General features: G+C 63.6%; 49 protein-coding genes (2 of these 49 cut by a window edge). 21 read left to right on the top strand and 28 right to left on the bottom strand.

Annotation, left to right across the window (positions count from 1 at the left end; translation table 11 throughout):
- The 7 genes from pqqA to G3N59_RS01875 all read left to right on the top strand — a co-directional run.
- Positions 1-45, top strand: partial view of a pyrroloquinoline quinone precursor peptide PqqA gene (gene pqqA, locus G3N59_RS01905; RefSeq protein ID WP_084162062.1) — the 3' portion only. It extends 27 nt beyond the left edge of the window; only the last 45 of its 72 coding nucleotides appear in the window; its start codon lies off the left edge, out of view; its stop codon occupies positions 43-45.
- 95 nt (positions 46-140) lie between these two features.
- Complete coding sequence (gene pqqB / locus G3N59_RS01900) at positions 141-1,052, top strand: pyrroloquinoline quinone biosynthesis protein PqqB (RefSeq protein WP_205980800.1); 912 nt, start codon at positions 141-143, stop codon at positions 1,050-1,052.
- 105 nt (positions 1,053-1,157) lie between these two features.
- Positions 1,158-1,910, top strand: a complete 753-nt coding sequence (gene pqqC, locus G3N59_RS01895) for a pyrroloquinoline-quinone synthase PqqC (protein ID WP_205980799.1) — start codon at positions 1,158-1,160, stop codon at positions 1,908-1,910.
- Entirely contained in the window at positions 1,907-2,185 is a 279-nt protein-coding gene (pqqD, locus tag G3N59_RS01890) for a pyrroloquinoline quinone biosynthesis peptide chaperone PqqD (RefSeq protein ID WP_205980798.1), read from the top strand. The genes pqqC and pqqD overlap by 4 nt, the downstream gene beginning before the upstream one ends.
- Positions 2,178-3,329, top strand: a complete 1,152-nt coding sequence (pqqE, locus tag G3N59_RS01885) for a pyrroloquinoline quinone biosynthesis protein PqqE (RefSeq protein WP_241023118.1) — start codon at positions 2,178-2,180, stop codon at positions 3,327-3,329. The genes pqqD and pqqE overlap by 8 nt, the downstream gene beginning before the upstream one ends.
- Positions 3,295-5,145, top strand: coding sequence for a prolyl oligopeptidase family serine peptidase (locus G3N59_RS01880; protein ID WP_205980797.1), 1,851 nt, complete (start codon positions 3,295-3,297; stop codon positions 5,143-5,145). Before pqqE ends, G3N59_RS01880 begins: the two co-directional genes overlap by 35 nt.
- Before the next feature lie 213 nt (positions 5,146-5,358).
- A complete protein-coding gene (locus G3N59_RS01875) occupies positions 5,359-6,414 on the top strand; it encodes a methyl-accepting chemotaxis protein (RefSeq protein WP_205980796.1) in 1,056 nt (351 codons plus the stop codon).
- A gap of 29 nt (positions 6,415-6,443) precedes the next feature.
- Here the strand turns inward: G3N59_RS01875 and G3N59_RS01870 are convergent, their stop codons facing one another.
- Together G3N59_RS01870 and G3N59_RS01865 are read right to left on the bottom strand one after the other, a co-directional pair.
- Complete coding sequence (locus G3N59_RS01870) at positions 6,444-6,845, bottom strand: lysozyme inhibitor LprI family protein (protein WP_205980795.1); 402 nt, start codon at positions 6,843-6,845, stop codon at positions 6,444-6,446.
- A gap of 57 nt (positions 6,846-6,902) precedes the next feature.
- The gene (locus G3N59_RS01865) at positions 6,903-7,211 is read right to left on the bottom strand and encodes a chemotaxis protein (RefSeq protein ID WP_205980793.1); all 309 of its coding nucleotides are present in this window, start codon (positions 7,209-7,211) and stop codon (positions 6,903-6,905) included.
- A gap of 246 nt (positions 7,212-7,457) precedes the next feature.
- On the opposite strand from G3N59_RS01865, the gene G3N59_RS01860 reads away from it, so the two are divergent.
- From G3N59_RS01860 to G3N59_RS01850, 3 genes are read left to right on the top strand one after another with little or no spacing between them, the layout of a single operon-like run.
- The gene (locus tag G3N59_RS01860) at positions 7,458-8,609 is read left to right on the top strand and encodes an HlyD family secretion protein (RefSeq protein ID WP_205980792.1); all 1,152 of its coding nucleotides are present in this window, start codon (positions 7,458-7,460) and stop codon (positions 8,607-8,609) included.
- A gap of 8 nt (positions 8,610-8,617) precedes the next feature.
- Positions 8,618-10,210: a DHA2 family efflux MFS transporter permease subunit gene (locus tag G3N59_RS01855; protein WP_205980791.1), complete on the top strand. Its 1,593-nt coding sequence runs from the start codon at positions 8,618-8,620 to the stop codon at positions 10,208-10,210.
- A 1-nt stretch (position 10,211) separates the two neighbouring features.
- Positions 10,212-11,810 carry an efflux transporter outer membrane subunit gene (locus tag G3N59_RS01850; protein ID WP_205980784.1) on the top strand — a complete coding sequence of 533 codons (1,599 nt, stop codon included), beginning with the start codon at positions 10,212-10,214 and terminating at the stop codon, positions 11,808-11,810.
- Positions 11,811-11,833: 23 nt separating this feature from the next.
- On the opposite strand, the gene G3N59_RS01845 is transcribed toward G3N59_RS01850, so the two are convergent.
- Both G3N59_RS01845 and G3N59_RS01840 read right to left on the bottom strand, forming a co-directional pair.
- Entirely contained in the window at positions 11,834-12,655 is an 822-nt protein-coding gene (locus tag G3N59_RS01845; RefSeq protein ID WP_205980783.1) for a CHAD domain-containing protein, read from the bottom strand.
- 60 nt (positions 12,656-12,715) lie between these two features.
- Complete coding sequence (locus G3N59_RS01840) at positions 12,716-14,641, bottom strand: KUP/HAK/KT family potassium transporter (RefSeq protein ID WP_241023117.1); 1,926 nt, start codon at positions 14,639-14,641, stop codon at positions 12,716-12,718.
- Between the two features lie 281 nt (positions 14,642-14,922).
- Between G3N59_RS01840 and G3N59_RS01835 the strand changes: the two genes are divergently transcribed.
- The 4 genes from G3N59_RS01835 to G3N59_RS01820 are packed head-to-tail and all read left to right on the top strand — an operon-like array spanning position 14,923 to position 21,171.
- On the top strand, positions 14,923-18,477 hold the full coding sequence (locus G3N59_RS01835; RefSeq protein WP_205980780.1) for a response regulator: 3,555 nt from the start codon (positions 14,923-14,925) through the stop codon (positions 18,475-18,477).
- A gap of 16 nt (positions 18,478-18,493) precedes the next feature.
- A complete protein-coding gene (locus tag G3N59_RS01830; protein WP_205980776.1) occupies positions 18,494-19,354 on the top strand; it encodes a CheR family methyltransferase in 861 nt (286 codons plus the stop codon).
- A gap of 19 nt (positions 19,355-19,373) precedes the next feature.
- On the top strand, positions 19,374-20,003 hold the full coding sequence (locus G3N59_RS01825) for a chemotaxis protein CheB (RefSeq protein WP_205980773.1): 630 nt from the start codon (positions 19,374-19,376) through the stop codon (positions 20,001-20,003).
- Between the two features lie 16 nt (positions 20,004-20,019).
- Positions 20,020-21,171: a hybrid sensor histidine kinase/response regulator gene (locus G3N59_RS01820; protein ID WP_205980772.1), complete on the top strand. Its 1,152-nt coding sequence runs from the start codon at positions 20,020-20,022 to the stop codon at positions 21,169-21,171.
- 106 nt (positions 21,172-21,277) lie between these two features.
- Here G3N59_RS01820 and G3N59_RS01815 read toward each other — a convergent pair whose 3' ends face one another.
- Positions 21,278-21,481 carry a hypothetical protein gene (locus G3N59_RS01815; RefSeq protein ID WP_205980771.1) on the bottom strand — a complete coding sequence of 68 codons (204 nt, stop codon included), beginning with the start codon at positions 21,479-21,481 and terminating at the stop codon, positions 21,278-21,280.
- Positions 21,482-21,663: 182 nt separating this feature from the next.
- Here G3N59_RS01815 and G3N59_RS01810 point away from each other — a divergent pair, with 182 nt between their 5' ends.
- The 3 genes from G3N59_RS01810 to purU all read left to right on the top strand — a co-directional run bounded on the left by G3N59_RS01810 (position 21,664) and on the right by purU (position 27,367).
- Positions 21,664-22,188 carry a hypothetical protein gene (locus G3N59_RS01810; protein WP_205980770.1) on the top strand — a complete coding sequence of 175 codons (525 nt, stop codon included), beginning with the start codon at positions 21,664-21,666 and terminating at the stop codon, positions 22,186-22,188.
- 125 nt (positions 22,189-22,313) lie between these two features.
- On the top strand, positions 22,314-26,252 hold the full coding sequence (locus tag G3N59_RS01805) for an ATP-binding protein (RefSeq protein ID WP_241023116.1): 3,939 nt from the start codon (positions 22,314-22,316) through the stop codon (positions 26,250-26,252).
- 224 nt (positions 26,253-26,476) lie between these two features.
- Positions 26,477-27,367 (top strand): formyltetrahydrofolate deformylase, encoded by an 891-nt coding sequence (gene purU, locus G3N59_RS01800; protein WP_205980768.1) that lies wholly within the window; start codon positions 26,477-26,479, stop codon positions 27,365-27,367.
- 40 nt (positions 27,368-27,407) lie between these two features.
- Here purU and G3N59_RS01795 read toward each other — a convergent pair whose 3' ends face one another.
- Positions 27,408-27,659, bottom strand: coding sequence for a hypothetical protein (locus tag G3N59_RS01795; RefSeq protein WP_205980762.1), 252 nt, complete (start codon positions 27,657-27,659; stop codon positions 27,408-27,410).
- A 254-nt stretch (positions 27,660-27,913) separates the two neighbouring features.
- On the opposite strand from G3N59_RS01795, the gene G3N59_RS01790 reads away from it, so the two are divergent.
- Entirely contained in the window at positions 27,914-29,008 is a 1,095-nt protein-coding gene (locus G3N59_RS01790; RefSeq protein WP_241023115.1) for a GlxA family transcriptional regulator, read from the top strand.
- 16 nt (positions 29,009-29,024) lie between these two features.
- Here G3N59_RS01790 and G3N59_RS01785 read toward each other — a convergent pair whose 3' ends face one another.
- The 14 genes from G3N59_RS01785 to G3N59_RS01720 all read right to left on the bottom strand — a co-directional run bounded on the left by G3N59_RS01785 (position 29,025) and on the right by G3N59_RS01720 (position 45,364).
- The gene (locus G3N59_RS01785; RefSeq protein ID WP_205981067.1) at positions 29,025-30,032 is read right to left on the bottom strand and encodes a GlxA family transcriptional regulator; all 1,008 of its coding nucleotides are present in this window, start codon (positions 30,030-30,032) and stop codon (positions 29,025-29,027) included.
- An 88-nt stretch (positions 30,033-30,120) separates the two neighbouring features.
- Positions 30,121-31,017: a choline ABC transporter permease subunit gene (gene choW, locus G3N59_RS01780; protein ID WP_205980759.1), complete on the bottom strand. Its 897-nt coding sequence runs from the start codon at positions 31,015-31,017 to the stop codon at positions 30,121-30,123.
- Positions 31,010-32,182, bottom strand: coding sequence for a glycine betaine/L-proline ABC transporter ATP-binding protein (locus G3N59_RS01775; RefSeq protein ID WP_205980758.1), 1,173 nt, complete (start codon positions 32,180-32,182; stop codon positions 31,010-31,012). Before G3N59_RS01775 ends, choW begins: the two co-directional genes overlap by 8 nt.
- Before the next feature lie 116 nt (positions 32,183-32,298).
- Positions 32,299-33,156, bottom strand: a complete 858-nt coding sequence (locus G3N59_RS01770) for a glycine betaine ABC transporter substrate-binding protein (RefSeq protein ID WP_205980757.1) — start codon at positions 33,154-33,156, stop codon at positions 32,299-32,301.
- A 124-nt stretch (positions 33,157-33,280) separates the two neighbouring features.
- Positions 33,281-34,420, bottom strand: coding sequence for a hybrid-cluster NAD(P)-dependent oxidoreductase (locus G3N59_RS01765; RefSeq protein ID WP_205980756.1), 1,140 nt, complete (start codon positions 34,418-34,420; stop codon positions 33,281-33,283).
- A 1-nt stretch (position 34,421) separates the two neighbouring features.
- Complete coding sequence (locus G3N59_RS01760) at positions 34,422-35,723, bottom strand: aromatic ring-hydroxylating dioxygenase subunit alpha (protein ID WP_205980755.1); 1,302 nt, start codon at positions 35,721-35,723, stop codon at positions 34,422-34,424.
- A 95-nt stretch (positions 35,724-35,818) separates the two neighbouring features.
- Positions 35,819-36,607: an electron transfer flavoprotein subunit beta/FixA family protein gene (locus tag G3N59_RS01755; RefSeq protein ID WP_205980754.1), complete on the bottom strand. Its 789-nt coding sequence runs from the start codon at positions 36,605-36,607 to the stop codon at positions 35,819-35,821.
- Complete coding sequence (locus G3N59_RS01750) at positions 36,604-37,788, bottom strand: electron transfer flavoprotein subunit alpha/FixB family protein (protein ID WP_205980753.1); 1,185 nt, start codon at positions 37,786-37,788, stop codon at positions 36,604-36,606. Before G3N59_RS01750 ends, G3N59_RS01755 begins: the two co-directional genes overlap by 4 nt.
- Positions 37,789-37,792: 4 nt before the next feature.
- The gene (locus G3N59_RS01745; RefSeq protein WP_205980751.1) at positions 37,793-39,727 is read right to left on the bottom strand and encodes a (Fe-S)-binding protein; all 1,935 of its coding nucleotides are present in this window, start codon (positions 39,725-39,727) and stop codon (positions 37,793-37,795) included.
- Between the two features lie 3 nt (positions 39,728-39,730).
- A complete protein-coding gene (locus G3N59_RS01740) occupies positions 39,731-41,794 on the bottom strand; it encodes an NADH:flavin oxidoreductase (RefSeq protein ID WP_205980750.1) in 2,064 nt (687 codons plus the stop codon).
- 132 nt (positions 41,795-41,926) lie between these two features.
- The gene (locus G3N59_RS01735; RefSeq protein WP_205980748.1) at positions 41,927-42,469 is read right to left on the bottom strand and encodes a DUF5943 domain-containing protein; all 543 of its coding nucleotides are present in this window, start codon (positions 42,467-42,469) and stop codon (positions 41,927-41,929) included.
- A gap of 49 nt (positions 42,470-42,518) precedes the next feature.
- Entirely contained in the window at positions 42,519-43,490 is a 972-nt protein-coding gene (locus G3N59_RS01730) for a dipeptidase (protein ID WP_205980747.1), read from the bottom strand.
- Between the two features lie 22 nt (positions 43,491-43,512).
- Positions 43,513-44,787 carry a serine hydroxymethyltransferase gene (locus G3N59_RS01725; protein ID WP_205980746.1) on the bottom strand — a complete coding sequence of 425 codons (1,275 nt, stop codon included), beginning with the start codon at positions 44,785-44,787 and terminating at the stop codon, positions 43,513-43,515.
- 268 nt (positions 44,788-45,055) lie between these two features.
- Entirely contained in the window at positions 45,056-45,364 is a 309-nt protein-coding gene (locus tag G3N59_RS01720) for a hypothetical protein (protein ID WP_205981085.1), read from the bottom strand.
- On the opposite strand from G3N59_RS01720, the gene G3N59_RS01715 reads away from it, so the two are divergent.
- Positions 45,264-46,286, top strand: a complete 1,023-nt coding sequence (locus G3N59_RS01715) for a GlxA family transcriptional regulator (RefSeq protein WP_205980745.1) — start codon at positions 45,264-45,266, stop codon at positions 46,284-46,286. The genes G3N59_RS01720 and G3N59_RS01715 overlap by 101 nt on opposite strands.
- 80 nt (positions 46,287-46,366) lie before the next feature.
- On the opposite strand, the gene fdhA is transcribed toward G3N59_RS01715, so the two are convergent.
- The 8 genes from fdhA to G3N59_RS01675 form a co-directional block, all read right to left on the bottom strand.
- The gene (fdhA, locus tag G3N59_RS01710) at positions 46,367-47,563 is read right to left on the bottom strand and encodes a formaldehyde dehydrogenase, glutathione-independent (RefSeq protein ID WP_205980744.1); all 1,197 of its coding nucleotides are present in this window, start codon (positions 47,561-47,563) and stop codon (positions 46,367-46,369) included.
- A 55-nt stretch (positions 47,564-47,618) separates the two neighbouring features.
- Positions 47,619-48,062 carry a dihydroneopterin aldolase gene (locus G3N59_RS01705; protein WP_205980743.1) on the bottom strand — a complete coding sequence of 148 codons (444 nt, stop codon included), beginning with the start codon at positions 48,060-48,062 and terminating at the stop codon, positions 47,619-47,621.
- Complete coding sequence (locus tag G3N59_RS01700) at positions 48,059-48,703, bottom strand: sarcosine oxidase subunit gamma (protein ID WP_205980742.1); 645 nt, start codon at positions 48,701-48,703, stop codon at positions 48,059-48,061. Before G3N59_RS01700 ends, G3N59_RS01705 begins: the two co-directional genes overlap by 4 nt.
- Complete coding sequence (locus G3N59_RS01695) at positions 48,693-51,701, bottom strand: sarcosine oxidase subunit alpha family protein (protein WP_205980740.1); 3,009 nt, start codon at positions 51,699-51,701, stop codon at positions 48,693-48,695. Before G3N59_RS01695 ends, G3N59_RS01700 begins: the two co-directional genes overlap by 11 nt.
- Positions 51,698-52,030 carry a sarcosine oxidase subunit delta gene (locus G3N59_RS01690; protein ID WP_205980739.1) on the bottom strand — a complete coding sequence of 111 codons (333 nt, stop codon included), beginning with the start codon at positions 52,028-52,030 and terminating at the stop codon, positions 51,698-51,700. Before G3N59_RS01690 ends, G3N59_RS01695 begins: the two co-directional genes overlap by 4 nt.
- 30 nt (positions 52,031-52,060) lie before the next feature.
- Entirely contained in the window at positions 52,061-53,305 is a 1,245-nt protein-coding gene (locus G3N59_RS01685; RefSeq protein ID WP_205980738.1) for a sarcosine oxidase subunit beta family protein, read from the bottom strand.
- 28 nt (positions 53,306-53,333) lie between these two features.
- Positions 53,334-54,719 (bottom strand): L-serine ammonia-lyase, encoded by a 1,386-nt coding sequence (locus G3N59_RS01680; RefSeq protein WP_205980737.1) that lies wholly within the window; start codon positions 54,717-54,719, stop codon positions 53,334-53,336.
- 747 nt (positions 54,720-55,466) lie between these two features.
- A complete protein-coding gene (locus G3N59_RS01675; RefSeq protein ID WP_205980735.1) occupies positions 55,467-56,606 on the bottom strand; it encodes a porin in 1,140 nt (379 codons plus the stop codon).
- A 270-nt stretch (positions 56,607-56,876) separates the two neighbouring features.
- On the opposite strand from G3N59_RS01675, the gene betI reads away from it, so the two are divergent.
- Both betI and betB read left to right on the top strand, forming a co-directional pair.
- Entirely contained in the window at positions 56,877-57,488 is a 612-nt protein-coding gene (gene betI / locus G3N59_RS01670; protein WP_205980734.1) for a transcriptional regulator BetI, read from the top strand.
- A 17-nt stretch (positions 57,489-57,505) separates the two neighbouring features.
- Positions 57,506-57,671 carry the beginning of a betaine-aldehyde dehydrogenase gene (gene betB, locus G3N59_RS01665; protein WP_205980732.1) on the top strand. The gene runs 1,316 nt beyond the window's last position, so the window shows 166 of its 1,482 coding nt (coding positions 1-166); the start codon lies at positions 57,506-57,508; the stop codon falls past the right edge of the window.

Genomic DNA, 57,671 nt, shown 5'->3' with positions numbered 1-57,671 from the left:
CTGCGTTTCGGTTTTGAAATCACGATGTACATTTCGAACCGCTAAGCACAGCGTCAGCAGTATCTGAGTAGCCCCGGCCTGCCGGGGCTATTTCTCTTGAGCGGATACCCTCTGGCCTTCCGCAGTCTTTCTCAGCAAGCATGCATATTCACATTCTCGGCTCCGCAGCCGGCGGCGGCTTTCCTCAGTGGAACTGCAATTGCGCGAACTGCGCGGGCTTCCGTAACGGCCGCCTCAACGCGAAGGCGCGCACGCAGTCGTCGATCGCCGTTTCCGACGATGGCGAATCCTGGGTTCTCTGCAACGCATCGCCCGATATCCGCGCCCAACTGCAGGCTTTTGCGCCGATGCAACCGGGCCGCGCACTGCGCGACACCGGCATCGCGGCCATCGTGCTGATGGACAGCCAGATCGACCACACGACCGGCCTGCTGAGCCTGCGCGAAGGATGCCCGCACGAAGTCTGGTGCACCGACATGGTCCACGAAGACCTCAACACCGGCTTCCCGCTGTTCCCCATGCTCACGCACTGGAACGGCGGCCTGCGCTGGAACCCGATCATTTCGGGCGCAGCCTTCACCATTCCGCCCTGCCCGAATCTGCGCTTCACGCCGTTTGCGCTGCGCAGCGCGGCGCCGCCTTATTCGCCGCATCGGCATGATCCGCATCCGGGCGACAATATCGGCCTCGTGATCGAGGACACGCGCACGGGCGGCAAGCTGTTCTACGCGCCGGGTCTGGGCGAAGTCGACGAAGCGCTGCTCGCGCGCATGCACGAAGCCGATTGCCTGCTGGTGGACGGCACGCTCTGGCACGACGACGAAATGCAGCGCCGCGGCGTAGGCACGCGCACGGGCCGGCAAATGGGCCACCTCGCGCAGAGCGGCCCCGGCGGCATGCTCGAAGTACTCGAGCAATTCCCGCGCGCGCGCAAGATTCTCACGCACATCAACAACACGAATCCGATCCTCGACGAAGACTCGCCGGAGCGCGCCGAACTCGCGCGCCGCAATGTCGAAGTCGCCTTCGACGGCATGAGCATCGATCTGTAACACCGGCATGGCGCGCGGGCGACAACCCCGCTTGCTGCGCGCCGCCTTTGCATCACGCTGCTGAAGCGATCCTTGCAGCAGCTTTCATTGGAATTGGACCGAAACATGAGCCAGCCCGCCCTCACTCCCGAGCAATTCGAACAGGCCTTGCGCGCCAAAGGCGCGTTCTATCACATTCACCACCCGTATCACGTGGCGATGTACGAAGGCCGCGCGACCCGCGAACAGATTCAGGGGTGGGTCGCGAACCGCTTCTACTACCAGGTCAACATTCCGATGAAGGACGCGGCGATTCTCGCCAACTGTCCCGATCGCGAAGTGCGCCGCCTGTGGATTCAGCGTCTGCTCGATCACGATGGCGCGCCGGGCGAAGATGGCGGTATCGAAGCGTGGCTGCGTCTTGGCGAAGCCGTTGGCCTCGATCCCGATCAACTGCGCTCGCAGGAACTGGTGTTGCCGGGCGTGCGCTTTGCAGTCGACGCTTACGTGAATTTCGCGCGCCGCGCGAGCTGGCAGGAAGCCGCGAGTAGTTCGCTCACCGAATTATTTGCGCCGCAAATCCATCAATCGCGTCTGGATACCTGGCCTACGCACTATCCGTGGATCGACCCGCGCGGTTATGAATATTTCCGCTCGCGTCTGGGCCAGGCGCGCCGCGATGTCGAACACGGCCTGCAGATCACGCTGCAGCACTACACGACGTATGAAAGCCAGCAGCGCATGCTGGAGATTCTGCAATTCAAGCTCGACATTCTCTGGACCATGCTCGATGCGATGACGATGGCTTACGATCTGAACCGTCCGCCGTATCATACGGTCACGAACGAACGCGTCTGGCACAAGGGGATCGTACTGTGAGCACTTTCGACCGCAATCTCAAGCCCGTCTGGCGGCGTGGCTATCGCTTCCAGTTCGAACCGGCGCAGAACGCCCACGTTCTGCTCTATCCTGAAGGCATGATCAAGCTGAACGACAGCGCCGCGGCGATTGGCGGTCTGATCGATGGCACGCGAACGGTCGCTGCGATCGTCGCGCATCTGGACACGCAATTCCCGGGCGTGCCCGAACTGGGCGAAGACGTCGAGCAATTCATGCTGGTCGCCCGCGAAAAGCACTGGATCGATCTTGTCTGACGAAAGCCTCACTGCCGCCCCTCAACCTGCCGTAGGCCTGCCCTTGTGGCTGCTCGCGGAGGTGACGTACCGTTGCCCGCTGCAATGTCCGTACTGCTCCAACCCGCTCGACTTCGCGCGCCAGGGCGAAGAACTGACCACGGAGCAATGGATTCGCGTGATGACCGAAGCGCGCCAGATGGGCGCCGCGCAGATCGGCTTCTCCGGCGGCGAGCCGCTGGTGCGCAAGGATCTGGCGGACCTTATCGCCGAAGCGCGCAAGCTCGGTTATTACACCAACCTGATCACCTCGGGCATTGGTCTGAACGAGCAGAAGCTCGCCGATTTCCAGCGCGCCGGCCTCGATCACATCCAGATCAGCTTCCAGTCGAGCGACGAGGAAGTGAACAACATGCTCGCCGGTTCGGGCAAGGCGTTCGCGCAGAAACTCGCGATGGCGCGCGCCGTGAAGGCGCATGGCTATCCGATGGTGCTGAACTTCGTCACGCATCGCTACAACATCGACGATATCGACCGCATTATCGAGTTGTGCATTGCGCTCGAAGCGGATTTCGTCGAACTGGCCACCTGTCAGTTCTACGGCTGGGCCAAGCTCAACCGCGCGATGCTGCTGCCCACCCGCGAGCAGCTCGAACGCGCCGAACGCATCACCAACGAATATCGCGAGAAACTGGAAGCCAGCGGCAACCCGTGCAAGCTGATCTTCGTGACGCCAGACTATTACGAAGAACGCCCGAAGGCCTGTATGGGCGGCTGGGGCAGCATCTTCCTGACGGTCACGCCGGACGGCACGGCACTGCCCTGCCACGGCGCGCGCATGCTGCCGATCGAATTCCCCAACGTGCGCGATCACGACCTGCGCCACATCTGGTACGAATCGTTTGGCTTCAATCGTTTCCGCGGCAATAGCTGGATGCCCGAGCCGTGCCGCTCGTGCGACGAGAAAGAGAAAGACTTCGGCGGCTGCCGCTGCCAGGCCTTCATGCTGACCGGCGATGCGGCGAATACGGACCCGGTTTGCAGCAAGTCGTCCGAGCATCGCATCATCGTGCAGGCCCGCAGCGAAGCCGCGCAACCCGTGCAACCGATCCAGCAACTCATCTTCCGCAATGACAGGAACTCCCGCGAACTCAGCAAACCCTGAGCGCGTCAGCGCCGAACAGGCCGTTGCCGCCGGCAAGGATTTCGGCGAACTGGCGGCATCGGCGCGCGGCGTCTTCTGGACCGCCTACGATCCCGCCGATGCCGCCACGCGCCTGTGGCACTGGCGCAGCGGATCGCCCGCACGATGCCTCACGCCCGATGGCTTCAGCGTGCGCGGGCGCGTTTATGAATACGGTGGCGGGTCGTTCTGCATTGCTGAGGATGCCGTAGTATTTGCGAACGAAAAAGATCAGCAGCTTTATCGCCAGACGATCGACGGCGAACCGGCTCCCGTGGCGCTCACACAGCCCGGCCTGCGTTACGGCGATCTGCGCTTTAATGCAGGCGCGGTGCTGGCCGTGGAAGAAGACGGCGGCACGCATCGGCTCGTGTCGATTGCACTGGCTGATGGCGCGCGCACGGTCCTCGCCGAAGGTGCCGATTTTTACGCCGCGCCCTGCCTGCGCGCCGACGGCGCACGCCTCGCGTGGATCGAATGGCAACGCCCGCATCAACCCTGGACCGCCACACAACTGCGCAGCCGCGAACGCGATGCGCACGGCGCGTGGTCGCCCGCCCGCACGATCGCCGGCGCGGATATCGAAGACGCCCTGCAGCAGCCGCAATTCGACGCGAACGGCACGCTCTATTGCCTGAGCGATCGCGGCGGCTTCTGGCAGCCGTGGCGCGAGCAGGACGGCACGCTTCAGGCATTGCCCGCCGCACCGGCCGATCACGCATCGGCGCCCTGGCAACTGGGCGGACGTAGCTGGATCGCGCTCGACGATGGATCGAGCCTCGCCGCGTGGACGGACGACGGCTGGGGCATCCTCGGCCATCGCAGCGCCGCTGGCGTATTGCACACGCTCGCTCCCGAATACAGCCGCTTTCGCAACCTCGCAGCGGACGACGCGCACTTCTACTGCCTCGCGGCCTCGCCAGGCTGCCCCGCCGCCGTGCTGGCGATCCGGCGCGACGATTACCGCGTGCAGGTCCTCGCCGATGTATCGCCGATGATGCCGCCCGAGCGTATTCCCGTGCCCGAGCGACTGCGTTTCGCGAGCGGCGACAGCGAATCGCACGCCTACTTCTACGCGCCCGAAGCGATCGGCAATGAAGCAGGCGCGCCGCCCGTGGTCGTTTTTATTCACGGCGGCCCGACTTCGGCCTGCTATCCGGTCTTCGACCCGCGCATTCCGTACTGGACGCAGCGCGGTTTCGCCGTCGTCAACCTCAACTATCGCGGCAGCACCGGCTACGGACGCGCGTATCGCCAGGCGCTGCATGAAAGCTGGGGCGTCGTGGATGTCGACGACGCCTGCAACGTGGTCGCGCATCTGGCCGCGCAGCAGCGCATCGACCCCGCACGCGCCTTCATTCGCGGCAGCAGCGCGGGCGGCTACACGACGCTTTGCGCGCTCGCCTTCCGCGAGATATTCCGCGGCGGCGCGAGCCTGTACGGCGTGAGCGATCCGCTCACCTTGGGCCAGCACACGCACAAGTTCGAAGCCGATTATCTCGACTGGCTGATCGGCGATGCCGTGGCCGACGCCGAACGTTATCGCGCCCGCACGCCGCTATGGCACGCGGACCGCATTCGCGTGCCCGTGGCTTTCTTCCAGGGCGAACTGGACGCGGTGGTCACGCCCGACCAGACGCGCAGCATGGTGAGCGCCTTGCAGGCCAACGGCGTTGCAACCGAAGCCCATTATTACGCCGATGAACGCCACGGCTTTCGCAAGGCAGTGAATCAGGCGCATGCGCTGCAAGCGGAATACGCCTTCTATTGCGGGATTCTTGGGCAAGCGGCGCTGTGATGTCATGCCCAAAACCGTGCACACCCGCTAACCAATCTGGTGCATGACAAAACGCATTGACACGCGCGGCGAAAGATTCGCCGCGCATCGTTGCACGCAAAACGTTTGCGATCGTTCGTAATCGCTTGCGCACGCAACAATCGAAGGGAAATCGACAGGCCCGAACCTTGCATGCTGCACCGTCATGTTCACACTCATGTAACGGAACTCTGCATGTCGAATCCGCAAGCCATTGTCGATCTCACCCACGAAGTCAAACGCCTCGCCACCAGCAAGATCAGCGACATCAACGATATCAACCGCGAGACCACCTTTCTCGCGCTGAACGCATTGATCGAAGCGGCGCGCGCCGGCGATGCGGGCAAAGGCTTCGCCGTGGTCGCGAACCAGGTCAAGCACGTATCGCGACGCATCTCCGAGATCACGACGGCCCTGAACAAGGATCTCGCCGGCTCGCTTTCCACGCTCACGCAACTGGGCGACAGCATGATCGACCGTCTGCGCTCGCACGACGGCCAGCGTTGCGCCGATCTCGCACTCAACATGATCGACGTGATCGACCGCAATCTCTATGAGCGGTCCTGCGATGTGCGCTGGTGGGCGACGGATTCGGCGGTGGTGGAATGTCTCGCGGCGCGCGACAGTGCCGATGCCGCGGCCACGGCCGCCCACGCCGCCGAGCGCCTGGCGGTGATTCTGGACAGTTACACGGTGTACCGCGACCTCTGGGTCGTCGACGAACACGGCGCGGTGATCGCCAGCGGACGCCACGCGCAATATCCCGTGCGCGGCCAGCAGGTGGGCGAAACCGAGTGGTTTAAAGCGGCGATGAAAACGAAATCGGGCGCGGACTATGTCGCCACCGATGTCGAAACGCTTGCCCCGCTGCGCAATGCCCAGGTGGCCACTTATGCCACGGCCATTCGCGAAGGCGGCCGCGCCAATGGCCGCGTGCTGGGCGTGCTCGTGATCTTCTTCGACTGGGCGCCGCAGGCGGGTGCGGTCGTCAAGGGCGTGCGTTTGAGCGAGGAAGAATGGAGCCGCACGCGCTGCATGATCGTCGATTCTTCGTTCCGTGTGATTGCCGCCTCCGACGATAAAGGCATTTTCACCGAACGCTTTCGCCTTCAGGTCGAGGGCAAAAAGACGGGCTACTATCAGGCGCTCGATGGCACCGTAGTGTCTTTTGCGGCCACGCCAGGCTATGAGACGTATCGCGGCCTGGGCTGGTATGGCGTGATCTGCCAGAAGCCCTTGCTGCACGATTAAAGGGTTAAACGATTAAAGCGCGCCTGGTGTCATTGGCCGCCGCAGGAAAGATCGCCTTCCTTGCAATGCAGTTGCGCGTCCAGGCGTTTCGTCTGCTCCTGAGTCAGTTCGTCGATGCACAGGCCGTACATCGACGCATTGATACTGCCGCCGCTCGTGCCCATCGTGCTGAAACTGCATTGCGCGTCGCGCCATGTCAGCCAGGCGCGTTGGGCCTTGCGCAAGCGCGCACCGCCGTCTTTACCCACTTTCGCGAGCAATGCGCGATACGTCTCATTGAGGTGTTGATCGGAAGCCTTCATGGTGCGGCCGACGCATTCATCCATCGCCCGCTGCGTGGGCGCATTATTTAAACACTCGGGCTGGGCGGCCAGGCACGGCAATGCAACGGCCAGCAGCACAACACTCGCACAAAGCACGTTAAGACGCATGGAAGCGGCACTCCGCATCGATCAGGGTGCCACGACTATGCCATCATTAAAGAAACATTAGTAGTCCGGCGTATGCCTGATCTCATCGGGCAGGACATCGCTATCGGGGCGCAGGGCTTCGTCACCATCGGCAGACGCGCGTTCACCCATGCCGTGACTGTCCGTATCGCTTTTCGCTTCGTCTTCGCCGGTTTCCAGTGCGTGATTGTCGATATCGGAATCGCGGTCGAATTCATGGCGCTTCGCGCCCACCGTATCGCTACCGGAATCGGATGAATCGCCTGGACCTAGCGCTTCGGCGTCATGGCCCGGCGGCAAGGGTTGTGCCGATTCGGCGTCGTTATCGGGATCGAGTGTGCTGGTCATGATGGGCTCCTGCATAACCGTGCTGCGTTGCAAAATCCGCGCGCCCGGGGCGCGCATCCACTCGTTCCTTGCGCAGTCGCCGTGCCTTGCCCCCACACGCGCCGAAATCCATTGTCAAGGCACGCCGCTTGCTGCTCACCATGAGCTTTTGCTCATCGTCGAGACCTGTCCTCAATCGAGCGCCCATGAAATCGATCCCTTTTCCGGCTGCATCGTGTGCATTCGTGCGCGCCTGCGGAAGCACTCATGGCTGAGCAGCGCGACGCAGCCGGCGGCATCCGCGCATGGTCGCGCGCGCATCGCGGCAAACCGCGTCGTGGCGCAAAAGACAACGACAAGAACGGTAAAACCGCCCGCAAACGCCCCGGCAAAAAGCCGCTCATCATCCTCGGCCTGATCGTGCTGATCATTGCGGTGGGCGCATTCGTCTGGTGGTTCGCCACGCGCAACGAAGTCAGCACCGACGATGCCTACACCGACGGCAACGCCATCACCATCGCGCCCAAGGTCTCTGGCTACGTCACGCAACTCAATATCAACGACAACGTGTTCGTCCACAAAGGCGATCTGATGGTCGAAATCGACCGCCGCGACTATCAGGCACAAGTCGATCAGGCCAACGCCCAACTGGGCCTCGCCAAAGCGCAGTTGCTGGCCGCGCAGGCGCAGCTCGATATCGCGCGTGTGCAATATCCGGCGCAGTACGAACAGGCGCGTGCGCAGATCGAAACGGCCAATGCCAACTTCGCGCGCGCCCAGGCCGATTACGCGCGTCAGCATGGCGTCGATCCGCGCGCCACCACGCAGCAGAACATCGACACCGCCACCGCCCAGCAACGCAGCTCGCACGCCGACGTGCTGAGCGCGCAAGCCCAACTGCGAACCGCGAGCCTCGTGCCGCAGCAGATCCGCCAGTCGGTGGCTGCCGTCGAGCAGCGCCGCCAGCAGGTTGCGCAGGCCCAGGCGCAACTGGAGACCGCACAACTCAATCTGGCGTGGTGCGATCTGCGCGCGCCATCGGACGGCTGGATCACGCGCCGCAACGTGCAGTTCGGCAGCTTCCTGCAGGCGGGCACCTCGCTCTTTTCGATCGTCACGCCGCAGGCGTGGATCACCGCGAATTTCAAGGAATCGCAGCTCACGCACATGCGCCCCGGCGACAAGGTGAAAATCAGCATCGACGCTTATCCGCAGCTCGATCTGCGCGGCCACGTGGACAGCATCCAGCTGGGCAGCGGCTCGCGTTTTTCGGCATTTCCCGCTGAAAACGCCACCGGCAATTTCGTCAAGATCGTGCAGCGCGTGCCGGTCAAGATCGTGATCGACGCGGGCCTGCCAGCCAACCGGCCCTTGCCGCTGGGCATTTCGGTGGTGCCCACGGTATATCTGACGCACTGAGCGCGGCGATGAGCGACGCAAAGCAGCCACAACATCACTGGCGTCCCGCAGGCAATCCGTGGCTGATTGCCATCGCCGTCACGCTCGCGGCCTTCATGGAAGTGCTCGATACGACCATCGTGAACGTCGCGCTGCCGCATATCGCGGGCACTATGTCCGCAAGCTACGACGAAGCCACCTGGGTGCTCACCTCGTATCTGGTCGCCAACGGCATCGTGCTGCCGATATCGGCGTTCTTTGGCCGCGTGCTCGGGCGCAAGCGCTACTTTCTGCTGTGTATCGTTGCGTTCACAATCTGTTCGTTCCTGTGTGGCGTGGCAACGAGTCTTGCCCAGCTTGTGATTTTTCGCCTGCTGCAAGGCTTTTTCGGCGGCGGTCTGCAGCCGAACCAGCAGTCGATCATTCTCGATACCTTCGATCCCAGCCAGCGCGGCCGCGCGTTTTCGATTTCGGCCATCGCGATCGTGGTCGCGCCGATCATGGGCCCCACGCTAGGCGGATGGATCACCGATCATTTTTCGTGGCGCTGGGTGTTCCTGCTCAACGTGCCCGTGGGCGTGCTCACAACTTTCGCGGTGATGCAACTTGTCGAAGATCCGCCGTGGATCGTGCGCGAAACAAGGCAGCGCATGAACTGGCGCAAGGTCGATTTTCCTGGCATCGCGCTGATCGCGGTGGGACTCGGTTGCCTTCAGGTGATGCTCGATCGCGGCGAAGACGACGACTGGTTTTCCTCGCCCTTTATCGTGACCTTCGCGGTGCTGGCCGCGCTGGGCATGGTGGGCGCGGTGTTCCGCCTGCTCTATGCGAAGCATCCGGTCGTGGACCTGCGCTGCCTGCGCGACCGCAATTTCGCGCTCGGCTGCGTGATGATCGGCGGCTTTGCCACCGTGCTTTACGGCAGCGCCGTGATCGTGCCGCAACTCGCACAGCAGCAGTTGGGTTATACGGCCACGCTCGCGGGCCTCGTGCTCTCGCCAGGCGCGCTGCTGGTGACGATGGAAATCCCCATCATCAGCAAACTGATGCCTTATGTGCAGACGCGCCTCATCATCATGACCGGCTTTATTCTGCTGGCCGTCGCATTGATTTATGCACGCATTCTCACGCCCAATGTCGACTATATGACGCTGGTAAAACTGCGCAGCGCGCAGTCGATGGCGATTGGCTTCCTGTTCGTGCCGGTAACCACACTCGCCTACCTCACCGTGCCCAGAGCGCTGAACAACGATGCCTCCGCGCTCTTTACGATGTTCCGCAACGTGGCCGGTTCGATTGGCATTTCGGTTTCGACGGCGCTGATCCGGGAGCGCTCGCAGGCGTGGATGGCACATCTTTCCGGCCATATGTCGCCGTTCTCGCAGAACTATCAGGACACGCTCGCGCGCAATGCGCAGACCGTGATGGACAGCACCGGCGTGCCGCTTGCGCAGGCGTTGCAAACGGCCACTGGGCACTTGTACGAAACCTTTGTTTCGCAGGCGACAATTCTCGCCTATATCGACGTGTTCGGAATACTCGCGGTTTATTGCGCGATCTTTGCGCCATTCGCGCTGCTGTTTTCGCCCGTGAAGGCTTCGGGCGGAGCGGGAGGGCATTGAAATGCGCCTGGTACTCCGTATCATTTCGATGAACATACTTGCAGCCGCTATGTCTGCCTGCACCGTTGGGCCGGATTTCAAACCGCCTGAGGCAAACGCGCCTGCCAGCTGGAACGCTCTGCAAACGCAGCCCGCGGATACGCAAGCCAGCTCGAATCCCTCCGTCGAATCGGACCCCGACCCGCGCTGGTGGCAAAGCTTCCACGATCCCGTTATGGATACGCTGATCGCGCGCGCCGTGCATGGCAATCCCGATCTGCGCATTGCCGTCGTGCGTATCGCCGAGGCCCGCGCGCAGACTCAGCAAGCCGCCTCGCAAGGGCTGCCCAATGTGCGCGCGAGCGCGAGCTACGAGCGCGAACAACTCGGCGCCAAAGGCATTCTCGAATCGGCGGGCGTCTATAACAAGGTCGATTCGCTCGGCGCGCCGGATTCGCCGATCAATACGCTCGCGCCGGGCGCGGGCGCCGCTGTCGAACGCGGCGCGCAAGGCGCACTCGACGAACTCACCAAGCCAATCAGTCTCTGGCAGGCGGGCTTCGACGCTTCATGGGAACTCGACCTGTTCGGCCGCGTGCGCCGCTCGGTCGAAGCCGCAAACGCGCAAACCGACGCCGCCATCGAATCGCAACACGACGCACAAGTCTCGCTCGAAGCCGAAGTCGCCGAAACCTATTTGCAGTTGCGCGGCGCGCAGATGTTGCGCGCCACCGCCGTCGCGCTGATCGAGCAGCAGCACGAAGTCGTCGAACTTGCGCAAAATGCCGCGAAACACGGGCTCGAAAGCCAGCTCGATGTCGAACGTTCGCAGGCGCAGCGCGCGCAGACCGAAGCGTTGCTGCCGCAATACGACCAGCAGATCGCGCAGGCGCTCAACGCGCTCGCCGTGCTAACGGGCCAGATGCCGGGCGCGCTGGACGCCGAGCTATCGCCAGCGGGCGCATTGCCCGGTACGCCGCCCAGCGTGCCGGTCGGCCTGCCCGCGACGCTCGCGCGGCGCCGCCCCGATATTCGCCGCGCCGAAGCGTCCTTGCACGCGGCCACCGCGAATGTGGGCGTGGCGGTCGCGCAGTTCTACCCCGATATCTCGCTCTCCGCGCAGGCGGGCACGCGCGCAACCACACCGCGCGATCTCGCGCACTGGGCGAGCCTGTTCTGGTCGTGGGGGCCGAGTGTATCGCTGCCGATCTTCCAGGGCGGCGCGCTGGTGTCGAATCTGCGGCTCTCGAAGCTTCAGGAGCAGGAAGCCGCGCTCGACTATCGCAAGACCGTGCTAGGCGCGTTGCGTGACGTGAACAATGCGCTGGTGGTCTATCGCACCGATCAGGCACGCCTGAATTCGCTGGACGAAAGCGTCGCGGATCAGCAACGCGCGTATGGGCTCGCGCGCGACAGTTATCGCAAGGGCATCGTGTCGTTCATCAACGTGCTCGATGCTGAGCGTCAGGTGAGCACGGCACAGCAAAGCGCCCAGCAACAAAAGCTGCAGGTCTGCACGGATCTGGTGTCGCTTTACAAGGCGCTGGGCGGCGGTTGGGACGATGCGGGCCCGCTCGCCTCGTCCGCCGCTTCCGGCGCTTCCGCCGCTGCTTCGCATTGAAGCGCCGCAGCATGCGCACGCCATCAAGCATCGATCAATCTGGCCGCGCGCCGTTGACACCGCTTGCGTTCACGCTTCAAAACGCCGAGCGATTGATCGGCGCTCGCATCGTCCTTGAAAATCTCCCGATGGTCTTGCACCAGCCGCTCGACGGTGACCGCATCATTCAGGTTTCCGAATCGTTTCTGCAAACGCTTCAGCGGCTTCAATCGTTTTGTATCGCGACGCGACAGCATCGGCGCGAGAAACTCCAGCGTATAACGGAGTTTCTTGGCCGCCTTGCGGACGTCGTGCCACGCGGCGTAATCGCCTTTTTCAGCCTTGCTGGCGCGGCGCACACGCTTTTTCAGGCCGCGGCGGGCGTCACGCACGCGCTCGCTGGCAAGAAGCTCGATCGACGTGCGCCGCCGCGCCGTGTTGAGCGCGTGATTGACCTTGTGCAGCATCTCGCGCAGTGCGTGATGCAGATCGGCGGCGCTCAGTGTCTCGCAAGCGCTTTCGAATGCGCTGCTACGCGCCGCGTTCAAACGCGCGCGGTCGACGTCGAGATTAGCCAGGCGCTCTGCCACGATATCCCAGTCCCGCGCCGCGCCCGCCGCTGCGCCCACGCGCTTGAGGTAGCCGCGTTCGAGCGCCGCCATCTCGCGCGCAAGCAGCGGCTGCCAGATCCAGAGCAAGGTGCGCAACCGCCGCAAGGCCACCCGCAGCTTGTGCAGATTTTCCGCGCCACGCTCCAGATGCGCGCCGCGTTGCAACGCTTCTTCCACGAGCGGCTTCGCGTAACTGGCGAAGCGCGCCTGCGCGTCGTGCCGGGGTGGGATCTTCTTGCGCTTATCGGGCTTCATGGTCGTCTCCTTGCGTGCCGCCGTGCGCGGCTTGCGCGCATGGCGCGTGCCTTGCCGCACTCACAAAGCCACCTGCACGCCCAGTTCGACCACATGTTCGGCCTGCAAGCCGTAATACTCCGCACTCGACGAAGCATGCAGCGACATGAACGCAAACAGCCGCGCGCGCCACGCGCTCATGCCGTGTACCGCGTGCCCGTGCAGCACTTCATCGCGCGGCAGATAGAACGTCGTGTGCGCGGGATCGAAACGCCAATTGTCCAGACGATTAGCCCGACGATCGCCCAGCATCGCCAGCAGATTCGGCAGATTGGGCCGCTCGACAAAGCCGTGATGCGCGATCACCTCGTAACAGCCGCCGCCCAGCTCGCGCACTTCGATACGCGTTTTATCGTCGGCTTGCGGTGCGGATTCGGAGACATTCGCGAACACGATGGTCGTCGCGTGCAGCACGTGGTTATGGCGCACATTGCTCGCGAGCGCGGCCGGCACGCGACCCGGCACATTGCCCGGATAAACCGCCGTGCCGGGCACGCGCGCGATATCGCCGCGACACGCCTCGCGCAGGAAGCCGTCGAGCGATTCGCCCTTGGCGGCATGACGCGCGGCGAGTTCGCGGCCACGGTTCCATGTCGTCATCGTCAGACACAGCAAGATGCCGATCAATACCGGGAACCAGCCGCCGGTCGGAATCTTGGGCACGTTCGCCGCCAGCAGCAGGCCGTCGATCAGCAGCAACGGCACGCACACCAGCGCCGTGACAATACGCGGCCAGCCCCAGACCGTGCGGCACACGGCCAGCATCTGCAGCGACGTGGTGAGCATCGTGAGCGCCACCGCCAGCCCATACGCGGAAGTCAGCCGCGCCGAGCTGCGGAAGAACAGCACGAGAAACAGCACGGCCACCAGCAGCGTGAAGTTCACGGCAGGCACATAAACCTGACCACGCCGCACACGCGAGGTCTCGACCGTGCGCATGCGCGGCAGAAAGCCAAGCTCGATGGCCTGGCTCGTCATCGAAAAAGCCCCGGAAATCACGGCCTGCGAGGCGATCACGGTCGCCAGCATGGCGATGCCCACGGCAGGCACCAGCGCCCAATGCGGCACCGAGCGGAAGAACGGCTGATCCGCGCCCTGTGGATCGGAGAGGATCGTCGCGGCCTGGCCGAAATAGCCCAGCACGATGGCGGGCAGCACGACCGCGAAAAACGCCAGACGAATGGCGCGCTTGCCGAAGTGGCCGATATCGGCGTAAAGCGCTTCGGCGCCCGTCAACGCGAGGATCACGGCGGCCAGCACGGTGAAGGCCATGCCCGGATGCGATACCGCCAGATCGAGCGCCCAAAGCGGCGAAGCCGCCTCCAGCACGCGCGGATACAGCGCAATACGATAGATGCCCACGGCAGCGAGGCTCAGGAACCAGAGCGCCATGACCGGCCCGAACGTGCGCCCCACCACATCGCTGCCGCGCCGCTGAAACATAAACAGCGCGACCAGAATCGCCAGCGAAACTGGCAGCACCGCCGCGCCGAAACGCGGGTCGATTTCGTGCAGCCCTTCCACAGCGGACAAAACGGAAATCGCGGGCGTAATCATCGAATCGCCGTAGAACATTGCGGCGCCTGCGAGGCCCGCCAGCAGCAAGACGCGCGGCGCGCGGCGTCCCGCGCGCGCGGAGCCGGCGCGCACCAGCGCAGTCAGCGCGACGATGCCGCCTTCGCCCTCGTTATCGGCGCGCATGACGAAACACGCGTACTTGAGCACGACCACCACCGCCACGGCCCAGAGAATCATCGAGAGCACGCCCATGACCACGGGTTCGGCGCGCGAGTGCGCCGTGAGCACGGCTTCGCGCAGCGCGTAGATCGGGCTCGTGCCGATATCGCCGAACACCACGCCCAATGCGCCGATCGCCAGCGCACTGCGGCCCGGCTTCGCGGTATCGGAGGCAGCGGCTTTATCGTCGCCCGCGCTTTTTGCCTGCAATGCGGACGAAACTCGTGGCGAAACTCGCGACGAAACACCTGCGCGTTCACGAAGCATGACGACGGCTCGCTGATCGGTGGGTCAGGCCTCTTTGCCCCGCAAGTCGCGTGCGCGCAATCCGCCTCCTTTTTGTATGATTGCATCTGCATCGATTTCACCCTTTTTGCCCTGCTTTTGCCCCATAGAGGGCGCGCCATGTGGTTGATATGGCGTGAAAAACCGGTCGATATTCCCGCCCTGGCTATATCGGCCTACGAACCATCGGAAAGAATCGGAAAAAAATGCCTGCCCTGAATGCGATCGACCCGCTGCGCTTCAAACGCATCATTCAAAGAAACGTCGCGCTGCCGCTGCTTGCGGGCGTGGCGACCGCCGTGGCTTTTGTCGCGCTGATCGCCTATCTCGTCTCGACGATGAACTGGGCCGAACACTCCGAGCGCGTGATCGGCGAAGCCTACGAACTGCTGCGCGTGCAGGCCGACCGCGAATCGAGCCTGCGCGGCTTCCTGCTCGACGGCGACGAGCGCGTGCTCGCGCCGTTCGAGGTGGGCCGTCCGCGTTTCGAAGCGCAGGTGGGCAGTCTTTCGAACCTGGTCGCCGATAACCCGCCGCAGATCGAACGTCTCAAGCGCATCCTCGCGCTCGCGCAGCAATGGGACAAAACCGCCAGCGAAGCCGTGCGGCTGCGGCGCTCGCACGACAGCGTGCTCGCCGTGGTGCAGAACGACAACGGCCAGGCCAATGCCGATGCGATCCGCCGCGATTTCGCCGACTTTCTCGCCGAAGAACAACGCCTGCGCCAGGAGCGCACGACGGCGGCGCGCGGCCTGACTATCATCACCGTGGCCGTCTTTCTCGCGCTCACGGTGCTGGTGAACGGCCTGCTCGCGTGGCTCGGCCGCCGCGAAATGACCGCGCTCTCCAACACCTACGACGGCGCGCTGCGCAGCCAGGCCGAACAGGCCGAAGCGCTCGCGGAACAGGTATGGCTGCGCTCGGGCCAGCGTCTGCTGGCCGAAAGCGGCATGGGCAAGGAAGCGCTCGCGGAAGTGGGCGGCGCGATGCTCGACTGTCTGGCCGGTTATCTGAGCGCGAGCGTCGCCACGCTCTACGTGCGCGATTCGCACGATGCCTCGCTGCGCCGCGTGGCGACCTTCGGCTTCGGCGAGGAAAGCGGCTACAACGTGCCGATGTTGCAAAACGGCCAGACGCTGGTGGGCCAGGCCGCCGCTTCGCGCCGCGTGATCGAGTTGCGCGAAGCGCCGGCCGGCTATCTGAAGGTGGAATCAGGTTTGGGCTCGGCCACGCCCGCCTCGCTGCTGATTTCGCCGATCGACGCCAGCGGCCAGATCAACGGCGTGGTGGAACTCGCCTTCATGCGCGCGCTGCTGCCGCGCGACACCGAATTCCTCACGCGCGTGGCCGGCACGATGGGCGATCTGGTGGAAGCCGCGAATTCGCGCGAGCGCCTGCAACTCGCCTACGGCGACGCACAGCAACTGAATCACGAATTGCAGGTGCAGCAGGAAGAACTGCGCGTGGCCAACGAAGGCCTCGAAGAACGCGGCCGCGCGCTGATGGATTCGCAGACGCGTCTGGAAGCGCAACAGGTCGAACTCGAACAGACCAACGTGCAACTCGAAGAATACGCACGCCGCCTCGAAACGCAGAAGAACGAACTCGAACGCGCCCAGGGCGAACTCACGCGCAACGCCGAACGCCTCGCGCAATCGAGCCGCTACAAGTCGGAATTCCTCGCCAACATGTCGCACGAGTTGCGCACGCCGCTCAATAGCTCGCTGATTCTCGCGAAGCTGTTGCAGCAGAATCGCACCGGCAATCTCAGCGAAGAACAGGTGCGCTACGCGTCCACGATTCACGCGTCGAACACCGATTTGCTCGCGCTCATCAACGACATTCTCGATCTGTCGAAAGTCGAAGCGGGCCAGGTTCAACTCACGCTCGAAACCGTCAAGCTCGACGAAATGACGGCCTCGCTGCACGAAATCTTCGCGCCGCTCGCGCGCGAGAAACACGTGGCGCTCACCATCGACCGCCTGCCCGGCGTGCCGGACGCGCTCACCACCGACGGCCAGCGCGTGCAGCAGATCCTGCGCAACCTGATGTCGAACGCGCTGAAATTCACGGCGCAAGGCGAAGTGTCGCTGACGGTTTCGCCGGTCGATGCCAACGTCCTGCGCTTCGACGTGCGCGACACCGGCATCGGCATCGCCGAAGACAAGCTGGACATGATCTTCGAAGCGTTCCAGCAGGCCGATGGCTCGACCAGCCGTCAATATGGCGGCAGCGGTCTGGGACTGTCGATTTCGCGTGAACTGTCGCGCCTGCTGGGCGGGCGCATCGGTGTCGCGAGCGAGCCGGGCGTGGGCAGCGTGTTCACGCTCTGGCTGCCGCTCGACAGCACGGCGGCGGCAAAGCTCGCGCAGGAAGAAAGCGCCGCGACCATCGCCAGTCTCGCGAACGTGGCTGCCGTGAAGAGCCGTGCGCAGAATACGCCCGCCACAGCCGCCGATTCCGCCGACACCCTCACGCTCAACGCCGATGCGCGCGCCGGTCAGGCCATCGTGGCCGCCAGCGCGCTCGCCGTGCATGCCGCTTCCATCGACGACGACCGCGCGCAGCGCAGCCACGGCAACCGCGCGATTCTCGTGATCGAAGACGATCTGTCCTTCGCCGAAATCCTGCGCGACCTCGTGCACGAACTCAAATTCGACTTCCTGCACGCCGCCGACGCCGCCACCGGCTTCGCCATGGTCAAGGACGAAGCGCCCGTGGCCGTGCTGCTCGACGTGGGCCTGCCCGACCGTTCGGGTCTATCGGTGCTCGAATGGCTCAAGAGCGATCCGCTCACGCGCCATATTCCCGTGCATATCGTCTCCGCCACCGATCACGCCGACAAGGCGCTGCATCTGGGCGCGATCGGCTACACGCTCAAGCCCACGGCGCGCAGCACGCTGGAAGCGGCGATCCGCCGCCTCGAATCGCGGCTCGAACAGCGCGTCAAACGCGTGCTGGTGATCGAGGACGACTACGCGATGCGCGAAAGCATCCGCGCGCTGCTGGTGGGCGATGGCGTGGAAATCGTCGCCGTGGGCACGCTCGCGGACGCTCACGCGCAAATCGCGCAAGGCACCTTCGATTGCATCGTCACCGACCTCACGCTGCCCGACGGCACCGGCTACGACCTGCTCGAAACGCTCGCGGGCGAAGCGGGCGTGGCGCCGCTGCCGGTGATCGTCTACACCGGCCGCATGCTCTCCGACGACGACGAACAACGCCTGCGCCGCTACTCGAAATCGATCATCATCAAGGGCGCGCGCTCGCCCGAACGTCTGCTCGACGAAGTCACGTTGTTCCTGCATAGCGTGGAATCGCAACTCGCGCCGGAGCAGCAGCGCATGCTGCGCGCGGTGCGCCAGCGCGACGACACCTTCGAAGGCAAGACCATCCTGCTGGCCGAAGACGACGTGCGCAACATCTTCGCGCTCTCGCACGTGATCGAACCGCTGGGTGCGAAGCTGCTGATCGCGCGCAACGGCCGCGAAGCGCTGGACATGCTGGGCGGCCAGGAGCGCGTCGATCTCGTGCTGATGGACGTGATGATGCCGGAGATGGACGGCCTTGCCGCCATGCGCGCGCTGCGCGGCGACCCGCGTTTCGCGCACGTCGCGCGTCTGCCGGTGATCGCGCTGACCGCCAAGGCGATGGCCGACGACCGCCAGCGCTGCCTCGAAGCGGGCGCCGACGACTACGTTTCCAAACCCATCGACGTGGACAAGCTGGTCTCGCTGTGCCGCGTCTGGCTGCGCAAGTAATGCGTCACCGAACCCCATGACCGAACCGAATCTCCCTACGCCCGAGGGCGCCGCGAAACCGGCGCCCAGCGTCTTCGACATCGAATTGCGCCTGCTGCTGGAAGCGATCTACCTGCGCTATCAGCACGATTTCCGGCACTATTCGCTGCCTTCGCTGCGCCGCCGCCTCGAAGAAGCGCGGCGCGATTTCGGCGTGGCGTCGCTGAGCCAGTTGCAGGACCGCGTGCTGCGCAACCCCGACGATTTTTCGCGCCTGTTCGGCTACATGACGATCCAGGTGAGCGACATGTTCCGCGACCCGGAATACTTCCTCGCGCTGCGCCAGCACGTGTTGCCGGTGCTGCAGACCTATCCCTCGCTCAAGGTCTGGGTGGCGGGCTGCAGTTCGGGCGAAGAGTTGTGGTCGTTGAAGATCCTGTTCGAAGAGGAAGGCCTCGCCGAACGCACGATCTTCTACGCCACCGATATCAGCCCGCAGGCGCTGGAGCGCGCGGAATCGGCGATCTATCCGGTCGACCGCTTCGCGGGCTTCAGCCAGAACTACCTCGCGGCCGGCGGGCGGCGCACGCTGTCCGATTACTATCACGCGGCCTATAACGGCGCGCGGTTGTCGAGCACGCTCAAGGAACGCGTGGTGTTCGCCGATCACAGCCTCGCCACCGACGAAGTCTTTCTCGAAGCGCATCTGGTGTCGTGCCGCAACGTGCTGATCTATTTCGACCGCCCGCTGCAGGACCGCGCGATCGGCCTGTTCGAACGCGCGCTGGTGCGGCGCGGCTTTCTGGGACTCGGCAGCAAGGAGAATCTGCGTTTTTCGCAACGCCACGAAGCCTTCGACGAGTTCCGCGCCGCCGAACGCATTTACCAGAAGCGCTGAACCGCATAGCCAGACCATCATGTCCGCTCAACCAACCGCCTGTCCGCCAGCACACGGGACAACACCGGCCGCTGGCCCGTTCGACGCCGTCGTGATTGGCGCGTCGGCGGGCGGCGTGGAGGTGCTCGGCCAGATCCTGCCGATGCTGCCCGCACGTTTCGGCGCGGCCGTGCTGATCGTGCTGCATCTGCCGCCCGCCACGCCGAGCTTTCTCGTGCGCGCCTTATCGGACCGCTGCGCGCTGCCGGTCAGCGAACCGGACGCGGGCGAGCCGATCGTCGCCGGTCGCGTCTATATCGCGCCGCCCGACTACCACATGCTGGTGGACGCGCAGGCCTGCATCGCGCTGTCGATCGGCGGCCCGGTGCGTTATTCGCGCCCGTCGATCGACGTGCTGATGGAATCCGCCGCCGACGCTTACGGCTCGCGCCTGCTGGGCGTGCTGCTGTCGGGCGCCAACGACGACGGCGCGCGCGGGCTCGCTGCGATCCGCGCGGCGGGCGGCACGGCCTGGGTGCAGACGCCCGCCACCGCCAGCGCGCCGCAGATGCCCGAAGCGGCCATCGCGCTGGGCGCCGCCGATGAAACGATGACCCCTGCCACTCTCGGCGCGCGGCTTGCCGCGTGGCCGGGGCTGAATCTGGCTTGATCCTGGATTGACCTTAATGAACAGCATCAATATGCCCATCGTCAATGTGCTGATCGTCGACGACATCGAGCACAACCTCACCGCGCTCGCGGCCCTGCTCGCGCGGCCCGAAGTGCGGCTGCTCGTGGCCCGCTCGGGGGTCGAGGCGCTCGAACTGCTGCTCGAACACGACGTCGCCGTCGCCATTCTCGACGTCAACATGCCGGGCATGAGCGGCTTCGAACTGGCCTCGCTGATCCGCGGCAGCCCGCGCACCTCGCATGTGCCGATCATCTTCCTCACGGCCACCTCGCAGGACGCGATCCGCACCTTCCAGGGCTACGAAGCCGGCGCGGTGGACTTTCTCTACAAGCCCATCGAGCCGCGCATCGTGCAATCGAAGGTGGGCATTTTCGTGCAGCTCGAACTGCAAAAGCGCCAGCTCGCCGAACAGCTCGCCGCCACGCGGCAAATGCTCGAAGCCAACGAAATGCTGATGGCGGTGCTCAGCCACGATCTGCGCACGCCGCTGTCGGCCGTGATGAGTTCGGCGGAATATCTGATGCGCGCCTCGACCGACGAAAAGACCACGGCCGTTGGACGGCGCATCGAACATTGCGGGCGGCGCATGACGCGCATGGTCGAGCAGTTGCTCAATCTCGCGCGCCTGCAAGGCGGACGCCTGCCGCTGCGGCGCTCGCACGTGCAGCTCGACACGCTTTGCCAGGCGGTGATCGAAGAGTTCGCGGCGAACACGGCCACGCTCGCCGATAGCCGTCTCGTGTTCGAAGCACACGGCGATCTGGCCGGCCAGTGGGATTCGGATCTCGTGGCGCAGGCGGTGGCCAACCTCGTCAACAACGCGCTCACGCATGGCGAGGCACACGCGCCCGTGCGCGTGCGCGCAAACGGCGAGTCGCCCGGCGAAGTGCTGGTGACCGTGGCCAACCTGGGCGCGATTCCCGCCGATGTGATGCCGCTGCTGTTCGGCGCGTTCAGCACCGCCACGCGCGCCGAACGTCAGGGCTCGGGACTGGGTCTTGGCCTGCATATCGTGCGGCTGATCGCACGCACGCATGGCGGCGACGTCAACGTGATCTCGAACGAAGCCGAAGGCACCGTGTTCACCATCCGGTTACCCCGCCGGCCGCAACCGGGGGCGCAACCGGGCGACGTCGCGTTGTTCTGACGCGGCTCGCAAACACGCGGCGAGGGCGGCGCAATTCGCGTGCCCTCGCCCGCTTGCTTCATTGGCGATTCATTCACGTTTCCATTGCGCGCCATCGTGCACTGTCTCACTGTCTGTGTGCCACGCCACACAAGCCCGGCGTTTTATTCCGAGTCCATAACGTTTGATAATGCGCGCTTTTTGAATAAGCACTTGTTAAAAGCGTGACTGAAAATACGTCGCGAATGCAGCCGTCAGGTTGTTTTGTCATCGATTTCATTTTTCCTTCCATTGCCTTACCTGACGGCTCCACCATAGCTGCTTCATCCATTCGCCATCGTTCGTCGTCCAGAACATGCTGGACAGCGCACACATTCCGATGGCACGAATCGATTCCCTGACTACAATGATTGGGTGCCTGCGATACCGCACCGGCGCACTGCATCAAGCGCTTGTTCAGACGTAATCATCGGTCGTGTGACGTTTCGATTCCTTCTTCTAGGAGGCATGCCCATGACGTGCCTGAACGAAAGAATGGTCGGTGCCGTCCTGCTCACGCTGGGCGGCTATGCGTACGCGGGCGGTCCCGCGTCCGACGTGCCCGAGGCGATCACCGTCGCCAATATCGCGCCGGCGCTGCCGGTCGAGGTCGTCACGACCACCATCCCCGAGCCCCAGGGCTACCTGTTCCACTACGAGATGCAAGCGCAGGCCAGCCAGGCCAAACCCTTTTTCGCGCAGATGGACCAGTACTACAGCGCCGATCTCGGGCATACCTACACCTACACGAAAAACGCCGCGCCAGGCGCGGGCGCGGCTCCGGCCAAGCCCACGGCGCAATTCCTCGATACCGGCACGTCCACGGCGCCGCAGATTTCCATCGTCCAGTTGCCGACCTCGAACACCGTGCTCGGCGCGCAGCCGCAACGCCGGCTCTCGCTGACCGTCAACGACTGGGTGTTCTCGGGCACGGCGCGCGTGGCCGTGCTGCACTCGCACGATTCCGGCGCGACCCTGACCGTGCGGCACGGCTTCTGAGCAGCCTCTGACAAGCTTTTACGCGCCATCCGCCAGCATGGCGCGCTGCGGCGTGCCCGCACGCCGGAAGCCCTGGGAGCGCTAAGTGCTATGCGATCTGCAAGAACAGATCGCGAGAACAATCAATGAAAGAAGGCACGAAAACGCGCGCCTCGGAGCCTGACGCCCGCTTCGGCTTTCTGCCGGAACACGGCGAAATGGCCCGGCGCGTGCGCTCGCTCGACTGGACAGGAACGGCGCTGGGCGGCCCCGAACAATGGTCGCCGAGCCTGCGCTCCGCGCTGAGCCTGTGCCTGAGTTCGCGCTTTCCCATCGTGATCTGGTGGGGCAGCGACTATCGCATTCTTTACAACGACGCTTACATTCCCTTTCTCGGCACCAGCAAGCATCCGCACGCGCTCGGCCAGTCCGGGCGCGACTGCTGGAGCGAAATCTGGCCCAGCATCGGGCCGATGCTCGAAGGCGTCACGCGCAAAGGCAAAGCCATCTGGTCCGACGACGGCCAGTATTTCTTCGATCGCGACCTGCCGCGCGAAGAGGTCTACGTCACCTTCACCTATGGCCCGATCCTCGCGGCGGACGGGCACACCGTCGAAGGCGTGTTCTGCCCGTGCACCGAAACCACCGAGCGCGTCGTCAGCGCGCGCCGGCTGGAAACGCTGCGCATGCTGGGCGTGCGCGCGCCGGACACTACGGGCATCGTCGCCGCCTGCGAGCACGTGACCGGCGTGCTGGCGCAGAACCGCTACGACGTGCCGTTTGCCATCGTGTATCGCTGCCACGCCAGCGAGGGCGCGGATATCGGCGACACCCGCTTCGAACTGCTGGCCTCGACAGGCCTCGACACCGCCACCGCCGCACACGACGCCGCCGCCTGGCCGCTCGCCGACGTTCTCCACACCGGCCATGAAGTCGATGTCGATCTGACCGCGCGCGCGCTCGCGGCGCCCGGCGGCGCGTGGTCGGAGGCCGCCGTGGCGGCGCGCATCCTGCCGCTGCGCTGGGGCGGCGACGCCAGCATCTGCGGGCTGATCGTGCTGGGCCTGAGCCCGCGCCGCCCGCTCGACCGCGCCTACGGCACCTTTCTCGATCTGGTGGCCGGGCAGACCGGATCGGCGGTCGCGAACGCGCTCGCCTACGAGCAGGAACGCCGCCGCGCCGAAGCGCTCGCCGAAATCGACCTCGCCAAGACCGCGTTCTTCTCGAACGTGAGCCACGAGTTTCGCACCCCGCTCACGCTGATCCTCGGGCCGCTCGAAGATGCGCTCTCGGAAGCCGCCGCGGCCGCAAACGCTGCGGCGGCCATGACGTGGCCGCGCGAGCGCGTCGAGATGCTTCATCGCAACGCGCTGCGTCTGCAAAAGCTCGTCAATTCGCTGCTCGACTTCTCGCGTATCGAAGCGGGCCGAGTGCGCGCAAGCTTCGCGCCCACCGACCTCGCCCGCTTCACGACGGACCTCGCCAGCGTGTTCCGCTCGGCGATCGAGAGCGCGGGCATGCAGCTGACGGTCGATTGCCCCTTGCTCGCCGAACCGGTCTACGTCGATCACGACATGTACGAGAAGATCGTGCTCAACCTGATGTCGAACGCCTTCAAGTTCACGCTCGACGGCGAGATCGAAGTGAAACTGCGCGATGCCGGGCAAACGGTCGAACTCGCGGTGCGCGACACGGGCACCGGCATCGTCGAAGCGCAATTGCCGCATATCTTCGAGCGCTTTCATCGTATCGAAGGCGCGCGCGCCCGCACGCACGAAGGCACGGGCATCGGCCTCGCGCTGGTGCTGGAACTGGTCAGGCAGCATGGCGGATCGGTCAGCGTCGACAGCACGCCGGGCGTGGGCAGCACCTTCACGGTGACGATCCCCAAAGGCCACGCTCATCTGGCGCCCGGGCATGTCAACCCGTCAGAAGTCACGCCAATGCCGCCGGCTCCGGCAACCCCGGCCTCCACGCGCCAGTACGCCGAAGAAGTTCTGAGCTGGCTGCCCGCCGAAGCGGCTCAGGCATCGCCGACCCAATCGCCGACCCAACCATCAACCCAGCCGCCAGCAACAACGCCCACGCTGCTGCCCGGCGCCATCGACGCGGTGCAACTGCACGCGGCCTTGCGTCCGGCGGGCATCGCCCAGGCCGCCCAGCGCGCGCGCATCGTCTGGGCCGACGACAACGCCGATATGCGCCGCTACGTCGAGCGCCTGCTCGCGCCGCTCTACGACGTGGAAGCCGTGCAGGACGGCGCGGCGGCGCTGACCAGCGTGCGCCGCGCCCCGCCCGCACTGGTGCTCGCCGATGTGATGATGCCGGGCCTCGACGGCTTTGCGCTGCTGCGCAGCCTGCGCGCCGACGCGCAGACGCGCGCGATCCCGGTGATCCTGCTGTCCGCGCGAGCGGGCGAGGAAGCGCGCATCGAAGGCATGCAGGCCGGCGCCGACGATTACCTCGTCAAGCCGTTTTCCGCGCGCGAACTGCTGGCGCGCGTGGACGCGCATCTGATGCTGGCGCGCCAGCGCGAACTGGTCAACGACACGCTACGCGCCAGCGAAAAGCGCCTGCGGACCATCATCGAACAGTTGCCGGCGGGCGTCGGCGTGATGGATATGTCCGGCAACTGGACGCTCAGCAACACGGTGATGAAGCGCTGGATGCCGCAAGGCATTCCGTCGATGCAGGTCGACCAGATCCCTTACTGGCGCGCCTGGGACGCACGGGGCAACCCGGTTGCGCCCGAAAACTGGCCCGGCACGCGTGCGTTGCGCGGCGAGACCGTCATGCCGGGCCTGGAGATGCGCTTCACCGAAACCACCGGCGAGCCGCACTGGATGCGTTCGAGCGCCGCGCCGTTGCGCGACGGCGCGGGCCGCGTGGTGGGCGCCTGCGTCGTCGTGCAGGACGTGACGCAACTCAAATCGGCCGAACAGGCGCTGCGCGAAGCCGACCGCCGCAAGGACGAATTTCTCGCCACGCTCGCGCACGAACTGCGCAACCCGCTCGCGCCGATCCGCAACGGCCTGCACATCCTGCGCCTCGCCGATGCCGGCAGCGCCGCCGCGCAGCGCACCCACGACATGCTCGAACGCCAGCTCGACCATATGGTGCGTCTCGTCGACGATCTGATGGAGGTGTCGCGCATCACGGGCGGCAAGATCGAGCTACGCCGGGAAGCGGTCGAACTCGGCAAGGTGCTGCGCCAGGCGATCGACACGAGCCGTGCGCAGATCGACGCCGCCGGGCACCAGCTCACGGTGAGCCTGCCGCCCGAGCCGCTGACGCTCCACGCGGACCCGGTGCGGCTCGCGCAGATCGTCGCGAATCTGCTCAATAACGCCGCGAAATACACCGATCCGGGCGGGCAGATCTGGCTCACGGCGTCCTGCAACGAAAGTCTCGAAGCCGTGGTGTCGATCCGCGATAACGGCGTGGGCATTGCGGCGGCCATGCTGCCGAAGGTGTTCGACCTGTTCATCCAGGGCGAGCGCGCCGAACGCACGTATAGCCGCGCCCAGGGCGGGCTCGGCATCGGCCTGACGCTGGTGCGCAGTCTGGTGGAGTTGCACGGCGGCACGGTCGAGGCCAGAAGCGAGGGGCCCGGTCGCGGCAGCGAATTCGTCGTGCGCCTGCCGATGGCCGCCGCGCCGCACGGCGATTCGCGCGACGAACGGCCCGCGCTGCCCGCCGATACGCTGATCGGCCGCAGCATTCTGATCGTCGACGATAACCGCGACGCCGCCGATAGCCTCGGCGTGCTGCTCGAACTGCTCGGCGCCGATGTGCGGATCGTGCGCGACGGACCCGCCGCGCTGACGATGATCGAGACCTGGCAGCCCGATGTGGTGCTGCTCGATATCGGCATGCCGGGCATGGACGGTTACGAAGTGGCGCGGCGCGTGCGCGCGCATCCAGAAAGCGCGGATCTCGTGCTGATCGCCTTGACGGGCTGGGGGCAGGATGAGGACCGGCGGCGCTCGAAGGAAGCCGGGATCGACTTTCATCTGGTCAAACCCGTGGATATGCGGGCGCTGCACCGCTTGTTGATGGAGGCGGTAGGGAAGCGGGCCAAATAAGCCAGCCAAATAAGCGGCCCGAGTAAGCCGCCAAACCCACTCGTCGCGCCCCGACCGGAATCGTCGTAAATCCGCCGCGCCGGACCGCGTGGCGTGCCCATACCGGCAACATAGCGCGAACGTTCTATGCACCGCCCCGGCGGCTCCCGTACCGTGCCAGTCATCCCGCGCAGCTTCGACGCCCTCACCCCGCCGCGCGGCCACGACGACACCAGGAGAACCGCATGTCCGCGCCCGAAGCAAATCACGCCTACGCCCTCACCCTGTCCTGTCCGAGCGCGGCGGGCCAGGTGGCCGCCGTCGCGGGCTTTCTCGACCGCCATCGCTGCTATATCGACGAACTGACCGTTTTCGACGATGCCGAAAGCGCCCGCTTCTTCCTGCGCTGCGTCTTCCACGCGGACACGCAAAACGGCGCTCAGGATGCCGCCACGAAACTCGACCTCGCCGCCATGCGCGACGACTTCGCGCCCACCGGCCGCAAGCACGGCATGGACTGGGCGATTCACGATCTGCGCCGCCGGCCCAAGGTGCTGCTGCTCGTCTCGAAGCTCGAACATTGCCTGAACGATCTGCTGTTCCGCTGGCGCATGGGCGAACTGGAGATGGAGATCGCGGGCATCGTCTCGAATCACCCGGATTTCGAATCCATCGCGCAGCAGCATCGCCTGCCGTTCCATCATCTGCCCGTGAACGCGCAGACGCGCGACCAGCAGGAAGCGCAGTTGCTGGGTCTGGTCGAGAGCAGCGGCGCGGAACTGGTGGTGCTCGCGCGCTACATGCAGATTCTTTCCGATGCCACGAGCGCAAAACTCGCCGGACGCGCGATCAACATCCACCACTCGTTCCTGCCCGGCTTCAAGGGCGCGCGGCCGTACCATCAGGCCCACGCTCGCGGCGTCAAGCTGATTGGCGCGACCGCGCATTTCGTGACCGCCGATCTCGACGAAGGCCCGATCATCGAGCAGGAAGTGCAGCGCGTCGACCATGCCTTTGGCCCGGAGCGGCTGCTGGCGGTCGGGCGCGATCTCGAATGCGTGACGCTCGCGCGCGCGCTCAAGGCGGTGCTGGAGCATCGCGTGTTTATCAACGGTGCGCGGACGGTCGTGCTGTAAGGGCTAAACGGCGCGCCTGCGCACCATTAATTAGCTAACGTCAAACCCCGCGTCTGCGCCGGGCCTCCGCTGCGAGGCCCGCGAGCGTTTCTGCGCTCAGACGCTGCGCGATCCGCTGCACATAGTCGTGATGGTGCGCCTGCAAAGGCGCGCTCAGATATTGCGCATGCAGATAGCGCAGCAAGGCAATCCGCCGATGCCCGCGCGCCATGCTCAACTCCAGCAACGCAAGCGCGGCCTGCGCATCGCCCGAGGCAGCGCGTTCGGAGAGTTCGACGGTCTGGGGGCGCATACTGGCGGGGTGATCGGCTGCGGGCAGTGTTCGATAGCCTGAGCATCGCTCACGCCGACACCGCGCCGATAGAACGCGCGCGGCATCGAGCAGGAACCGCCGCGCCGCGGTGCGCATTCGCGATGGTAAATGGCGCAAAATGACAAGTGCGCGCGCGCCGGATCGGCGACGCTTGCCCTGCGGGCATCGCCCTTTGCGCCAGAACCCGTGCGCGTACGTTCCGCTTCCCTGAGCCGCTGTATCGACACATGAACATGCACGCCGAACCGCTTCCGCCCGCCGACCAGACCGAGGATCGCATCCGCTTCGGCATCGTGCTGCTGCCGAACTTCACGCTCACCGCCTTTTCGGGCTTCGTGGACATGCTGCGTCTGTCCGCCGACGATGGCGATTACAGCAAACCCGTGCGCTGCTCGTGGCGCATCGTCGGCGAAACGCTCGCGCCGGTGCGCGCGAGTTGCGGCATCCAGATCGCGCCGTGGGAAACCTTTGCGGATGCCGGCGAATTCGATTACGTCGTCGTGGTGGGCGGTCTGCTGCATTCCGGCCCGCAGGCGAACGAGGAAACGCTGCGCTTCATCCGCAACGCGGCACGCGGCGGCGCCACGCTGGTGGGCATCTGCACGGGTGCATTCACGCTGATGCGCGCGGGCGTGCTCGACGAGCATCGCGTCTGCGTGAGCTGGTTCCACTACTGGGATTTCATCGAGCGCTTTCCGAACGTCAACGCCGATATGCTGGTCGCCGATCGCCTGTTCGTGATCGACCGCCGCCGTATTACCTGTTCGGGCGGGCGCGCGTCGATCGACGTGGCGGCCGCCATTTTGCTGCGCCACTTCGATCACGCAACCGTGCAGAAAGCCTTGCGCATCCTGCTGGTGGGCGAAATGCAGAAAGGCAACGCGCCGCAGCCGCATCCGCCCGGGCTCGATCCGGCCACGCATCCCAAGGTCAAGCGCGCGATCCTGCTGATGGAGCAGCATGTGGGGCGCAACGTGCCGCTCGAAGAACTGGCGTGCAAACTCAATCTTTCTCCGCGTCAGCTCGAACGGCTATTCAAGGCCGAAACCGGCAAGAGCCCGCGCGCGTTCGCCAATGGCCTGCGCCTGCGCACGGCGGCGTGGCTGCTGACCAGTTCGGATCGAACCGTCGCCGATATCGCATCGAGCTGCGGTTTCTCCGATGCCTCGCATCTGGGCCGCGAATTCCGCAAACAGTTTGGCGTGCCGCCGATGATGTTCCGCGAGCAGCGCAGCGGCCAGGAAGACATGCGCCTCGAATCGTTCGACGACTTCATGCGCAACGGCGCGGCCGTTGAGCAAACGCCGCTGGAAGTCGATCACGATTGAGTCGTCTGGCGAGTCTTCAAGCGCGCCCGGCCCGCCGCTCGGAACTGGGCGCATGACCGAACTGCACGCGATACGCCTTGCTGAAATGGCAAGGCGAATTGAAGCCGCAATGCGTGGTGATATGCGCAACCGACATATCGGTCGTGCGCAGCAATTCACGCGCGCGTTTGAGCCGCAGCGTCAGATAATAATGCGCTGGCGAGATATTCAAATACGCCTTGAACATGCGCTGCAAATGCCGTTGCGAAAGCCGCACGAGGCGCGCCAGTTCTTCCAGCGAAAGCGGCTCTTTCACATTCGCTTCCATCAGGCGCACCACTTCCACGAGTTCCGCGCGCGAAAAACCCACGCGCGCATCGACGGGAATCGGCTGTAGATCGCTGGCGCTGCGAATACGTTCGAGAATGAATTGCTCGGAGACTTTCGCGGCCAGCGGCGGCCCCAGTCGCGCGCTCACGAGATCGAGCATCAGATCGAGCGGCGCGGTGCCGCCCGTGCAGGTCAAACGGTCGCGATCGACCACGAAGAGTTCATCGGCGAAACGCACGCGCGGAAACTCCTCGTGCAGCGCCGAAAGACTTTCCCAATGCACCGCGCAACGATAACCGTCGAGCAACCCGCTCGACATCAGCGCATACGCACCCGTGCAGATACCGCCCAGTGGCTTGCCGCTGCGCGCGATCTTCACCAGCGCTGCGCGCACGCGTTCATCGACGACATCGCGAATACGAATGCCGCCGCAGACAATCAGCACATCGGGCAAATTGTCCACGTCGAGCGCCTGTGTCGGCCGCACGGTAATGCCATTGCTGGCGCGCGCAGGCTGACCGTCGAGCGAGAAAATCGACCAGCGATAATGCTCACCATTGCCGACGTAATTGGCCATGCGCAACACTTCCACCGCGCTCGAAAACGCGATCATCGAGAAGTGCGGCAAAGTAAGGAAACCGAAATGCCTGAAAGACGATGCTTGCGACGATGCCGAGATAAGAGAGGGTTCCGCCTCGGCGATGTCGTGGGCCATGCCCGCAGCCATGTCGATAGTCACATTGCGCTCCCTGAGCAGGAAACGGTTCGAGCGCGCCGGGCCGGCGCGCCCCACTACGGATCGATCAAGCCTCGGCCGGCACTGCACGCACGCGGAACACCTGCTTGAGGCCCGAGAACAGCGGCGCTTTGGCGGCGCCGGGCGCGCGCCCGAAGCTCTCGGTGATGCGGTCCAGAATGATCGCCAGCAGCACGACCGACAGACCGCTTTCGAAACCCAGGCCGATATCGAGGCGCTGGATACTCGCGAGCACATCGTTACCCAGACCGCCCGCGCCCACCATCGACGCGATAATCACCATCGACAGCGCCATCATGATGGTCTGGTTCACGCCCTGCATGATCGACGGCAGTGCATTGGGAAACTGCACCTTGTAGAGCAGTTGCCACGGCGTGCAGCCGAATGCCTGCCCCGCTTCCACGATCTCGCGGTTGACGTGGCGAATCCCCAGGCTCGTGAGGCGCACGGCGGGCGGCATGGCGAAGATCACCGTGGACAGAATGCCCGGCACGCGGCCCAGACCGAACAGCATCGCGGCCGGAATCAGGTAGACGAAGGCGGGCATGGTCTGCATGAGGTCGAGAATCGGCCGCACGACGGTTTGCACGACCTTGCTCTTCGCGGTCCAGATGCCCAGCGGCACGCCCAGCACGAGGCTGATCAGCGTCGATGACAGCGTCAGCGCGAGCGTGACGACGGTTTGATCCCAGAAGCCCGTGGCGTAGATCAGCAGCAGCGAAGCCAGCGCGAATGCGGCGAAACGCCAGCCCACGCGCCACAGACCGCCGAGCACGAAAATCGCCATCAGCATCGGCATGGGAATGCCTTGCAGACCTTGTTCGATGAGTTTTGCGAAGCTCTCGATGGCACGGCCAATGGTGTCGAAGGTATTGGCGTCGTGGTCGAGCAGATAGTGAACCGACTGGTCCACCCAGCGGCCAAGCGGAATGATCTCAGACATGGTGGTGACTCCCGTTGCGCATCATGACCTTGAGGACGGCCGCCTGGTCGATCGAACCGCAGAAGCGGCCTTCTTCGTCGACCACCGGCAGGGCCACCGGATTCGCGCACACGCGCGACACGACCTGTTCGAGCGGCGCGCCGCGCGAGATGCATTCGATCTTCTTGACCTGCGGTTTGGCCACGCCAATCGCGTCGCGCGTAACGAAGCCGCTGATCCGGCGTTCGGCGTCCAGCACGAAGGCGTAATCGGCGCTGCCGTTGAGCGAGGCCGCCACGCTGGTGGCGTCGAGCGAGCGCACGAGCGGCACGCGCTCGGCCTGCATCAGATCGCCTGCGGTGAGGTAACGGCTGGTGTCCACGCCATCGAAGAAAGCGCGCACGTAGTCATCGGCAGGATGACTGATGATCTCGCGCGGGGTGCCGATCTGCACGATACGCCCGCCTTCCATGATGGCGATGCGGCTGCCGATGCGCAGCGCCTCTTCCAGATCGTGCGAAACGAACATGATGGTGCGGCGCTGCTCCTTCTGCAGTTGCAGCAGCACGTTCTGCATTTCCTTGCGCTTGAGCGGGTCGAGTGCGGAAAACGCTTCGTCCATGATCATCAGCGAAGGATTCACGGCCAGCGCACGCGCAAGGCCCACGCGCTGCTGCATGCCGCCGGAGAGTTCGGCGGGCAGCTTGTGTGCGAAGGCCGCAAGGCCCACCTGCTCCAGCACGTCCAGCGCACGCTTCTCGCGCTCCTTGCGGCTCACGCCCGCCACTTCCAGACCGAACGCCGCGTTGGACAGCACGGTGCGCTGCGGCATCAGCGCGAAGGACTGGAACACCATGCTCATGTCGGTGCGGCGCAGCGACACCAGTTCCGATTTACGCACCGCCGCAATGTCGCGGCCATCGATCACCACGCGGCCCGCCGTGGGTTCGACCAGCCGGTTGATGAGACGGATCAGCGTGGATTTGCCGGAGCCGGACAGCCCCATCAGCACGAAAATCTCGCCTTCGTGGACTTCGAAACTCGCATTGTTGACGCCCAGAACATAACCGGTCTGGCGAAACAGGTCGTCCTTGGTCGCACCGCGCGCCAGCATCTCGCGCGCGAGCTTGGGATTGGGCCCGAACACCTTGCAGAGTCCGTCGACCACGATCTTGGGGGATTTCATGGAGTCCATCTCCTCGTGATGCAGGCGCCGGCCCGCACTGTGTCTGAACAGCCATGCCGGCGCAGCGCGCAGCGACACGTTTCGGATGCCTGATTGAATGACCTTGACGCGCGGCCTTATTGCGTCGATGCCACCCAGTCCTGCACGCGTTCGCCGTGCGCGGCAATCCAGCTATCCGCGGCGGCTTCAGGCTTGGTGCCGTTCTGGATCGCCAGCATCACGCTGTCGATCTCGCCCGGCTTCCATTGAAACTTCTTGAGGAACGCAATCACCGGCGGCGCCTTGGTTTCCAGCCCCGGATTCACGACGCTGTCCACGTGCTCGGCGGCGCCGAAGACATTCTTGGGATCGTCGAGAAAGCGCAGCTTGTACTTGGCGAACATCCAGTGCGGCGTCCAGCCCGTGACGATCACCGGCTTGTTGGCATTGACCGAGCGCGCCAGTTCCGCCGTCATGCCGCTGCCCGAACTGGGCATGACCGAATAGTTCAGACCATATTGCTTGATCGCCTGATCGGTCTTGGCCATCACGCCCGCACCGGCGTCGATACCCACGATGCGTCCCGCGAACGCCGACTTCTGTGCATTGAGATCGTCGATACTTTTGGCGGTGACGTATTGCGGCACCACGAGGCCGATTTTCGCGCCCGGGAAGTTGGTGCCCAGATCGACCACCTTGCCCTTGAACTGATCCCAGTACGCGCCCTGCGTGACCGGCAGCCAGGCGGAGAGCGTGGCGTCCAGATCGCCGCGCGCCACGCCCTGCCACATGATGCCGGCGGCCACCGGCACGAGTTCGACCTGATAACCGAGGCGTTTTTCGATGATGCGCGCCGCCACGTTCGAGGTCGCCACGCTGTCGTCCCAACCTTCGACGTAGCCGATTTTCAGCGTCGGCTTGCTGTCCGCGAGCGCTGCCGCGCTCAAGGCCACCGACACCACACCCATGCCCAACAATTTCGCAAGCAGCTTCACGGCAGTCTCCTGAGTTCCGGGCGATGAGCGCCCCACACCTCCAGATTCACCCGTCACAAATGGTCGATACCGTTGTTTTCCGACGCGATCTTGTCCAGCCGCGACGTGGTGCGCATAAGCCGATTTATTTATCGACGACGAGGTCCGAGCGCGGCGTGCTGCAGCACAGCAGCACCATGCCCTGATCGATTTCCCGCTGGCGAATCCCGCCGTTGTGCTTCATCTCCACCTCGCCGGAGACGAGCTTGACCTTGCAGGTGCCGCACATACCCTGAGTGCACGACGCGGGCAGACGCACGCCCGCTTCGCGCGCCGCCGCCAGCACCGGCTGATGCGAACCGCAACTGATCTCGCGCTGGCTTTTGGCGAACGTCACCGTGAAGGTCGAGGTTTCATTGGCTGCATTGCTCTTTTCCTCCGGCGCACTCAACGGCACATCGTTGGCCGCCAGCGTCTCGAACGAAAAACTCTCTTCGTGATAGCGCTCGCGTGCGAAGCCCGCTTCGGCGAGCAGATCGCGTACGGCCTTCATATAAGGCGCCGGACCGCAGGTGAAGATTTCGCGCTCCATGAAATCCGGCGCGATCAGCTTGAGCAAAGGCAGCGTGAGAAAGCCCGTGACACCCGCCCAATGCGTGCGCGCGCCCACGCGCTCGCACACGAAAGAAGTACGAAAACTCGTATGGCTCGCGGCGATCAATTCGAGTTCGCGCGCGAAGATCACATCGTCGGGCGTGCGGGCGCTGTGCACGAATACGATGTCGCGATCTTCGGCCAGATCGTGATACGCGCGACTCATCGACATCAAGGGCGTAATGCCCGAACCCGCCGACAGAAACAGATATTTGGGCGCGGCGTGGCGCGCACAGGTGAATTCGCCCGCCGGCCCGAGGACGCGGATCGACGCGCCGGGCATGAGGTTATCGTGCAGCCAGTTCGAGACCTTGCCGCCGGGCACGCGCTTGACGGTTATCGAAATCGTATGCGGCCGCGCGGGCGACGATGAAACCGTATAGCAGCGATTCACCGCTTCGCCGTCGATCTCCAGTTCGAGCGTCACGAACTGGCCCGGCTCGAACGAGAACGTGCGGCCTTGCGGCGAGCGCAGGAAAAAACTCTTTACGTCATGCGTTTCCTGCCGCACATGACAGCACTCCAGCGTTTCCTCGACATCGCTCGTCCACTTCTCCGGCAACGCACCCCAGAACGCCGGACGCGTCACGCGGCTATCCGCGGGATCGAATTGGGCCGCATCTCGCATCATGTCAGACTCCGCTTTCCACGCGCAGGGGAATGGTCCGCTTGCGCTCGAGCGCCGCGGCAAGACGGCCCACATACCAGGCCGAGAATTTTTCGACGAGTCCTTCCGTAAAGGGCGAATACGGACCCGGCTCGTACGCGCTGCTGGCCGCGCCGCGTTGCGAATATTCCACCAGCGTGCGGTCCTGGTTATTGGTTGCGTTCCAGACCGCCGTGAGATTCGCCACGTCGTAATCGATCCCTTCGCGCGCGTCCTGATGCACGAGCCAGCGCGTGCGCACCAGCGTTTCGCCAGCCGAAAGCGGAATCACCGAGAACGACACAATATGGTCGCTCATGAAGTGATGCCAGGAATTTGGCTGCGTCCAGAACGAGAGGCCGCCCAGATCGGCGTTGCGGAATTCGCCGAGCAGTTTCTTCGAGGCCACCTTGGCGTCGAGCGTCTGCGATTCGCCGCTGCGGTCGAGCGGCAGGCGCTGCGTGCGAAAGCCGGTCACGTCCAGCAGTTTTTCGATTTCGACCGAAGGCAGGTCGAGTTTTTCCCACTGTTGCGCGCGCTCTTCGCAGGTGCGCTCGAAAGCGTCCATGCCTTCCGCGTTGGCGGCCGAACGTTGATAGCCGAAGCCGTATTCGTAGAGCGAAATCGTCAGTTCGGGATGGTTCGCGACGCAGTGATAGCACTCGCGATTGTTCTCCATCACCAGCTTCCAGTTGCCCTTTTCGATGATGTCGACCTGCGCCGCCACCTTGCAACCGGCCAGATCGTGCGGCAGCAGATAAGGCTCCATGGCGGCGCGCATGAGATCGAAATCGGCGGGCGGTTCGTCGGCGAGACAGACAAAGATCAGGCCTGCCAGGTTTTGCACATGGACGCTCTTGAGGCTGTGTTTGCAGCGGTCGAACTGCTCGCCCATGTGTTCGGCGAACATCAGATCGCCGTTCAGGTTATAGGTCCAGCTATGGTACGGACAGACGATATTGCCCACCGTGCCCTTTTCCTCGTTGCACAGACGCGCGCCGCGATGGCGGCAGACGTTGTGAAACGCGCGCACCTGCATGTCGTCGTCGCGCACGATCAGGATCGAGTCTTTACCGAGCTCCACCGTCACATAGTCGCCCGGCTCGGGAAGCTCCGGCTCGACGGCCACCTGAATCCAGTGTTCCCTGAAAATCGCCTGCATATCGAGCGCGAAAATCTCCTCGCTCAGATAAAAAGGGGCTTCGAGGCTGTAACCCGCCTTGCGCCGCTCCACCAGCGCGCGCGCCTGCGCCACTGCATTTGCCGATACTTCTGCCGATACGTTCATCGTGTGCTCCGGATTCTTCGTCCTGGGTGCGTGTCTGTCTTGCTTTGGATCTGCTTCTGGGTCTGCTTCATCCGGGCGGCTGGCGCCCGCTGAAATCAGTAATCGATGAGTTGATGCTCGCGCAAATACGCAAGGATCACTTGTGCTTTTTCGACCGAACTCCCCGCATTTACGACGTTCCCGCCACGGCTTTCCGTGGTGGTCGCGCCCAGCATGCGGGCGTGGCCCGAGCGGCGTTCGGCAGCGGCGAATTTCACCGGCTTGCGCGTGACGGGGCCGGATAGCCAGGCGGCGGCATCGGCATTGGGAACGCGTGCGCCCGCGCTGGCACGCTGCACCGAACCGGCGCGCAGACGCGCATAGGCGTAAGCGGGCTGCACCTCGGCGAGCGGATGCACGGCCACCACGGCTGGCAGCGCGGCCTCCACGCGGCGGCGCAGACCTTTGGGCAGGAACTGGCGCACGCGCGCATTGCCGTCATCGACTTCGAGATCGACCGCCGCGCCCACCAGCGCGCGGCCCAGCAGCGCAGCCACGCGGTACGGCAGCATGCCGCTGTCGTACGCGCCTTCCGCACGCGTGCCGGTCAGCACGAGATCGTGATCGCGCACGCGCGCGGCGAGCGCCTGGGCGGCGTCGTCTTCCGGCGTGCACGGCAGCACGTCCACCTGCTGCGCGCCCAGCGCCAGATAGTCGGGCAAGGCCGGATCGGCCGGGTCCCCCGCGTGGATCACATCGAGTTGCGCGCCGTGGCGCTGCGCAAGTTTGCGGCCGAGTTCGAGCGCGGCCGCGTCGTTGCGGCTATAGCGCGGCGTGCCGCTCACGGGATGACGCCCCGTCGAAACCAGCACGGCGATACGTTGCAGTTTTACCTTGGCGTTCATGCGGCCACTCCTGCGGGCTTGCGTTCTGCGGGCTTGCGTTCTTCAGTCTCGACCTCGCCGCGTGCACGCGCCGCGCGGGCGGCCTGCACCTGCGCGATCAAGGCGGCGATGGTCGCCTGCGCATCGCCCACCACGGTGAGATTCGCGCGTTTGGCGATGGGCGCGCTGGCGTCCGTATTCACGGCGATCACGTGGCGGCAGTCCTTGATGCCCTGCAAATGCTGCACGGCGCCGGAAATGCCGAAGGCGATATAGACGCTCGCTTCCACGGTCTTGCCGGTCGCGCCCACCTGCTTGTCGCGCGCGAAATGGCCGTTATCGACCGCGACGCGGCTCGCGCCGATCGCCGCGCCGAATACCCCCGCGAGCTTCTCGAACGCCGCCACATCGCTCACGCCATTACCCGCCGAGACGATGAAATCGGCCTCTTCCAGCGCGACCTGCGCCGCGTCGATCTCCTCCAGACCGAGATCGCGATACGCCTGAGCAATCGCACTGGCCGGACGGATGAAATCGCCCGCCAGCCGCTCGCCTGCGCCTACGAACGGCAGCTTCGCTTCCACCGCATTGGGCGCGAGCAGCATCACCTCGGGCAATGCGCGCGTGGCGAAAGCCCGTTTGGCCTGTTCATAGACGCCCACATGCTGCGCGTCGATTTCCACCACATGCGTGGCCACGCTGGCGCCGGCCGCAGCCGCATAGCGACGGCCCAGATCGCCATCGCCGGTTGCGTTGTCGGGCAGCAGCACGTGACTGGGCGCCAGCGCCGCCGCGCAAGCCTGCAGCGCGCGCAATTCGCTTTCGGGCGCAAAGGCCCGGCGCTCGAAGCCCGGCAATTCGATCAGCTTGTCCACGCCGAGCGCAGCCACATCGTCCTTCACGTCGCCGAAAGCGAGCAGCGCGACTTCGGTTTGCGCATCGGCGAGCAAGGCGGCGGCGGCAATCGTCTGACAAGCGTGATCGTCGAGCGCGCCGCGTTCGCTATGCGCAACCACCAGCAGCACGTGCTTGCGCTCGCGCACTTCGCGGCGCGGCTTCGCCGCCGTTGCGCCGTGACCGTGCGAGGCGCGTTGCAAGGCGTTGAGATCGGCGCTACCGGCTTCGCCCAGGGTGATGCGCCGCAGTCCATCGACGGTAATGATGAAAGGCCGGCGCGGATCGATTCGTTTGATGGCGTTCATCGGCTCACTCCAGCGCGGCGGCGACGAGTTCGGCCACGTCGAGGACTTCGGGGCGCGGGCCCACGACGCCTTCGAGCATCGCCGTGCAATTGGGACAGCCGACCGCTACGACGTCTGCGCCCACGGCGCGCGCGTCGGCGATACGGATATCGGGAATGCGCTGCTTGCCGGGGATATCGGTCAGCGGCGCGCCGCCTCCGCCGCCGCAGCAGCGTCCGCGCATGCCGTTGCGCTCCATCTCCACCACGCGAATACCGATGCTCTTGAGCAGCTTGCGCGGCGCTTCGGTTTCGCCGTTGTAGCGGCCCAGATAGCAGGGATCGTGATACGTCGTGCGCTTCTCGCGCAGCGCTTCGAGCGCTTTCGGCGCGATCCGGCCTTTATCGGCAAGCTCGGCGAGCAGCGTGGTGTGATGCAGCACGTCGTAGCGCGCGCCCAGTGCGCGATATTCATTGCGCAGGCTGTGCATGACGTGCGGATCGGCGGTGACGATGCGGCCGAATTGCAGCGTGCCGAGCGTGCCCATCATCTGCTGCGCCATCTGGCGGAAGGTCGCTTCGTCGCCCAGACGGCGGGCCACGTCGCCCGTATCGCTTTCGGTCGCGCCCAGCACGGCGTAATCGACGCCCGCCTTGTTGAGCACCTTGACGAGCGCGCGCAGCGTGCGCTGATAACGCATGTCGAAGGCGCCTTCACCGGCCACCAGCAGGATATCGACCGGCTTGCCGGGCTGCGCGATGGGCGCATCCAGATCGACGGACCAGTCGTAACGCGCGGCCTTGTCGTGCCCGCCCATCGTGCCAGTCTCGCGCAGATTGGCGAGCACTTCCGGGCCCTTGCCGGGCACGGTGCCGTGCACGAGCGTCTGGTTGCGGCGCATATCGACGATGGCGTCCACGTGCTCGATCAGCATCGGGCACTCCTGCACGCAGGCGCGGCAGGTGGTGCAGGACCACAGCGTCTGCGCCTCGATCAGACCCGCGACGATCGGGCCATCGGGCTGACCGCCGTGACGGCCGACGGGAATGCCCGGCGTCGGGCTGCCCGCGTAGGCGGAATCCGTGCCGCCCGCCATGCCCGTGACCAGATCCTGAATCAGCTTCTTGGGATTGAGCGGCTGGCCCGCCGCGAAGGCCGGGCACGCGGCTTCGCACTTGCCGCACTGCACGCAGGCGTCGAAGCTCAGCAACTGGTTCCAGCGGAATTCCACCGGCCTGGCGACGCCATATTCCTGCTGCTCGATGTCGGGCAGCTTGAGCGCGGTGGGCGGCGTGGCGCGGCCTTCGCCGGTCCAGTCGGTGCGATTCGCAGAAAAACGCTCCTGGCGCGGATGAAACGCCAGATGCAGCAGACCGGCGACCGCATGCTTCATCGGCCCGCCCTGCGCCGCGCCGAAGGTCATGGTGTAAGCGCCGATCACGATCAGCAGCGCGCAGATCAGCGCAAACGCGCCCGACATCGCGCCCGCCGGCACCGCCGTGTACAGCGCAATGCCCAGCGCGAACGCGCCCAGCATCCACGGCAGCGTATTCCACGGCCCGCGCGACAGACGTGCGGGCACCTGCTTCGCATGACGGCGACGCCACACGAACACCGCGCCCACCAGCATCGCCAGCGCGGCCAGCAGAATCAGCTTGTCGAGCCAGGGCGAATAGATCGCGAGACCGTAGTTGACGAACACCAGCACGAGCGCGCCAATCGCGCCGCCCGCCGTGGCCACGTGCGTCTTCGCGATATACGGATCGCGTGCCACCACATGATGCAGATCGACGAAATAACGCTTCGGAATACTGAACAGATTGCCGACGCCGAATTTCCCGTAAGCGCCGGGCGCCACTGCACGCCCGAGACGCCAGTAAGCGGCGCGCTTCGCGACGGCGAACGCAAGGCCCGCCATCGAAAGCCACAGCAGCGCGGTGATGAGGTAGGCAGGCTTCATGGCTCAGAAGTCCTTGACGAGACGCAGCGCATCGTAGATCGCGCCGTGAATGTTGTGCATGGAAATGCAGTCACCCACACGGAACAACAGGAAGCGGCCATTGCCGAGTTCTTCGGACAGGCACGGCTGCGGTTCGGCCGCAAAGAGCTTGTGCACATCCACCTGACCGCGATTGAGCGATTCCGGCTTGAGCTTCCAGTACAGCGCGTCGTTGGGCGTGCTGCCGTTCTCGATCACCACCTGATCGACGGCGCGCTCTTCCTGCTCCTCGGTGTACTCGTTACGCAGCACGGCGATTTTCTTGCCGTCTTCTTCGTACACGCGGTCGAGCCAGTAGTTCGGCGTGTGAATCACGCCCTGCGCGTAAAGGCGGCGATAGAAAATCGGGAAGGTCGTGCCGCCCACGTCGTCGGCCACTTTCACGTCGGGCGTGACGATCTCCACATTCGAGCCGCGGCTCGAGATGAAATCGGCGACACCCGCGCCTGCATGCGTGCTCACGCCGTCGTAGATCAGCACGTTCTGCTTCGGCTCCACGCGGCCCGAAAGAATGTCCCACGAACTCACGGCGAGGCCTTCTTCCACGCCCCATGCCGGCACCTGTTGCGTGAAACTCGACCCTCCGGTTGCGAGCACAACGATATCGGGCTGCTCAGCGAAGATGGTGGCTTCATCGGCGGCCACACCCAGACGGCGATCCACGCCCAGGCGTTTCGTTTCCATATCGAACCAGCGCACGATGCCGGCCATCTGCTCGCGCTGCGGCGCCTTCGCGGCCAGCAGAATCTGCCCGCCTACCGCATCGCCCTTTTCGAACAGCACGACATCGTGGCCGCGCAGCCGCGCCACGCGCGCCGCTTCCAGCCCGGCGGGGCCCGCGCCCACCACTACGACCTTGCGCTTCGGACCACGCGTGCGCGCAATCACATGCGGCATGGTGGCTTCGCGCGAGGTCGCCGCGTTCTGCACGCACAGCACGTCGTGGCCGTTGTACTGGCGGTCGATACAGTAATTCGCGCCCACGCACTGCTTGATTTCGTCTTCGCGGCCGTCGCGGATCTTGATGACCATATGCGGGTCGGCAATCTGCGCGCGTGTCATGCCCACCAGATCGACCATGCCGCTTGCCAGCAGACGCTCGGCCTGACCTGCATCGCGAATGCTTTGCGCGTGCATCACGGGCAGTTTCACCACCGACTTGATACCGGCTGCGAGATGCACGAAAGGCTCGGGCGGCAGCGCCATCGGCGGCATGCAGTTGGCGAGCGTGTTGTGCGTATCCGCGCCCGAACCAATTACGCCGAGATAATCGATCAGACCGGTTTCGGACATCGCCTGGGCGATCTCTTTCAACTGTTCGTGATCGAGACCGTCTTCGTGGAATTCGTCGCCGCACATGCGCAGGCCCACGCAGAAGTCCTTGCCCACGGCTTCGCGCACGGCCTGCAGCACTTCGACGCCAAAACGCAGACGGTTTTCGAGCGAGCCGCCCCATTCGTCGGTGCGGAAGTTGGTGCGTGGGCTCCAGAACTGGTCGATCAAATGCTGGTGCGCCGCCGAAATCTCGATGCCGTCCATGCCCGCGTCCTGCACGCGTTTCGCGGCCGTCGCGAAGTCGCCGATAATGCGGCGGATTTCCTCGACCTCGATAATCTTGGCGTTGCCGCGGTGCACCGGTTCGCGAATGCCCGAAGGCGACATCAGATGCGGCCAGTGTTCGCCATGAAACGCCGAACGGCGGCCCATATGCGTGGCCTGAATCATGATCTTCGCGCCATGGCGATGCATGGCTTCGGCCAGCCGCGAAAGCGGATCGATAATGCGATCGGTCGAAAGATTCACCGACTTCCACCAGCCTTGCGGGCTGTCGATCGACACCGGGCTGGAGCCGCCGCAGATGGCGAGACCCACGCCGCCCTTGGCCTTCTCCTCGTAATAGCGGATATAGCGGTCGCCCGGCAGGCCGCCCGGCTCCGCGTAGACCTCGGCATGGGCGGTGCTGACGATGCGGTTGCGCAGCGTGAGCTGATTGAGCGTCAGGGGCTTGAACAGATTGGGATAACGCATCGCGGACGACCTCAGGTGTTCAGTTGTATTGCGAGCTTATTGTTGCGAATTTGTTGTTGCGGCCAGGCTTTTTTAATTTGGCATGCTTATCGATTCGCATGCCGTGTTCTTCTCAGGTTCTGCGCAGGCGTCTCAGGCCGTGAGCGGCGACACTTCGAACACGCAATGCGCGTGGCCTTCGGCGGCGCAACGCACTTCGCGCGACTGCGCGCGCGGTGCGCTCTTGCCGCCCGGCACCGTGTCGTTGACCCAGTCCATCGCGCCCGCAAACCAGCCGGCGAACATATAGCAAAGCTTTTCGTCCGTGCCGTGCTTGTCCGGTTGCGCCAGCACGAAAGACGAATTACGCAGTTCGATGCGCGCGCGGGCGCTGGCCGGATCGGCTTCGACAATCTTGAAGAGACCCCAGCCGCGCTGCGAAAGACGATTCAGATAGTGCTCGAAAACCGCCATGCCTTCGATGCCGTGTATTTCGGCTTCCTTCGCGCACCAGTGATACGCCGATTTATAACCGGCCTTGTAAAGAATCTCCGCATAGGCATCGCGGCCCAGCGCTTCTTCCACGGCGGTGTGGTTATTGGTAAAGAAGTGACGCGGCACGTAGAGCATCGGCAGCGCGTCGGTGGTCCAGACGCCGGTTTCCGGGTTCACGTCGATGGGCAGTTGCGGTTGCATCGTGTATTCCTGATCGTGGGGTTTTTAAAGGCTTGAAAAGCGCGGTGCTTCAGACGTTCCAGACTTCGCCGAATACGCGCAGCCAGTTTTCGCCCATCACCTTCCTGATACGCGATTCGCTCCAGCCTGCCCGCTCCATCGCCGCAGTCAGATTCGGAAATTCGCCGATGGTGCGAATGCCTTCCGGATTCACCACTTTGCCGAAATTCGTCAGACGGCGATAACGGCCCTTGTCGTGCGTGATCCAGTCGAAGAATTCGGTCGTATAACCTTGCGTAAAGTCCGTGCCGATCCCCACGCGGTCCTCGCCAATCAGATCGACCACATATTCGATTGCTTCCAGGTAATCCTCGACGGTCGCGTCTGCGCCGCGCTTGAGGAACGGCGCGAACATCGTCACGCCCACGAAACCATTGGCGTCCGCGATTTCCTTCAGCTGTTCGTCGCTCTTGTTGCGCGGATGCTCCTTGAGACCCGAGGGGCAGCAATGCGAATATGTGACCGGCTTTCTGGACGCCGCAATCGCATCCGACGAAGTCTTGCCGCCCACGTGCGAGAGATCGACCATGATGCCCACGCGGTTCATTTCCTGAATCACTTCGCGGCCATAACCGGAAAGACCGCCGTCCGCCTCATAACAACCCGTGCCCACCAGGTTCTGCGTGTTGTAGCAAAGCTGCACCACATTCACGCCCAGTTCCTTGAACACCTCGATATAACCAAGGTTGTCCTCGAAGGCATACGAATTCTGGAAGCCGAAAATAATGCCGGTCTTGTTTTCTTTTTTCGCACGCAGAATGTCGTCGGTCGTGCGCACGAGCGTGAGGATCTCGCTGTATTCGCGGATCTGCTGCTTCATCTCGGCGATGTTATCGACCGTCTTCTGGAAATCTTCCCAGACCGAAACCGTGCAATTGACGGCGGTGACGCCGCCCTTGCGCATGTCCTCGAACACGGAGCGCTCGAACTTCGAAATATTCAGGCCGTCGATGATGATGCTGTTGTCGTGCAGGGTGCTCATCGTGGTTATGCTCCGTGGGGTCTCAATAGATGGGAAAGCGTTCGCAGAGCGCGAAAATCTCGCGGCGCACGCGTTGTTCGACGGCCGGGTCGCCCTCGGGATGCGCCCGTAGCGCGTCGAAGACGTCCAGAATCAGCGCACCGATCTGGCGGAATTCCGCCACGCCGAAACCGCGCGTCGTGCCCGCTGGCGTACCCAGGCGAATGCCGGACGTCACCGTGGGCTTTTCCGTGTCGAAGGGAATACCGTTCTTGTTGCAGGTAATGCCGGCGCGCTCGAGCGCCTGCTCGACCTGGGTGCCCTTGAGACCCTTGGGACGCAGATCGACCAGCAGCAGATGGTTATCCGTGCCGCCCGTGACCAGATCGACGCCACCGGCCTTCAGCACCTCGCCCAGCGCGGCCGCATTGGCCAGCACATTGTCGATGTAGGTTTTGAAACTTGGGTCGAGCGCTTCGCCGAACGCCACCGCCTTACCGGCGATCACGTGCATGAGCGGGCCGCCCTGCAGGCCGGGAAACACGGCGGAGTTGATCTTCTTCGCGATGTCTTCGTCGTTGGTCAGCACCACGCCGCCGCGCGGGCCGCGCAAGGTCTTGTGCGTGGTCGACGTCACCACATGCGCGTGCTCGACCGGGTTCGCATGACGGCCCGCCGCGACGATGCCGGCGATATGCGCCATGTCCACCATCAGCTTCGCGCCCACGCTATCGGCAATCGCACGAAAACGTGCGAAGTCCAGTTCACGCGGATAAGCAGAAAAACCGGCGATGATCAGACTGGGCTTGTGCTGCCCGGCCAGTTCGGCGACCTGCTCGTAATCGATACGCAGGGTGTCGCGATTCACGCCGTATTGCACCGCGTTGAACCATTTGCCCGACAGCGCCGGCTTCGCGCCGTGCGTGAGGTGACCGCCCGCGTCCAGCGACATGCCGAGTACCGTATCGCCCGGTTTGGCCAGCGCCAGCATGACCGCGCCATTGGCCTGTGCGCCGGAATGGGGCTGCACGTTGGCGAAGCCTGCACCAAAAAGCTGCTTCAAACGGTCGATGGCGAGCGTTTCGATTTCATCGGCGAATTCGCAGCCGCCGTAATAACGCTTGCCCGGATAACCTTCGGCATATTTATTGGTGAGCACCGAGCCCTGCGCTTCCAGCACCGCGCGCGACACGATGTTTTCCGAGGCGATCATTTCCACCTGCGACTGCTGGCGTTCGAGTTCTTTCAGGAGGCTGTTGCGCACCGCGGAATCGCGCTGGGCGAGCGGTTGCGAAAAGAAAGCTTGCGAGTTCGACATAGGGCATCCATGACGATAAATGGGGGTGGGCGGCCCGGCGCTGCTTTGCTACACAACCGTGGCTTCCGACGGCTCTATTCTTGTCTCTCGGCTTTTTGATCGATATCCGATTTCAGACGCGTTCTTTTCCTTTTCCGCCATCGGCGTCCGTTTTTCACAAGTCGTGGTGAATCGACGGGGGCCCGTCACACCGCTGCAAATTCTTTCTGATCCGAATAAATTTCTCGTACACTCGAAACGGCCATTCCCCGATGCGTTCCGTTGATGTTCAGCGTGCTTTACCGGCTGTCTGGTTGATGCGCTTCATGCGCGCCGGATAGCACGACCGTTTCCTCAGGGGAAAAGACCGAAGCTCGTTGTAAGGAGGTTGGCGCATCAGGGTTTTGCCGCATGGCAGACCGATGGTGCCCGACTCCAGAATGCCGTAGCCTGGTCGCGCCCCGAGCGTCGCCATCGAATAAAAGGAATGGTTCCCCATGTCTCCCGAGCGCACCGCGTCGCTAGCGCATTTCGCGTTCATGCCGTTGCCGAACTTCACGATGATCGCCTTCACTAACGCGATCGAAGTCCTTCGCATGGCTAATTACCTGAGCGGGCAGCCGCTTTATCGCTGGTCCATCATCAGCCCCGAAGGCGGCACGGTCACGTCCAGTAGCGGTATTGGCTTCGATACGGGCCCGGCCGAATGCGCCGGACAGCCCGATATTGTGTTTGTCTGCGGCGGTATCGACGTGCAGCACGTCACCTCGGCCGCGCATCTGAATACGCTGCGCCGTTTCGCACGCATGGGCGTGGCGCTCGGCAGCCTGTGTACGGGCACCTATGCGCTCGCCAAATCGGGTCTGCTGGCAGGCTATGCCTGCGCGATCCATTGGGAAAACATGTCGGCGCTAAAGGAAGAGTTTCCTTCTACGCGCTTTCTCAAGGAACTGTTCGTAATCGACCGCGATCGCGTGACCTGCACGGGCGGGGTTGCACCGCTCGATATGATGCTGCACCTCATCACGCCGCGCGTGGGCACCTCGCGCGTGACGCAGATCGCCGAACAATTCGTGGTCGAGCATATTCGCGACACCAGCGCGCAGCAGCGCATGCCGCTGGTTGCACGGCTGGGTTCGGCGAACAAATCGCTGTTCGAAGTCATTTCGCTCATGGAGAGCAATATCGAAGAGCCGCTTTCGCGCGAAGAACTGGCGCGGCTCGCGAATATGTCGCAACGCCAGTTGCAACGGCTGTTTCACGAGCACCTGGGCATGACGCCCACGCACTATTACCTCACGCTGCGTCTGCGCCGCGCGCGCGAGCTGCTGCTGCAGACCGATATGTCGATCATGCAGATCACCATGGCCTGCGGTTTCCAGTCGGCGTGCCATTTCAGCAAGAGTTATCGCGACGCGTTTGGTATCGCGCCCACTGGCGAGCGCCGCAAACGCGTTGCGCCGATGGCGGGCGTAGATGCGCCATTGCGGCATTTACCGGCGATTCCCGCACACGCCTGAAAAATCCGCTTAAAAGAATCAAACGCCAAAAGGCAGCCCATTCAAGGGCTGCCTTTTTTATTTAACGCAGCGAGTTTTAATTACGCCGCCAGCATCCCGTGCGGATCGATAACAAACTTGCGCGGCGCGCCGCCATCGAACTTCTTGTAGCCCTCGGGCGCTTCCTCCAGCGAAATCACCGATACATTGACGATCTTCGCAATCGGCAGACGGTCGAACAGAATCGCCTGCATGAGGTTGCGGTTGTACTTGAGCACCGGCGTCTGACCGGTATGGAACGTATGCGACTTCGCCCAGCCCAGGCCAAAACGAATGCTCAGACTGCCGTGACGGGCCGCCACATCGGTTGCACCCGGATCATCGGTCACGTACAAGCCAGGAATGCCGATCATGCCCGCAGGCCGCGTGATTTCCATCAGCGAATTGAGCACCGTGGCGGGCGCTTCTTCGGCATGACCCGATGCGCCATGACCGTGCGCTTCGAAACCCACGCAATCGACCGCGCAATCGATCTCCGGCTTGCCGAGAATCTGCTCGATCTGCTCGCCGAGCGTGGCGTCTTTCGAAAGATCGACGACTTCGAAACCCATCGCCTTCGCGTGTGCGAGACGTTCCGCATTGATATCGCCGACGATCGTGCAAGCCGCGCCCAACAAACGCGCCGAAGCAGCCGCCGCCATCCCGACCGGCCCCGCGCCCGCGATATACACCGTCGAACCCGGCTTCACGCCTGCCGTTACCGCGCCGTGATAACCCGTGGGCAAAATATCCGATAGACAGGTGAGATCGCGAATCTTCGCCATCGCCTGATCGCGATCCGGGAATTTAAGCAGATTGAAATCGGCGTAAGGCACCAGAACATATTGCGCCTGACCGCCAATCCAGCCGCCCATATCCACATAACCATACGCACCGCCCGCACGCGAAGGATTCACGTTCAGGCACACGCCCGTATGTTGCTCGCGGCACATCGCGCAACGTCCGCACGCCACGTTAAAGGGCACCGAAACCAGATCGCCGATCTTGAGCGTTTCCACGTCGCGGCCCACTTCGACCACTTCGCCGGTAATCTCGTGCCCAAGCACGAGACCAACCGGCGCCGTCGTGCGGCCGCGCACCATATGCTGGTCCGAACCGCAGATATTGGTGCTGACCACTTTGAGCACCACGCCATGACCGATCGAACGTCCGGACGGATCAACCATCTTCGGGTAGTCGATATTCTGGACTTCGACTTTGCCCGGTCCGAGATACACCACGCCTCGATTGCTACTCATCGTTGCTGTCTCCTGTGTGATGGGCTTTTTGCCTCGGTTGACACAGCGCTACGGCTTACATCGCAGCGCTCCATGCAAGAAAATCGGCCCGCGTCCATTCGAGCGCAACACCCACGCGCCGCGTGCCGGGGCGAATCTTCGGTTTGTGAACGGCGAGCGTGAGCGTCTGCAACGCGGGCCATTCGCGAAACGACAGCGCCGCAAGGTCGGCCACCAGGGTTTCGAGCAGCCGCGTATGCGGTTTCTGTGCGAGCCATTCGCTCACGCGCGTGCACCAGCCGTCGTAATCGATCCATTCGCCGGACTCGTCCGGCGCGCAGCCGTAGCCCAGTTGCGCATCGATCACGACCGGCTGCGGCGCTTCATGCTCGTACGCGTGGATGCCCACGCGCACCGGCACGCTCAGCGCTTCGACAAACACGCTCCAGCCGCGGCCCCTCCCGGCCGTCAGCGTGTGAGGCGAAAGCGCCTGCACGATGCCTTCATCGACGATCTTCATGACATCAGCGGCGCAGCGGCGTCGAGCAGAATGCGGCAAAAGTAATCGGCGAAACTGCGCCGCACGACCACTTCATAACGATCCGCGCCGGTGGGAATCAGCACGATCGACGCCTTGAAAAAGAAGCTCTGCGCGCACTGGCCTTCCTTGAACACGCCCGGATGCAGATCGAGCGGGCAACCGCGCGCGAGCACGTCGCGCACACGCGCGCCGGTCAATTCCACGGTCGTAAAGCCGCTGCCGACGTCCACCGCCGCCGCCCACGCGCCGCTGTCCGCATTCAACGCTTCGGCCAGTTTCGCTTCGAGCACGCCGGCTTCCACGGCAGCGGTCGAGCGCACGAGCCATTCGTCGGGGCCAAGCCAGAGCACGTCGTAATCGGCGCCAGCGGAGCGCGTATTCGGCTGCAACGGCAGGCGGCAACCCACGACCTCTGCAAAGGCACGGGCAAACGCCGCATCGCCGGGTTCGCCGCGCACATTGACCAGATCGCGGAACGGCAACTCGCGCATGGCGAAGGCCTTGGACGGGCGTGCTGCGTGTTGTTTCATGACATCATCCGCGCCGACGAACGGCGATTCCAGCCACACTGCCGCGACGCATTCCGCGAGGGGCATCGGTTCTCTCGTTTCATTCAACATGCTGACGCACCCCTTCCGTGTCATAGAAAATCGGGCTGGCGATGGTCGCACTCACGCGACGGCCATCCGCCATCGGCACCACAACCTTTTCGCCCATCTTGCCGAGACCACCCTTCACCACCGCCAGCGCAATCGAGCGCTTGAGAATCGGGCTGTAATAGCTCGACGTCACGTGGCCGATCATCGGCATCGTGCCGTCCATGCTGGCGCGTGACTCCGGCGCGACGATCTGGCCGCCTTCGGGCAATACGTATTGCGCGTCTTCGGTGAGCAGGCCAACGAACTGCTTGCGGCCTTCCTTCGCCGTATCGGAGCGCGACAGCGAACGCTTGCCGAGAAAGTCCTTGGTCTGCGAAACCAGACCGCCCATGCCCAGATCGAACGGCGTCACCGATCCATCGGTGTCCTGACCGACGATGATGTAGCCCTTCTCCGCACGCAGCACGTGCATCGTTTCCGTGCCGTACGGCGTGATGTCGAATTCCGCACCAGCGGCCATCAATGCTTCCCATACCGCGCGGCCCGCGTTGGCCGGCACGTTCACTTCATAAGCGAGTTCGCCCGAGAAGCTGATGCGCATGACGCGCGCTTTCGCGCCCGCCACCGTGCCGTTGCGATACGACATGAACGGGAACGCTGCGTTGGCGAAATCGATATCGGCGCAGACTTTTTCCAGCACCTTGCGGCTCTTCGGGCCAACGACGGCGAAGGTCGCCCAATGGTCGGTCACGGAAGACAGACGCACCTTCATATCGGGCCATTCGGTTTGCAGCCAGCGTTCGAGCCACGTGAGCACGCGCGCCGCGCCGCCCGTCGTGGTCGTCATCATGTAGTGCTGCGGCCCGAGGCGCACGGTCACACCGTCGTCGAACACCATGCCGTTTTCGTCGAGCATCAGGCCATAGCGGCACTTGCCCACTTCGAGCTTGAGCCACGGATTCGTATAAACCCAGTTGAGCAGCTTCGCAGCATCGGGGCCCTGAATATCGATCTTGCCGAGCGTCGAAGCATCGAGAATCCCCACGCTATTGCGCACCGCGAGGCATTCGCGCGCCACCGCCGCATGCAGATCTTCGCCCTTCTTCGGGAAGTACCAGGGACGCTTCCAGTTGCCCACGTCTTCGAACAATGCGCCGTTTTCCACGTGCCATTCGTGCACGCAGGTCTTGCGGATCGGGTCGAGCAGATCGCCCAGTTCGCGGCCCGCGAAAGTGCCGAAGGTCACCGGCGTGTAATTCGGGCGGAACGTCGTGGTGCCGGTTTCCGGAATTGTCTTGCCGAGCGCATTGGCAAGAATGGCCATGCCGTTGATATTGCCGAGCTTGCCCTGATCGGTGCCGAAGCCCATCGCCGTATAACGCTTGACGTGCTCGATCGATTCGAAACCTTCGCGCGCCGCCAGCAGAATATCGGCGGCCGCCACGTCGTTCTGGAAATCGACGAATTGCTTCGGCCCGCGTGCCGCGGCCGCGTGGCTGCCTACGAGCCAGAGCGGTTGCATCGGCGCTTCGGCGTGATCGGCGACCTTCGGCATCTCTGGGCGCTTCACGGCGAAGCCCAGCGATTGCGCAGCGTCCACGCCCGCATCGATGGCCTGCGTGAGACCGCGTGCGAGACTGAATTCGCCCACTGCCGCGCCCGCGCTCACTTCGGGCTGCACGCGCTTGCCGGGAATAAAGCACGCCTTCGCGTCGCTCCAGGCCGCCTTGCCGCCCGATTGCGCGAACAGGTGCAGCACGGGATTAAAGCCGCCCGACATCGCCACCAGATCGCAGGGAAGATCGGCCTGCTTCGCGCCGGTCTGGCCTTTATTCCAGGCGACCACTTCAACGGCATTCACGCGCGTCTTGCCACGCGCACTCATGATTGCCGCGTTATTCATGATCTTCACGCCCTGGCGGCGCGCGGCGGATTGCCATTCGCTCGCGCCCTGGCCACGCGGATCGACCACGGTGACCGCTGCACCGCACGCCTTGAGATCGAGCGCACAGCGATAGCCCGCATCGTTGTTCGCGAACACCACCACATTGCGGCCGGGCAGCACGCCATAGCGATGGATATACGTCGATACCGCCGACGCCAGCATCACACCCGGCAGATCGTTATTGCCGAATACGATCGGACGCTCGTGCGCGCCGGTCGCCAGAATCACGCGCTTCGCACGCACCTTCCACAGCAACTCGCGCGTCCCCTGACGCGTGGACACGGGCAGATGCTCGGTCAAACGCTGCGTAATCGTGACGAGATTGTGGTCCTGATAACCAAAGGCCGTGCTGCGCGACAGGATCTGCACATCGGGCAATGCCGCCAGTTCGGCCTCGATTTTTTCGATCCAGTGAATGGCGGGACGACCGTCGATTTCGATCTTGCCTGCGAGCAGGCTGCCGCCCAGTTCGCGCTGATCGTCGACGAGAATCACGCGCGCGCCGCTGCGCCCCGCCGTCAACGCGGCCAGCAAACCCACCGGACCGCCACCGACCACGAGCACATCGCAATGCGCGAAGCACTTGTCGTAGCGATCCGCGTCGAGCACTTCGGGCGCCTTGCCCAGACCCGCGGCCTCGCGAATCTTCTCTTCATATTTCGGCCAGAATTTACGCGGCCACATGAAGGTCTTGTAATAGAAACCGGCCGGCATGAAACGCGAGAACTTCTGGTTCACGGCCATGCGGTCGTTTTCCAGATTCGGCACGGCATTCACGCTGTTGGCAACGAGGCCCTGATACAGCTCGATTTCCGTGGCGCGCGCATTCGGCACCGTATATGCGCCGCTTTCCAGTTGCACGACCGCATTCGGTTCGGCCACATCGGCCGTGACGATGCCGCGCGGACGGTGATATTTGAAACTGCGCGCGACAAAATGCACGTCGTTGGCGAGCAACGCCGATGCCAGCGTATCGCCCTGATAGCCCTGATACGTGCGTCCGTTGAACGTAAAGCTCAAGGGAATTGCGCGATTGATGCGCCCGCCGGCGCCCAGACGATTCTTCTGGCTCATGCCTTGCTCCCTTGCGTGCCCGTATTGCTCTGGTTCGTGTTCTGGCTTTCGTTCGTGTTGACTGCGCCGCCCGTGCGGAACTTCTCGTAGCCGTGAATCTGGTAAGTGACCGTATCGCGCGTGGCCATGAACCAGCGGCGGCAACCCTGCGCATGCAGCCATTGCTCCTTGTGCACGCCACGCGGGTTATGGCGCATGAACAGGTAATCGCCCCATTCTTTATCGGTGAGTTTTTCGGTCTCCAGCGGGCGCGCGATTTCCGCCTCGCCACCACAGGTAAATTCCGCTTCGGCACGCGGACCGCACCACGGACATTCGATCAGCAACATAGCGTGTACTCCTTTCAAGCCCGTGGGTGATTAGTGCGCAACGGCAGCAGCGCCGTGTTCGTCGATCAGGTGGCCGGTATAGAAACGGTCCAGCGAGAACGGTGCATTCAGCGGATGCGGTTCGTCGTTGGCGATCGTATGCGCGAAGACCCAACCCGAACCCGGCGTGGCCTTGAAACCGCCTGTGCCCCAACCGCAATTGAAATAGAGACCCTTCACGTCGGTTTTGCTGATGATCGGGCAGGCATCTGGCGAAACATCGACAATGCCGCCCCACTGCCGGTTCATGCGCACGCGCGAGAACACCGGGAACATTTCGACGATGGCTTGCAGCGTGCCTTCGATCACATTGAAACTACCGCGCTGACCAAAACCCGTGTATTGATCGACGCCCGCGCCAATCACCAGATCGCCCTTATCGGACTGGCTGATATAGGCGTGCACGGCGTTCGACATAATGACCGTATTGACGACCGGCTTGATCGGCTCGGACACCAGCGCCTGCAGCGGATGGCTTTCGAGCGGCAGACGCACGCCGGCCATATCGGCGAGCGTGGTGGTATTGCCTGCGGCCACCACGGCGACCTTCTTCGTCTTGATAAAACCCTTTACCGTATCCACGCCCGTGACACGCGCGCCGTCGCGGCGAATACCGGTCACCTGGCAATTCTGGATGATGTCGACACCCAGACGATCGGCGCCGCGCGCGAAGCCCCAGGCCACGGCGTCATGGCGCGCCACGCCTGCGCGACGCTGGATCGACGCGCCCAGCACGGGATAACGGCTATTCAGATTGATGGTGGGCTCGATTTCCTTGATCTGCGCGGGCGTGAGGAATTCGGCATCGACACCATTGAGGCGGTTCGCATTCACACGTCGTTCCGTATCGCGCACATCCTGCAGCGTGTGTGCGAGATTCAGCACGCCGCGCTGGCTGAACATCACGTTGTAATTGAGGTCCTGCGCGAGACCTTCCCAGAGCTTCATGGCCTTTTCATAAAGGCCTGCCGATTCGTCCCACAGATAATTGGAACGCACGATGGTGGTATTGCGCGCCGTATTGCCGCCGCCGATCCAGCCTTTTTCGAGGATCGCGATGTTCTTGACACCGTGTTCCTTCGCGAGGTAATAAGCGGTCGCCAGACCGTGCCCGCCGCCACCGACGATCACCACGTCGTATTCCTTTTTCGGCTCGGGGCTTTTCCATTGCCGCTCCCAGTTCTCGTGATACGACAACCCGTTGCGGAAGAGACTGAATATCGAATAGCGGCTCATTTCACGGTTCCCTCGTTGCGCATTTCCATTAGCATTCGATGACGTTCACGGCCAGGCCGCCGCGAGACGTTTCCTTGTATTTGGTTTTCATATCGGCGCCGGTTTCGCGCATGGTCTTGATGACGTTGTCGAGCGTGACGTAGTGCTCGCCATTGCCCTTGAGCGCCATGCGCGAGGCGTTGAGCGCCTTGATCGCGCCCATTGCATTGCGTTCGATGCAGGGAATCTGCACGAGACCGCCCACGGGATCGCAGGTCATGCCCAGGTTGTGTTCCATGCCGATTTCAGCGGCGTTTTCCACCTGCGAGGGCGTACCGCCCATCACCGCCGCGAGCGCCGCTGCCGCCATCGAACAGGCCACGCCCACTTCGCCCTGGCAACCCACTTCGGCGCCTGAAATCGAGGCCGTTTCCTTATAGATGATGCCGATGGCCGCTGCCGTCAGCAGAAAATCGACGATGCCCTTATCGTTCGCGCCCGGCGTGAATTTCACGTAGTAATGGAGCACGGCGGGAATCACGCCGGCCGCGCCATTGGTGGGCGCCGTGACCACGCGGCCGCCTGCGGCGTTTTCCTCGTTGACGGCCATCGCATAGAGATTGACCCAGTCGAGCATCGAAAGCGGATCGCGCAGCGACTCTTCCGAACGTGCGCGCAGATTCGCGCAGAGATCGGCGGCGCGGCGGCGCACCTGCATCGGGCCCGGCAGCTCGCCACGCATGCGGCAACCGCGCTCCACACAGGCGGCCATGGTTTGCCAGATCGCCATGAGCCCTTCGCGCACGGCTTCCGGCGAACGCGAGACGCATTCGTTGGCGAACACCACTTCCGCGATCGAAAGACCGCTTTCGCGGCAAACGCGCAGCAGATCGTCGCCGGTGCGGAACGGCCAGGGCACCTCCTGCACGCCGCGCACGCCATTGACGCGATCGCCCTCGCGATTCACGACGAAACCGCCGCCTACCGAGTAATACTCCTTCTCCACCAGCAACTGGCCTTGTTCATCGAAAGCCTGAAAGCGCATGCCGTTCGAGTGCAGCGTATTCGTGCCGCCGAGCGTCTTGCGAAAGAAACCGATGCACTCGCGCTCCTCGAAGCGGATCTCCTGCTTGCCGAGCAGCATCAGCGACTTGTCGCGACGGATCTCGGCGAGGCGCGGCTCGATGCTGTCCGGGTCGATGCTATGGGGCAGATGGCCTTCGAGGCCGAGCAGGACGGCCTTATCGGTGCCGTGGCCCTTGCCGGTAGCGCCGAGCGAACCGTAGAGCTCCACTTTGACGCGGCGCACGAAGCCGAGCAGATTGGCGTCTTCGATATGCGAAGCGAAGCGGCAGGCGGCAATCATCGGACCAACCGTGTGCGAGCTCGATGGACCGATGCCGATCTTGAACAGGTCGAAGACGCTGACGTTCATCTGACTTCCCTGAGTTCGGTGGGGCCGCTTGCGCGGCGATGGGAGCAGTAGATCAAAATCTGGGTGGGGGTTGATAGAACAAAAGCGGCATGGGATTAGGATGGGGTCGCCAGTTGGGGTGGCGACTGGGGTGTTGGTGCGGGTTGGCGATGGTTTTTGGCGGAAAAACTATGGGTGGTGCGGTGCAGCATTTTTTTTGGTTTTTTTTGGAGGTTGGCATTTCCTTGTTTTCGTGTCGGTCTATTAGCGTTGCCCCTGTGCGGGGCGGCACTTACTTTTCTTTGCCGCGGCAAAGAAAAGTAAGCAAAAGAAAGCCGCTCACACCGCCAATGTGACGCAGTCCACAACCAGCCTTACGCGGGGAATGGTATAGGGGCGTCCGGCGTCTCGCGCCTTCAAAGGTAGTGACAAAGCCGTCATTCATCCCGTTGCTCGCTGCGCGCGCAACGGTTGGGTTTGCCACGGAAACCAGCAAACCTTCGGTTTGCGTCATGCCCCTCGGGGCGCGTAGCGCCCCCGGGTGGGCGGGCGCCTTGTCACTTAGTGGTAGGGTGCGGGGGACCGGATGCTCCTATACCTTTCCCCCTTAACGGCTGTTTGTGGACTGCGTCACACTGGCGGTGTGAGCGGCTTTCTTTTGCCTACTTTTCTTTGCCGCTGCAAAGAAAAGTAGGTGCCGCCCCGCACAGGGGCGACACTAATAGACCGACACGAAAACAAGGAAATGCCAAAACAAAAGAAAACCAATCAAAACGAATGCCTCATCCCAATACGCACATCCGCCTGCGTAGTAGTGGAAGAAGGCGTAAAGCTATACCCAATCACAGCATCGACCCCTTGCGAAGCCTTAAGCCAGTCGCCAGAAAGATAAACATCGGTATTCTTGGAGAGCAGATAATGCAACCCAGCCGAGATTTGATTCCAGTGATGCCCATCGAAGTGAGTGTACTGATACCCGCCAATAGCACTAAAAGCCGGCGTAACCTGCCAGTTAGCGCCGCCTTCGGCCACAAGCATATGTTCGCTGTCCCCGAACGCCTTGATCTGCGTATAAGTGAAGTCTCCAGAAAGCGTCACAGCGCCGATCGCATAGCTAGCCCCGATCCCAAACGTCCCCTGTTTATCAACAGGAAACGAATCGCTAGAATAAAGATCGGCAACCGCCCCCGAAGCATCCACGCTCACAGTAGGCCGCCCAAAAAAAGACCGCACACCAATCATGGCATAAGGATCGAACGCATAAATCCCTGAAGGATTATTCAACTGCGTATACGCAGTCCCCATAGCGAAATCGCCATGCTGATACTGCGCCCCCACGCTCCACGCGCTACCCGTATGGAAATCCCCTGGCGTATTGCTGAATGAATACATACCGCCGAACTGGAACCCACCATACGTATTCGACATGAACTTGATCGAATTAGGCAGATGATCCCCATTCATGCGGTCGAAGTCGCCTTGATTGATTGCATAGCCGCTCGCCCAGGCGGTGATATTGAACAGATAAACAAACTCCTGCGTCATATCGATCTGGTTACCGAGCGTAAGCGTTCCCCAATCGCTTTGCAGTCCCACATAAGCAGCACGCCCAAATAGCGATCCACCGTTCGCCAGTTGCCCGTTGCCCAGGTGAAAACCGCTTTCCAGTTCGAACACCGCTTTCAGTCCGCCGCCCAGGTCTTCCGTGCCCTTTAAGCCAAAACGGTTCGCATAGGAAATACCGTCGTCGAATTTGACCTGATGCGAGCCGCCAGCGTTGTTCACCCACGTCACACCCGCGTCGATAATGCCGTAGAGGGTCACGCTGCTCTGCGCATGGCTCGCGTTCGACATCAGCATCGTCGCCAGCGCAATGGCACTCAAGGCCGCCGTATTCGTTCTTTTCATGGTGTCGGTCTCTCCAGACTCGCACTACGGTTGAAAGGCCGCATGCTGCAAGCAGCGCACGGACCTGCAAAACGTATAAGTCCAAATCTCCCGCCACTTGCGCTCAAACGACGCCCGCCAGGCTTGATGCGACATGACCGCCCAGGATCATCGCGAATCCGTCAAGCAGCTTCGAAAATACGTCATACAGGACCCACCCCGTTTTTTATTGATTGATCGTTCAATAAAAAAAACTTAAAGTTAAGCCCTTCACGATGCACCAGGAATGCCATGCCCAAGATCGGAATGCGCGAAATTCGCCGCGCCCAGCTTATCGATGCCACTCTGGAGTCGATCGATCAGTCGGGTCTGTCCGGCACGACGCTTGCTACCGTGGCGCAGCGCGCGCGCATTTCCACGGGCATCGTCAGCCACTATTTCGGCGGCAAGGATGCGCTGCTCGAAGCCACCATGCGCCATGTGCTGCGCGATCTCGGCGCGGCTGCACAACGCCGGCTCAAGGCTGCGCGGCCGCAGGCACGGGCGCGTTTGCGCGCGATCGTCGCGGCGAATTTCGACGTTTCGCAGGTTAGCGGCCCCGTGATGAAGACCTGGCTCGCGTTCTGGGCCGAGAGCATGCATGTGCCCGCGCTGCGGCGGCTGCAACACGTCAATACGCGGCGGCTGTATTCGAATCTCTGTGTGGAGTTCGGCCGCGCACTGCCGCACGCGGCCTCGCGCCGCGCCGCCAGCGGGCTTGCCGCCATGATCGACGGTCTGTGGCTGCGTGGCGCCACCACCGGCGAGCCGTTCGATACAAAGGCCGCGCTGCGCCTTGCCAACGACTACATCGACCTTCTGCTGGAAGCGCACGCCCGCCCGCGTGCGGCCCAGCGCGCCTGAACTGGAGCGACACTCGCATGACCACTCGCACGACTGCTTTCGGCCCCGAACGCCTCTTTATCGACGGCCAGTACGCCGACGCCACCAGCGGCGAAACCTTCGAAACGCACGACCCCGCCACCGGCGAACTGCTCGCCATCGTGCAGCAGGCCAGCGCGGCCGATGTCGAGCGCGCCGTGCAAT

This window comes from Paraburkholderia sp. Ac-20340 (assembly GCF_017104965.1).
GTDB lineage: Bacteria > Pseudomonadota > Gammaproteobacteria > Burkholderiales > Burkholderiaceae > Paraburkholderia.
The sequence above is the reverse complement of the archived record's forward strand: the minus strand, read 5'-3'. Positions and strand labels throughout refer to the sequence as shown.

Excerpts from the sequence above, each read along its gene's own strand:
- G3N59_RS01865 (WP_205980793.1), bottom strand. The coding sequence starts at position 7,211 with ATGACCAGCACACTCGATCCCGATAACGACGCCGAATCGGCACAACCC.
- G3N59_RS01695 (WP_205980740.1), bottom strand. The coding sequence starts at position 51,701 with ATGAGCCAGAAGAATCGTCTGGGCGCCGGCGGGCGCATCAATCGCGCA.
- G3N59_RS01815 (WP_205980771.1), bottom strand. The coding sequence starts at position 21,481 with ATGGATGAAGCAGCTATGGTGGAGCCGTCAGGTAAGGCAATGGAAGGA.
- G3N59_RS01820 (WP_205980772.1), top strand. The coding sequence starts at position 20,020 with ATGAACAGCATCAATATGCCCATCGTCAATGTGCTGATCGTCGACGAC.
- G3N59_RS01755 (WP_205980754.1), bottom strand. The coding sequence starts at position 36,607 with ATGAACGCCAAGGTAAAACTGCAACGTATCGCCGTGCTGGTTTCGACG.
- G3N59_RS01805 (WP_241023116.1), top strand. The coding sequence starts at position 22,314 with ATGAAAGAAGGCACGAAAACGCGCGCCTCGGAGCCTGACGCCCGCTTC.
- G3N59_RS01735 (WP_205980748.1), bottom strand. The coding sequence starts at position 42,469 with ATGCAACCGCAACTGCCCATCGACGTGAACCCGGAAACCGGCGTCTGG.
- G3N59_RS01690 (WP_205980739.1), bottom strand. The coding sequence starts at position 52,030 with ATGTTGCTGATCGAATGTCCGTGGTGCGGTCCGCGTGCCGAAGCGGAA.
- G3N59_RS01705 (WP_205980743.1), bottom strand. The coding sequence starts at position 48,062 with ATGAAGATCGTCGATGAAGGCATCGTGCAGGCGCTTTCGCCTCACACG.
- G3N59_RS01725 (WP_205980746.1), bottom strand. The coding sequence starts at position 44,787 with ATGTCGAACTCGCAAGCTTTCTTTTCGCAACCGCTCGCCCAGCGCGAT.
- G3N59_RS01830 (WP_205980776.1), top strand. The coding sequence starts at position 18,494 with ATGACCGAACCGAATCTCCCTACGCCCGAGGGCGCCGCGAAACCGGCG.
- G3N59_RS01845 (WP_205980783.1), bottom strand. The coding sequence starts at position 12,655 with ATGAAGCCCGATAAGCGCAAGAAGATCCCACCCCGGCACGACGCGCAG.
- pqqB (WP_205980800.1), top strand. The coding sequence starts at position 141 with ATGCATATTCACATTCTCGGCTCCGCAGCCGGCGGCGGCTTTCCTCAG.
- G3N59_RS01765 (WP_205980756.1), bottom strand. The coding sequence starts at position 34,420 with ATGATGCGAGATGCGGCCCAATTCGATCCCGCGGATAGCCGCGTGACG.
- G3N59_RS01745 (WP_205980751.1), bottom strand. The coding sequence starts at position 39,727 with ATGAAGCCTGCCTACCTCATCACCGCGCTGCTGTGGCTTTCGATGGCG.
- G3N59_RS01680 (WP_205980737.1), bottom strand. The coding sequence starts at position 54,719 with ATGAACGTCAGCGTCTTCGACCTGTTCAAGATCGGCATCGGTCCATCG.
- G3N59_RS01810 (WP_205980770.1), top strand. The coding sequence starts at position 21,664 with ATGACGTGCCTGAACGAAAGAATGGTCGGTGCCGTCCTGCTCACGCTG.
- G3N59_RS01720 (WP_205981085.1), bottom strand. The coding sequence starts at position 45,364 with ATGCGAAGGACTTCGATCGCGTTAGTGAAGGCGATCATCGTGAAGTTC.
- G3N59_RS01740 (WP_205980750.1), bottom strand. The coding sequence starts at position 41,794 with ATGCGTTATCCCAATCTGTTCAAGCCCCTGACGCTCAATCAGCTCACG.
- G3N59_RS01730 (WP_205980747.1), bottom strand. The coding sequence starts at position 43,490 with ATGAGCACCCTGCACGACAACAGCATCATCATCGACGGCCTGAATATT.
- G3N59_RS01715 (WP_205980745.1), top strand. The coding sequence starts at position 45,264 with ATGTCTCCCGAGCGCACCGCGTCGCTAGCGCATTTCGCGTTCATGCCG.
- fdhA (WP_205980744.1), bottom strand. The coding sequence starts at position 47,563 with ATGAGTAGCAATCGAGGCGTGGTGTATCTCGGACCGGGCAAAGTCGAA.
- G3N59_RS01875 (WP_205980796.1), top strand. The coding sequence starts at position 5,359 with ATGTCGAATCCGCAAGCCATTGTCGATCTCACCCACGAAGTCAAACGC.
- purU (WP_205980768.1), top strand. The coding sequence starts at position 26,477 with ATGTCCGCGCCCGAAGCAAATCACGCCTACGCCCTCACCCTGTCCTGT.
- G3N59_RS01700 (WP_205980742.1), bottom strand. The coding sequence starts at position 48,703 with ATGTTGAATGAAACGAGAGAACCGATGCCCCTCGCGGAATGCGTCGCG.
- G3N59_RS01825 (WP_205980773.1), top strand. The coding sequence starts at position 19,374 with ATGTCCGCTCAACCAACCGCCTGTCCGCCAGCACACGGGACAACACCG.
- G3N59_RS01835 (WP_205980780.1), top strand. The coding sequence starts at position 14,923 with ATGCCTGCCCTGAATGCGATCGACCCGCTGCGCTTCAAACGCATCATT.
- betI (WP_205980734.1), top strand. The coding sequence starts at position 56,877 with ATGCCCAAGATCGGAATGCGCGAAATTCGCCGCGCCCAGCTTATCGAT.
- G3N59_RS01855 (WP_205980791.1), top strand. The coding sequence starts at position 8,618 with ATGAGCGACGCAAAGCAGCCACAACATCACTGGCGTCCCGCAGGCAAT.
- G3N59_RS01760 (WP_205980755.1), bottom strand. The coding sequence starts at position 35,723 with ATGAACGTATCGGCAGAAGTATCGGCAAATGCAGTGGCGCAGGCGCGC.
- G3N59_RS01685 (WP_205980738.1), bottom strand. The coding sequence starts at position 53,305 with ATGAGCCGCTATTCGATATTCAGTCTCTTCCGCAACGGGTTGTCGTAT.
- G3N59_RS01850 (WP_205980784.1), top strand. The coding sequence starts at position 10,212 with ATGCGCCTGGTACTCCGTATCATTTCGATGAACATACTTGCAGCCGCT.
- G3N59_RS01860 (WP_205980792.1), top strand. The coding sequence starts at position 7,458 with ATGGCTGAGCAGCGCGACGCAGCCGGCGGCATCCGCGCATGGTCGCGC.
- G3N59_RS01790 (WP_241023115.1), top strand. The coding sequence starts at position 27,914 with ATGCACGCCGAACCGCTTCCGCCCGCCGACCAGACCGAGGATCGCATC.
- G3N59_RS01785 (WP_205981067.1), bottom strand. The coding sequence starts at position 30,032 with ATGGCCCACGACATCGCCGAGGCGGAACCCTCTCTTATCTCGGCATCG.
- G3N59_RS01880 (WP_205980797.1), top strand. The coding sequence starts at position 3,295 with ATGACAGGAACTCCCGCGAACTCAGCAAACCCTGAGCGCGTCAGCGCC.
- choW (WP_205980759.1), bottom strand. The coding sequence starts at position 31,017 with ATGTCTGAGATCATTCCGCTTGGCCGCTGGGTGGACCAGTCGGTTCAC.
- G3N59_RS01775 (WP_205980758.1), bottom strand. The coding sequence starts at position 32,182 with ATGAAATCCCCCAAGATCGTGGTCGACGGACTCTGCAAGGTGTTCGGG.
- G3N59_RS01795 (WP_205980762.1), bottom strand. The coding sequence starts at position 27,659 with ATGCGCCCCCAGACCGTCGAACTCTCCGAACGCGCTGCCTCGGGCGAT.
- G3N59_RS01750 (WP_205980753.1), bottom strand. The coding sequence starts at position 37,788 with ATGAACGCCATCAAACGAATCGATCCGCGCCGGCCTTTCATCATTACC.
- G3N59_RS01870 (WP_205980795.1), bottom strand. The coding sequence starts at position 6,845 with ATGCGTCTTAACGTGCTTTGTGCGAGTGTTGTGCTGCTGGCCGTTGCA.
- G3N59_RS01675 (WP_205980735.1), bottom strand. The coding sequence starts at position 56,606 with ATGAAAAGAACGAATACGGCGGCCTTGAGTGCCATTGCGCTGGCGACG.
- pqqC (WP_205980799.1), top strand. The coding sequence starts at position 1,158 with ATGAGCCAGCCCGCCCTCACTCCCGAGCAATTCGAACAGGCCTTGCGC.